This is a genomic window from Leifsonia poae, from assembly GCF_050632195.1.
GTDB lineage: Bacteria > Actinomycetota > Actinomycetes > Actinomycetales > Microbacteriaceae > Leifsonia > Leifsonia poae_C.
Genome location: NZ_CP192580.1, coordinates 560,197 through 617,119 on the forward strand (window position 1 = coordinate 560,197; position 56,923 = coordinate 617,119).

Annotated in this window: 52 protein-coding genes and 1 pseudogene (1 of these 53 cut by a window edge); 28 read left to right on the plus strand and 25 right to left on the minus strand. The window is 67.2% G+C overall.

Annotated elements, in window-relative coordinates:
- The 3 genes from ACQ86A_RS02940 to ACQ86A_RS02950 all read right to left on the minus strand — a co-directional run.
- On the minus strand, nt 1-996 hold the 5' portion of the coding sequence (locus tag ACQ86A_RS02940; RefSeq protein WP_431279132.1) for a cation:proton antiporter. It extends 729 nt beyond the left edge of the window; 996 of the gene's 1,725 nt are visible here — the first part of the coding sequence; it begins with the start codon at nt 994-996; the stop codon falls past the left edge of the window.
- A 105-nt stretch (nt 997-1,101) separates the two neighbouring features.
- Nucleotides 1,102-1,389: an acyl-CoA thioesterase domain-containing protein gene (locus ACQ86A_RS02945; protein ID WP_431279133.1), complete on the minus strand. Its 288-nt coding sequence runs from the start codon at nt 1,387-1,389 to the stop codon at nt 1,102-1,104.
- Between the two features lie 489 nt (nt 1,390-1,878).
- Nucleotides 1,879-3,093 (minus strand): beta-ketoacyl-[acyl-carrier-protein] synthase family protein, encoded by a 1,215-nt coding sequence (locus ACQ86A_RS02950; protein WP_431279134.1) that lies wholly within the window; start codon nt 3,091-3,093, stop codon nt 1,879-1,881.
- A gap of 32 nt (nt 3,094-3,125) precedes the next feature.
- Between ACQ86A_RS02950 and ACQ86A_RS02955 the strand changes: the two genes are divergently transcribed.
- The gene (locus ACQ86A_RS02955) at nt 3,126-4,112 is read left to right on the plus strand and encodes an NADPH:quinone oxidoreductase family protein (protein ID WP_431279135.1); all 987 of its coding nucleotides are present in this window, start codon (nt 3,126-3,128) and stop codon (nt 4,110-4,112) included.
- On the opposite strand, the gene ACQ86A_RS02960 is transcribed toward ACQ86A_RS02955, so the two are convergent.
- Complete coding sequence (locus ACQ86A_RS02960; protein ID WP_431279136.1) at nt 4,102-5,784, minus strand: AMP-binding protein; 1,683 nt, start codon at nt 5,782-5,784, stop codon at nt 4,102-4,104. The two genes, ACQ86A_RS02955 and ACQ86A_RS02960, sit on opposite strands and share 11 nt — an antisense overlap.
- Nucleotides 5,785-5,948: 164 nt before the next feature.
- On the opposite strand from ACQ86A_RS02960, the gene ACQ86A_RS02965 reads away from it, so the two are divergent.
- Nucleotides 5,949-6,809, plus strand: a complete 861-nt coding sequence (locus tag ACQ86A_RS02965; RefSeq protein ID WP_431279137.1) for an SDR family oxidoreductase — start codon at nt 5,949-5,951, stop codon at nt 6,807-6,809.
- 3 nt (nt 6,810-6,812) lie between these two features.
- Here the strand turns inward: ACQ86A_RS02965 and ACQ86A_RS02970 are convergent, their stop codons facing one another.
- The 6 genes from ACQ86A_RS02970 to ACQ86A_RS02995 are packed head-to-tail and all read right to left on the minus strand — an operon-like array spanning nt 6,813 to nt 11,225.
- A complete protein-coding gene (locus ACQ86A_RS02970; protein ID WP_431279138.1) occupies nt 6,813-7,808 on the minus strand; it encodes a phosphotransferase family protein in 996 nt (331 codons plus the stop codon).
- Nucleotides 7,805-8,695 carry a DUF7064 domain-containing protein gene (locus ACQ86A_RS02975; RefSeq protein ID WP_431279139.1) on the minus strand — a complete coding sequence of 297 codons (891 nt, stop codon included), beginning with the start codon at nt 8,693-8,695 and terminating at the stop codon, nt 7,805-7,807. The genes ACQ86A_RS02970 and ACQ86A_RS02975 overlap by 4 nt, the downstream gene beginning before the upstream one ends.
- The gene (locus ACQ86A_RS02980; protein ID WP_431279140.1) at nt 8,695-9,387 is read right to left on the minus strand and encodes an enoyl-CoA hydratase/isomerase family protein; all 693 of its coding nucleotides are present in this window, start codon (nt 9,385-9,387) and stop codon (nt 8,695-8,697) included. The genes ACQ86A_RS02975 and ACQ86A_RS02980 overlap by 1 nt, the downstream gene beginning before the upstream one ends.
- Complete coding sequence (locus ACQ86A_RS02985; protein WP_431280356.1) at nt 9,384-9,644, minus strand: enoyl-CoA hydratase/isomerase family protein; 261 nt, start codon at nt 9,642-9,644, stop codon at nt 9,384-9,386. Before ACQ86A_RS02985 ends, ACQ86A_RS02980 begins: the two co-directional genes overlap by 4 nt.
- The gene (locus ACQ86A_RS02990) at nt 9,610-10,152 is read right to left on the minus strand and encodes an enoyl-CoA hydratase/isomerase family protein (RefSeq protein WP_431279141.1); all 543 of its coding nucleotides are present in this window, start codon (nt 10,150-10,152) and stop codon (nt 9,610-9,612) included. Before ACQ86A_RS02990 ends, ACQ86A_RS02985 begins: the two co-directional genes overlap by 35 nt.
- Nucleotides 10,153-10,181: 29 nt before the next feature.
- Nucleotides 10,182-11,225, minus strand: a complete 1,044-nt coding sequence (locus ACQ86A_RS02995; protein ID WP_431279142.1) for a beta-ketoacyl-ACP synthase III — start codon at nt 11,223-11,225, stop codon at nt 10,182-10,184.
- An 89-nt stretch (nt 11,226-11,314) separates the two neighbouring features.
- Between ACQ86A_RS02995 and ACQ86A_RS03000 the strand changes: the two genes are divergently transcribed.
- Nucleotides 11,315-12,280, plus strand: a complete 966-nt coding sequence (locus ACQ86A_RS03000; RefSeq protein ID WP_431279143.1) for an alpha/beta hydrolase — start codon at nt 11,315-11,317, stop codon at nt 12,278-12,280.
- A gap of 28 nt (nt 12,281-12,308) precedes the next feature.
- Here the strand turns inward: ACQ86A_RS03000 and ACQ86A_RS03005 are convergent, their stop codons facing one another.
- From ACQ86A_RS03005 to ACQ86A_RS03020, 4 genes are all read right to left on the minus strand, one after another.
- Nucleotides 12,309-12,722, minus strand: coding sequence for a hypothetical protein (locus ACQ86A_RS03005; RefSeq protein ID WP_431279144.1), 414 nt, complete (start codon nt 12,720-12,722; stop codon nt 12,309-12,311).
- 133 nt (nt 12,723-12,855) lie between these two features.
- Nucleotides 12,856-14,538: a RecQ family ATP-dependent DNA helicase gene (locus ACQ86A_RS03010; RefSeq protein WP_431279145.1), complete on the minus strand. Its 1,683-nt coding sequence runs from the start codon at nt 14,536-14,538 to the stop codon at nt 12,856-12,858.
- 63 nt (nt 14,539-14,601) lie between these two features.
- Nucleotides 14,602-15,405, minus strand: a complete 804-nt coding sequence (locus ACQ86A_RS03015) for an arginase family protein (RefSeq protein WP_431279146.1) — start codon at nt 15,403-15,405, stop codon at nt 14,602-14,604.
- A gap of 97 nt (nt 15,406-15,502) precedes the next feature.
- Complete coding sequence (locus ACQ86A_RS03020) at nt 15,503-15,850, minus strand: hypothetical protein (RefSeq protein ID WP_431279147.1); 348 nt, start codon at nt 15,848-15,850, stop codon at nt 15,503-15,505.
- 260 nt (nt 15,851-16,110) lie between these two features.
- Here ACQ86A_RS03020 and ACQ86A_RS03025 point away from each other — a divergent pair, with 260 nt between their 5' ends.
- The 6 genes and pseudogenes from ACQ86A_RS03025 to ACQ86A_RS03050 all read left to right on the plus strand — a co-directional run bounded on the left by ACQ86A_RS03025 (nt 16,111) and on the right by ACQ86A_RS03050 (nt 20,314).
- Nucleotides 16,111-16,950 (plus strand): SDR family oxidoreductase, encoded by an 840-nt coding sequence (locus ACQ86A_RS03025; RefSeq protein ID WP_431279148.1) that lies wholly within the window; start codon nt 16,111-16,113, stop codon nt 16,948-16,950.
- A 2-nt stretch (nt 16,951-16,952) separates the two neighbouring features.
- Nucleotides 16,953-17,810: an alpha/beta fold hydrolase gene (locus ACQ86A_RS03030; protein ID WP_431279149.1), complete on the plus strand. Its 858-nt coding sequence runs from the start codon at nt 16,953-16,955 to the stop codon at nt 17,808-17,810.
- A 109-nt stretch (nt 17,811-17,919) separates the two neighbouring features.
- Nucleotides 17,920-18,369: a hypothetical protein gene (locus tag ACQ86A_RS03035; RefSeq protein WP_431279150.1), complete on the plus strand. Its 450-nt coding sequence runs from the start codon at nt 17,920-17,922 to the stop codon at nt 18,367-18,369.
- Nucleotides 18,366-19,594 (plus strand): annotated as a pseudogene (locus ACQ86A_RS03040) (NRAMP family divalent metal transporter). The gene ACQ86A_RS03035 and the pseudogene ACQ86A_RS03040 overlap by 4 nt, the downstream one beginning before the upstream one ends.
- Complete coding sequence (locus tag ACQ86A_RS03045; protein ID WP_431279151.1) at nt 19,591-19,992, plus strand: hypothetical protein; 402 nt, start codon at nt 19,591-19,593, stop codon at nt 19,990-19,992. The pseudogene ACQ86A_RS03040 and the gene ACQ86A_RS03045 overlap by 4 nt, the downstream one beginning before the upstream one ends.
- Nucleotides 19,979-20,314 (plus strand): PRC-barrel domain-containing protein, encoded by a 336-nt coding sequence (locus ACQ86A_RS03050; protein ID WP_431279152.1) that lies wholly within the window; start codon nt 19,979-19,981, stop codon nt 20,312-20,314. The genes ACQ86A_RS03045 and ACQ86A_RS03050 overlap by 14 nt, the downstream gene beginning before the upstream one ends.
- Here the strand turns inward: ACQ86A_RS03050 and ACQ86A_RS03055 are convergent.
- Together ACQ86A_RS03055 and ACQ86A_RS03060 are read right to left on the minus strand one after the other, a co-directional pair.
- On the minus strand, nt 20,311-21,555 hold the full coding sequence (locus ACQ86A_RS03055; protein ID WP_431279153.1) for an RNA polymerase sigma factor: 1,245 nt from the start codon (nt 21,553-21,555) through the stop codon (nt 20,311-20,313). The two genes, ACQ86A_RS03050 and ACQ86A_RS03055, sit on opposite strands and share 4 nt — an antisense overlap.
- Entirely contained in the window at nt 21,552-21,920 is a 369-nt protein-coding gene (locus ACQ86A_RS03060; protein WP_431279154.1) for a YciI family protein, read from the minus strand. The genes ACQ86A_RS03055 and ACQ86A_RS03060 overlap by 4 nt, the downstream gene beginning before the upstream one ends.
- Before the next feature lie 213 nt (nt 21,921-22,133).
- Between ACQ86A_RS03060 and ACQ86A_RS03065 the strand changes: the two genes are divergently transcribed.
- The 14 genes from ACQ86A_RS03065 to ACQ86A_RS03130 all read left to right on the plus strand — a co-directional run bounded on the left by ACQ86A_RS03065 (nt 22,134) and on the right by ACQ86A_RS03130 (nt 40,155).
- Complete coding sequence (locus tag ACQ86A_RS03065) at nt 22,134-23,048, plus strand: MurR/RpiR family transcriptional regulator (RefSeq protein ID WP_431279155.1); 915 nt, start codon at nt 22,134-22,136, stop codon at nt 23,046-23,048.
- Between the two features lie 153 nt (nt 23,049-23,201).
- On the plus strand, nt 23,202-24,332 hold the full coding sequence (locus ACQ86A_RS03070) for an ABC transporter ATP-binding protein (protein WP_431279156.1): 1,131 nt from the start codon (nt 23,202-23,204) through the stop codon (nt 24,330-24,332).
- Between the two features lie 53 nt (nt 24,333-24,385).
- On the plus strand, nt 24,386-25,531 hold the full coding sequence (locus ACQ86A_RS03075) for an extracellular solute-binding protein (protein ID WP_431279157.1): 1,146 nt from the start codon (nt 24,386-24,388) through the stop codon (nt 25,529-25,531).
- Entirely contained in the window at nt 25,528-25,758 is a 231-nt protein-coding gene (locus ACQ86A_RS03080; RefSeq protein WP_431279158.1) for a hypothetical protein, read from the plus strand. The genes ACQ86A_RS03075 and ACQ86A_RS03080 overlap by 4 nt, the downstream gene beginning before the upstream one ends.
- Before the next feature lie 50 nt (nt 25,759-25,808).
- On the plus strand, nt 25,809-26,570 hold the full coding sequence (locus ACQ86A_RS03085) for a tyrosine-protein phosphatase (RefSeq protein ID WP_431279159.1): 762 nt from the start codon (nt 25,809-25,811) through the stop codon (nt 26,568-26,570).
- Nucleotides 26,571-26,588: 18 nt separating this feature from the next.
- Nucleotides 26,589-27,494 (plus strand): metallophosphoesterase, encoded by a 906-nt coding sequence (locus ACQ86A_RS03090; RefSeq protein ID WP_431279160.1) that lies wholly within the window; start codon nt 26,589-26,591, stop codon nt 27,492-27,494.
- Nucleotides 27,495-27,589: 95 nt separating this feature from the next.
- Nucleotides 27,590-29,383: an ABC transporter permease subunit gene (locus ACQ86A_RS03095; protein ID WP_431279161.1), complete on the plus strand. Its 1,794-nt coding sequence runs from the start codon at nt 27,590-27,592 to the stop codon at nt 29,381-29,383.
- 40 nt (nt 29,384-29,423) lie between these two features.
- Nucleotides 29,424-29,693, plus strand: coding sequence for a metallophosphoesterase family protein (locus tag ACQ86A_RS03100; RefSeq protein WP_431279162.1), 270 nt, complete (start codon nt 29,424-29,426; stop codon nt 29,691-29,693).
- Entirely contained in the window at nt 29,690-30,274 is a 585-nt protein-coding gene (locus ACQ86A_RS03105) for a metallophosphoesterase family protein (RefSeq protein WP_431279163.1), read from the plus strand. The genes ACQ86A_RS03100 and ACQ86A_RS03105 overlap by 4 nt, the downstream gene beginning before the upstream one ends.
- A 175-nt stretch (nt 30,275-30,449) precedes the next feature.
- Nucleotides 30,450-30,890 carry a hypothetical protein gene (locus ACQ86A_RS03110; protein ID WP_431279164.1) on the plus strand — a complete coding sequence of 147 codons (441 nt, stop codon included), beginning with the start codon at nt 30,450-30,452 and terminating at the stop codon, nt 30,888-30,890.
- 79 nt (nt 30,891-30,969) lie between these two features.
- Nucleotides 30,970-31,761, plus strand: a complete 792-nt coding sequence (locus ACQ86A_RS03115) for an Ig-like domain-containing protein (protein ID WP_431279165.1) — start codon at nt 30,970-30,972, stop codon at nt 31,759-31,761.
- Nucleotides 31,762-31,925: 164 nt separating this feature from the next.
- Nucleotides 31,926-38,930, plus strand: a complete 7,005-nt coding sequence (locus tag ACQ86A_RS03120; RefSeq protein ID WP_431279166.1) for an Ig-like domain-containing protein — start codon at nt 31,926-31,928, stop codon at nt 38,928-38,930.
- A 78-nt stretch (nt 38,931-39,008) separates the two neighbouring features.
- Nucleotides 39,009-39,389 (plus strand): hypothetical protein, encoded by a 381-nt coding sequence (locus ACQ86A_RS03125; RefSeq protein WP_431279167.1) that lies wholly within the window; start codon nt 39,009-39,011, stop codon nt 39,387-39,389.
- Between the two features lie 298 nt (nt 39,390-39,687).
- The gene (locus ACQ86A_RS03130; protein ID WP_431279168.1) at nt 39,688-40,155 is read left to right on the plus strand and encodes an RNA polymerase sigma factor; all 468 of its coding nucleotides are present in this window, start codon (nt 39,688-39,690) and stop codon (nt 40,153-40,155) included.
- 69 nt (nt 40,156-40,224) lie between these two features.
- Here the strand turns inward: ACQ86A_RS03130 and ACQ86A_RS03135 are convergent, their stop codons facing one another.
- The 6 genes from ACQ86A_RS03135 to ACQ86A_RS03160 form a co-directional block, all read right to left on the minus strand.
- Complete coding sequence (locus tag ACQ86A_RS03135) at nt 40,225-42,531, minus strand: hypothetical protein (protein WP_431279169.1); 2,307 nt, start codon at nt 42,529-42,531, stop codon at nt 40,225-40,227.
- A 187-nt stretch (nt 42,532-42,718) separates the two neighbouring features.
- On the minus strand, nt 42,719-43,903 hold the full coding sequence (locus tag ACQ86A_RS03140) for a glycoside hydrolase family 1 protein (RefSeq protein ID WP_431279170.1): 1,185 nt from the start codon (nt 43,901-43,903) through the stop codon (nt 42,719-42,721).
- 48 nt (nt 43,904-43,951) lie between these two features.
- Complete coding sequence (locus tag ACQ86A_RS03145) at nt 43,952-45,631, minus strand: ABC transporter ATP-binding protein (protein WP_431279171.1); 1,680 nt, start codon at nt 45,629-45,631, stop codon at nt 43,952-43,954.
- On the minus strand, nt 45,631-46,581 hold the full coding sequence (locus ACQ86A_RS03150) for an ABC transporter permease (RefSeq protein WP_431279172.1): 951 nt from the start codon (nt 46,579-46,581) through the stop codon (nt 45,631-45,633). The genes ACQ86A_RS03145 and ACQ86A_RS03150 overlap by 1 nt, the downstream gene beginning before the upstream one ends.
- On the minus strand, nt 46,578-47,561 hold the full coding sequence (locus ACQ86A_RS03155; RefSeq protein WP_431279173.1) for an ABC transporter permease: 984 nt from the start codon (nt 47,559-47,561) through the stop codon (nt 46,578-46,580). The genes ACQ86A_RS03150 and ACQ86A_RS03155 overlap by 4 nt, the downstream gene beginning before the upstream one ends.
- A gap of 85 nt (nt 47,562-47,646) precedes the next feature.
- Nucleotides 47,647-49,302, minus strand: a complete 1,656-nt coding sequence (locus ACQ86A_RS03160) for an ABC transporter substrate-binding protein (RefSeq protein ID WP_431279174.1) — start codon at nt 49,300-49,302, stop codon at nt 47,647-47,649.
- A 342-nt stretch (nt 49,303-49,644) separates the two neighbouring features.
- On the opposite strand from ACQ86A_RS03160, the gene ACQ86A_RS03165 reads away from it, so the two are divergent.
- Nucleotides 49,645-50,787, plus strand: coding sequence for a LacI family DNA-binding transcriptional regulator (locus ACQ86A_RS03165; RefSeq protein WP_431279175.1), 1,143 nt, complete (start codon nt 49,645-49,647; stop codon nt 50,785-50,787).
- Nucleotides 50,788-50,805: 18 nt separating this feature from the next.
- On the opposite strand, the gene ACQ86A_RS03170 is transcribed toward ACQ86A_RS03165, so the two are convergent.
- Nucleotides 50,806-52,032, minus strand: a complete 1,227-nt coding sequence (locus tag ACQ86A_RS03170) for a DNA polymerase domain-containing protein (RefSeq protein WP_431279176.1) — start codon at nt 52,030-52,032, stop codon at nt 50,806-50,808.
- Nucleotides 52,033-52,169: 137 nt separating this feature from the next.
- Here ACQ86A_RS03170 and ACQ86A_RS03175 point away from each other — a divergent pair, with 137 nt between their 5' ends.
- Nucleotides 52,170-52,910: an HAD-IIB family hydrolase gene (locus tag ACQ86A_RS03175; protein ID WP_431280357.1), complete on the plus strand. Its 741-nt coding sequence runs from the start codon at nt 52,170-52,172 to the stop codon at nt 52,908-52,910.
- 43 nt (nt 52,911-52,953) lie between these two features.
- Nucleotides 52,954-53,427, plus strand: a complete 474-nt coding sequence (locus tag ACQ86A_RS03180) for a DUF6194 family protein (protein ID WP_431279177.1) — start codon at nt 52,954-52,956, stop codon at nt 53,425-53,427.
- A 24-nt stretch (nt 53,428-53,451) separates the two neighbouring features.
- Here the strand turns inward: ACQ86A_RS03180 and ACQ86A_RS03185 are convergent, their stop codons facing one another.
- Entirely contained in the window at nt 53,452-54,879 is a 1,428-nt protein-coding gene (locus ACQ86A_RS03185) for a hypothetical protein (protein ID WP_431279178.1), read from the minus strand.
- 182 nt (nt 54,880-55,061) lie between these two features.
- On the opposite strand from ACQ86A_RS03185, the gene ACQ86A_RS03190 reads away from it, so the two are divergent.
- Together ACQ86A_RS03190 and ACQ86A_RS03195 are read left to right on the plus strand one after the other, a co-directional pair.
- A complete protein-coding gene (locus ACQ86A_RS03190) occupies nt 55,062-55,838 on the plus strand; it encodes an isocitrate lyase/PEP mutase family protein (RefSeq protein ID WP_431279179.1) in 777 nt (258 codons plus the stop codon).
- Nucleotides 55,839-55,853: 15 nt separating this feature from the next.
- A complete protein-coding gene (locus ACQ86A_RS03195; RefSeq protein ID WP_431279180.1) occupies nt 55,854-56,390 on the plus strand; it encodes a dihydrofolate reductase family protein in 537 nt (178 codons plus the stop codon).
- On the opposite strand, the gene ACQ86A_RS03200 is transcribed toward ACQ86A_RS03195, so the two are convergent.
- Nucleotides 56,372-56,830, minus strand: coding sequence for a MarR family winged helix-turn-helix transcriptional regulator (locus ACQ86A_RS03200; protein WP_431279181.1), 459 nt, complete (start codon nt 56,828-56,830; stop codon nt 56,372-56,374). The genes ACQ86A_RS03195 and ACQ86A_RS03200 overlap by 19 nt on opposite strands.
- Nucleotides 56,831-56,923 lie beyond the last annotated feature (93 nt).

A 56,923-nucleotide genomic window follows, 5' to 3' on the forward strand; every position in this document is an offset into this window, starting at 1 on the left:
ACGCTCCGCGGTGCGTTTGAGGCCGCGCAACAGCGAGCCGACGAACACTGCCCGGACCGCTAGTGTCGCGACGATCGCAAGGAGCGCGAGCACGAGCGCCTGGGGCACCGTTCCCGAACCGGTAAGGTCCCCGAGGATGGCTGAGAGTTCGAGACCCATGATCAGGAAGACGGCGCCTTCGAGTAACAGCTCGATCGTGCGCCAGTTGCGTTCATCTGACAGTCGGTGGGATGGCGAGAGCCATCGAGCGGCGCCGCGTCCGGTCACGAGACCCGCGGTCACCGCAGCGACCAAGCCGGATGCGCCGAGGAACTCCGCCGGAACGGAGGCGATGAAAGGGATCGTGAACGAAAGCGCGGTCGCGACGGCGACATCCGTGATCTTCGCGCGCACGCGCAAGTTGACCCAGCCCACGACGACGCCGATCGCGACGGCGATCGCCACCGAGTACAGGAACTCGCCGAGCACGCTCCAGAACGAGACGGCGGCCGCCGTGGCGGCGATCGCAGTGCGCAGCAGCACCAGCGCGCTGGCGTCGTTGAGGAGGCTCTCGCCTTCGAGAACGGAGACGATGCGCGGTGAGACGCCGAGCCGCTTCACGATCGCGGTGGCGACTGCATCCGTCGGCGAGATGATTGCCCCGAGTGCGAAGGCGACGGGCAGGTCGAGGCCCGGGATGAGCCAGAAGAAGAGGGCGCCGATGACGGCTGTGCTGAGCAGCACCAGGATGACGGACAGGCCGCCGATCGCCCGAAAGTCGCGTCGGAAGTCCATCGTGGGCATCGAGACGGCCGCCGAGTAGAGCAGGGGCGGAAGCACGCCGGCGAGGATCACCTCGGGTTCGATCGGCGGAAGGTCGGGGATGAACGGCACCAAACTCGCGACGATCCCGAGCACCATGAGGATGAGCGGCGAAGCGACGCGCATCCTCGTTGACGCCTGCGAAGCCGCCGCGATCGCGAGAACGGCCAGGACGCACACGATCAGAATCTCCATGGCACGCTCCTTCTGACGGTTCGTTGTCCCAGGGTGGCATCAAGCGCACCGTCTGTCGACGGCGGTGGCCGGCGAGCCGATGCAGATCGGCCAGCCTGAATGGGGTCAGTGCTCCGCGATGACGCGCGTGAGAGTGCGCTCGGTACCGTTCTGTCTCGTCGTGACGTCGACCAGAGCGAGCGTTCGGCCGTGGTAGCGCACGAACGCATCCACTTCGGCCGGCACGTCGTGAACGGTCGGCCTCGGGTAGTGGATGCGAAGCGATCGAACGCGCAGCGCCGGACGGTCCGCCTCGGCGATCGCCGTCTCCGCCACTGTCGCCGCTGCTGCGATGGCCGTTCCACCGTGCACGGCGCCCATGTTGTTGCTCGCGGCCTGGTCGGTCCGCAGCACGTACCGGTCGGCGGGCGAGCCGGGGCGCGCAGGAGCTCGGCGAAGGATGTGTGATGGTCGGGGTTGATGATCGAGTCCCAGTGGAGGTGGGGGTCGCGCAACCCCGAAGGCCGACCCATCGGCCACGCTGCGATGTCCGCACCAGCAGCTTGCCCGTCTCGTCGCGGATCGTCCCCTCGGCGTACGCGCCGTGGCGATCCGCGCTGACGACGGCAGCATCCGCCTGCAGTGTGGAACCGGAACCCGGTAGCTCGGCGACTTCGTCCAGGGTGATCTCGATGCTGACCGACCAGTGCTCGGCGGGTGCGTGAGCGACGAGCGCGTAGCCGAGCGTGTCGTCGGCGAGCACACCGAGCGCCCCGAGAGCGGTGCGCCCGTCCCGGCCGGTGGACCAGGCGCCCAACTGCATCGTGCCGGTCGACCCGGACGGGCTGGAGGTGAGATCCGTGACCCTGAACAGGGCCTCGGGCCCGCCATGGATGGTGCGCATCAGGCGCGGGCCAGGACCAGGGAGACGTTGTGGCCGCCGAAACCGAACGCGTTCACGAGGGCGACGCCCGCGCCCAGATCGCGCGGCTGCCCGGTCACCACGTCGAGCCGGATCTCCGGATCAACGGTAGTCGTGGTCGCAATGTGAGGGATGCGTCCGGCGCGCAGCGCTTGAGCGGCAACGAGCGCTCCGAGGGAGCCGGCCGCGCCGAGCAGATGGCCGAGCGCCCCCTTGGTCGATGTGACCGGCACGTCAGGGCCGACGATGGACGCGATCGCCCGACCCTCGTTCGCATCGCCGACGGATGTGGACGTCGCGTGCGCGTGAACGAATCCGACCTCCGACGGCGCGACGCCCGCGGAGCGAAGCGCCAACCGCATCGTCCGCTCCTGGTTGACCGGGTCGGCGTTGACGATGTCGAGGGCGTCGGAGGTCAGCGCGGCGCCCAGGACCTCGGCGATCGCGGTCGCGCCGCGCGCGCGTGCGTGCGCCTCGCTTTCCAGCACGACTATGGCGGCGCCCTCGCCGAGGACGAACCCGTCGCGATCGACGTCGAACGGGCGGGACACGGCGGCGGGGTCCTCTTCGCGGCGCGAGAGTGCGCGGGTCTGGGCGAGGGAGTCCAGGGTCAGCCCAGTGATGCACGCTTCCGTTCCTCCGGCGAGGACTATGTCTGCCGTGCCGGCCCGGATCATCTCCCAGCCCATCATGATGGCCTCCGAGCCGGACGCGCAGGCGCTGACGGGCGTCCGTGCGCCTGCCTTCGCCCCGAGCTCGATCGCGAGCCAGGCGGCAGAGCCGTTCGCCATCATCATCGTGACCGTGTGCGGGGAGACCCTGCGGGGGTTGTCCTCCAGCTGAGCCTGCTGTGCGAGCGTCGTGGTCAGACCGCCGATCGCCGACCCGACGGCGATCGCGAAACGCTCGGGGTCCACCGCCGGCGCGCCGGCATCCTGCCAGGCCTCGCGACCGGCGAGCATGGCGAACTGTTCCGCCCGGTCGAGGCGCTTGGTCTGAGGAACGGTGAGGCGCTCGCTGAGGTCGCTCTTCACAACGCCCGCGATGCGGACAGGGATGCGGTCGGCCCACTCTTCCTCGATGCGCGTCACGCCGGAGTGCCCGGCGAGCAGGGCCTCCCAGGTGGAAGGGGCGTCAGCACCCAACGGAGTCACCCCGCCGAGTCCGGTGATCAGCACGCGTCGAGTGGAGTCCATACATCGATCCTCTCACCGGTAACGTGAGAGACATGCATGCGCTGGTCGTCCCCGCCCTCGACGGTCCCGCGGCGGCTCGGATCGCGGAGGTTCCCGAACCCGTCGGGTCGCACGAGCGGGCCCGCGGCCAACGTGTCGTCGTCGAGGTGCACGCGACGGGACTGTCCGTGATCGATGCACTTCAGGCGAACGGGGCGTACCAGTACGGTGCGCCGCCGCCCTATGTGGCCGGCAGCGAGATCGCAGGGGTGGTGGTCGAGGCGGATGCGGGCAGCGGGTTCACTCCGGGCGACCGGGTCGGCAGCATCGTCTTCTGGGGCGGACTCGCCGAGCGCGCGGTCGTCGCGCCGGAGTACACGGTCAAGCTTCCGGACAGCATGGACTTCGAGCACGGCGCGGCCGTGTATCTCAATTGGTCGACCGCCTGGTACGCGTACCACCGGTCGCGGGTGCAGCCGGGGGACACTGTGCTCGTGCACGGCGCTGCCGGCGGCGTCGGAACGGCGCTCCTCGACCTTGCGGCCGTGTTCGGCGTCCGCGCTGTCGCTGTCGTGTCTTCGGATGAGAAAGAGCGTGTCGCCCGCGCGGCGGGAGCGACAGCAGTGCTGAGGTCTGACGGGAACTGGCTCGACGGGGTTCGCGAGCTGACCGGTGGACATGGCGTGGATGCGGTTCTCGATCCCGTGGGCGGCGACCGGTTCACCGATTCATTGCGGGCGCTGCGAATCGGCGGGACCTTGGTCGTCATCGGATTCGCAGGCGGCTCGATCCCGGCCGTGCGCGTCAACCGGCTGCTGCTGCGCAACCTCACCGTGACGGGCGTATCGATGGACACGATGGACGCGGAGCATCCCGGGACTTTAGCGCGTGTGCGGGATGAAGTGGAGAGATTGCTCGCGGAAGGGCGCATCCACCCGCTGGTCGGAGCCGCCTACTCGTTCGAGGATGCTGCAGCGGCCCTCGTCGCGTCGGGCGAGGGCCGCACGGCCGGGAAGATCGTGGTGCGCGTCAGGAGTTGACGGATGTGTTCAGCTCGGCCCTCAGCGTTGCCGCGATCTGGTCTCGCAGCACGTTCTTGCGGATCTTGCCCACGGCGGTCATCGGCAGTTCCTCGACGATTTCGAGGCGCTCGGGCTGCTTCTGCACCGCGACCTTGTGCGCTTGCAGGTACTCGTTCACGTCGACGAGCGTGAGCGGGTCGGCATCGGCCGCGGGCACGACGAAGGCGCACGACTTCTCGCCGAGACGCGCATCCGGCATCGCCACAACCGCGACCGCGCGGATCGCAGGATGGCCCGAGAGCAAGTCCTCGACCTCGCGGCTGGAGATGTTCAGCCCGCCGCGGATGATGATGTCTTTCACCCGCCCGCTGACACGTACGAAGCCTTGGTCGTCCTGGATTCCGAGATCCCCCGACCGCGAGAATCCGTCTGCCGTGTAGAGCGCGGCGGTCTGATCGGGGTCGCGGTAGTACTCGAGCATGTGAGAGGGCCCGTGGTACGCCAGGTCGCCCTCGGTGCCGTTCGGGACGCGCACTCCCTGACGGTCGACGGCGATCACGTCGGCGGAGGGGAGGGCGCGGCCGTCCGAGGTCACAGACCGTTCGGGAGCGTCGTCGGGCCCGCACATCGTCGTCGTCATGTTCTCGCTGCGACCGTAGAGGCTGAGCACCGAGCAGCGAGGGAAGAGCGAGCGTGCTGCTTGCACGATGGCGCCGGGGATGGGCGCGCCGGCACAGACCCAGTACCGCATCGAGCTCACATCGTGGCGCCCCTCCTCGTACGCCTGCATGACGGTGGAGATGAAGGTCGTCGCCGTGTATGTCACCGTGCAGCCGTACTCCGCGATGCGGCGCAGGCCGTCCTCCGGGTCCCAGGCGGGTTGGAAGTGCGTTCCGGCTCCGGCCAGGATCGGCATCAGCAGTCCGGTGACGAGTCCTGTCGAGTGAGACACCGGCGACGGGTTGAAGAAGACATCGGAGTCGTCGATGCCGAGTCGCGCGATCATGGCTTTCGCCGAGGCGTGGATCGTGTTGAACGTGTGCAGGCAGCCCTTCGGCCGCGACGTGGTACCGGAGGTGTAGACGATGAGGCAGGGTTCGTCGGCATCAGCGGGTGCGCCGAGCGCCGCATCCAGTTCTGCGAGATCGCCCTCGGCGTAGAACGCCTCAAGGTCGGACTCGCTGTCGCCGCCGGGACGGTCGCCGCGAACGATCAGGCTGTGTCGCAGCCCGGGCGTAGCGGCACGCACCTCCCGGTACATCTCGCGGTAGTCGAACTTGTGGAAGAACTCGGGACTGATCGACACGACAGCGCCGGAATGACCCACCATGTAGTTGACCTCGTCGAACCGGAAGATCGGCATGATCGGAACGAGCACAGCCCCCAACCGCGAGATCGCGACGACCGCGACCGCGAATTCCGCCCAGTTCGGCAGCTGTACCGCAACGCGGTCCCCGCGCTCGACGCCGAGCCCGCGCAGGCCGGTCGCCAGACGGACGGCGCGGTCGTACAGTTCGCCGTAGGTGAACGAGGTGTCTCCGTCGCTCACGAACACCTGGTCGGTTCGCTCCCCGGCCTGACGCTGGACGATCTGGGCGAGCACTTCGTGCTGCCAGTCTCCGTCTGCGTAGTAGCGGGCGATGTCGTGGGCGGTGTGCGGTCCCAGCTGGTCTGTGGTCGAAACGGCCATGGCTTCCTCTCGTATCGAGACAACGAAACGGAAGATGGTCGGGCTGGCATACGCGTCCATGCGGACCAAGTCCGGCACGTCTTCGGTGAATGTAACGTTAGCAGCGACCCAGAGGCCGCTTCGAAGGGAGACGCTCGCGCATGTCTCAGCCGTACCGTCACGACTTGCTCACCGGCCATCGGATCGTGGTGACGGGTGCGGGCGGCGGTCTCGGCGGTGAGATCTCCCGCACGCTCGCCGAGTTGGGTGCGGTGGTGCACCTGTGGGGACGACGGGAAGCGTCGCTCGCCGAGGTGAACGAGAGCCTCGAGTCGATCCGCCCCGGCAGCAGCGTCGCGCAGAGTGTCGACGTCCGTGATGCCGACGCCGTGGAAGCGGCCTTCGACGCCGCCGAGGAACTCGGACCCGTGACGGGGGTGGTGAATGGCGCCGCGGCGAACTTCGTCGCGCCGACCGCGGGGCTCAGTCCGCGTGCGTACCGCGCGGTCGTCTCGACCGTCATGGACGGCTCGTACAACACCACGCACGCTGCTGGAACGCGGTGGATCGCCGCCGGACGTCCGGGAGCGGTGGTGTCGCTACTGACCTCGTGGGTGTGGACCGGGTCTGCGTACGTCGTCCCGTCGGCCATGGCCAAGGCGGCGGTGCACGCCATGACACTGTCGCTGGCAGCGGAGTGGGCGCAGTATGGGATCCGGCTCAATGCGATCGCGCCCGGTCCCGTGCACACGGACTTCGCCTGGCAGATGCTCGACCCTGGACGAGACGATGTGGTGGCCGCGACCGATCCGCGCGGCGTTCCGTTGGGGCGGCTCGGCACACCGCAGGAGGTCGCCAATCTCGTGGCCTTCCTGCTGTCCGACGCGTGCGACTATCTCACCGGTGAGACGATCGCGATGGATGGCGCCCAGCGGCTTGCCGGTCCGGCGACCTTCGCGCCGCTCGCCGAACTCCGTGACGAGGACTGGATGCGCATCCGGGAGCGGGCACGAGCGGCCAGCGAGGCGAATCGGCCGCGTAGCTGAGGGCTAAGCACGCTCAGCCCAGCGTCGGGCGACGTCGAGGAACTCGGTGACGTGGGTCGGATCGGCGTAGAAGGCATCGCCGACGCCGGCGTCGAACCGACGGCGGTTGTACTCCCACAACACGGCGAGTTTCCACTCAGCGAGAACGACATACCAGGCGAGGTCGCCCACGGTGCGGCCGGACGCTTCCTCGTACCAGTCGACGAGCTCGAGCCGTGTCGGAAAGTCGCCGCGCGAGGATGCGGCTCCGAGCCGTTCGATCGCAGTTGCCGGCTCCCGCCCGGGCTCGGCCCAGGATGCGACAAGGTAGCCGACATCGACGAGCGGATCCGCGACGGCAGCGAGCTCCCAGTCCAGTACGGCGGCGATACGCGACGGGTTTGAGGCGTCGAGGATCACGTTGCCGAGACGGAAGTCGTTGTGGACGAGCGCGGCACCGCTTTCCGTCGGTGCGTGCGCGACGAGCCAGGCGTCGACGTCGGCGAATTCCGCTGGCGGCTCACCGTCGAGGGCGATGAGCCTGGCCAGGCGTGCGCGGTGACGGATGTTGGAACCGTCGGGGTTGCCGCGGAGGCCCGCGCTCACCCAGTCCACGGCATGCAAACCGGCCAGAGCGGCCGTCAGATTGCGGCCGAGGCGTGCGCGTTCGATGCCGTCGGGCGCGCGATCGGTCACGATCGGGCCCGGCACGTACCTCATCACGAAGAATGGAACGTCGAACACCTCGTCGGTCTCGCCCTGGGCGAGCACATCGGGAACGGGGATGCCCGAGCCGGCCAGAGACCTCAGGATGCTCGCCTCCCTGAGCACATCGTTCGCGCCCGGCGGCGTGGGCGGAGGAGGAGGTCGACGCACGACGACGGTGCGCTCGCCGTCGCTGACGAGATAGGTCAGGTTGGAGTGCCCGTCTCCCGCGAGGCGCGCGGTCACCGGTGCCGCAGCGAGCAGGCCGCGCTGCTCCAGCCACCGAGCCAGCCGGCGCAGGGTCGCCGGTGTCATGCCGTCAGGTGGCGGAGGTACTCGATGGGCCACTCGCACTCCAGCTGCCCGGCACCCTCCACCCCGTCGATGCGCGCGAGGCAGGCAGCCTCGCGCACTTCGCTGCCGCTTCGTTCGTCGGGCAACCGCAGGACTCCGAAAGACTCCATCTCGATGCGGGTGCGGCGGCCGGTCACGTCGACGACCGTCGCGTCAAGCGAACGCTGGTCGTACTGATCGTCGAAACGCACTCGGTGCTCGATCCGGTCCACGGCGGTCACGGTCTCGCCGTCGGCGACGTACCCTGCGAAGCCCCACGTTCCCGCAGCGATCCAGATCCAGCCGTTCACACTCCGGTCCCCGGCGTACGCGACGAACCAGGTCCAGTGCTGCGGCATCCGCCAGTCGCGCCGGCCCCACGAGTGGTCGCGATGGCCGATGGTGTCGAGCCGCAGTTCGCGGCCGTCGACGCGCAGGGAGCCGGTGAGGCGTCCGGTCTGTTCGAAGCGGTCGACGGCGAACCACTCTGGCAGGCCTCCGGGCGAGTCGCGGTAGCTGTATGCCGCGTGCCGCCCGGTGAACTCGGCGTGCAACTGCACTCGATCCGTCTCGGCGTCGATGGTCACCGCCCGGAGCGGGTCGCCATGCCGCACCCGGATACCGCCCGCGGCGAGGTCGTCGAGGTCGGCGCCCTCCGGCAGCTCGGCCGAGCCCACCTGCTGGACCGGCTCACCGATTCCGTCACCCCAGACGGCGAGGTTCCAGCCGGCGCGTCGGCCGCCGATCGGAAGGTAGAGCTGCACACCGAGCCGCTCCTCCGGCAGTGCAGCCTGCCAGAACAGGCTGTCGCGTGTACGAAGACCCGGCGCGGCCAGGTGTCGCCGGTCGTCCGCCGGGGAGAGCGCCATCAGCGAACCGTCCGCGACAGCATGGCGGCCTCGTACGACGCGATCTCCTCGTCCACGAGGATGGACCGCTTCGCCATGCCGTCTTCGCGGTCCGCTGCCAGTGTGCGCGCGAGTTCCAGCGTCCGCTCCTGGAGCAGTGCCGCATCCACCACGGTGTTCACTAGCCCGATGCGCATCGCTTCGGTCGCATCCACGCTCCGGCCGGTGAAGCTGAGTTCGGCTGCGATGCCCGGCCCGACCAGTCGGGACAGCATCCACGATGTTCCGAGCTCTCCTACCGAGAAGCCGACCCGCGCGAACGCGGCACTGAACGTCGCATCGGCTGACGCGATGCGCACATCGGCGGCGAGGGCGAGCGACAGTCCACCGCCGGCCGCAGCGCCGTTCACCGCTGCCAGCACCGGGAACGGAAGTCGGTGGATGGCAGCGATGGCTCCGCTCGCGCGGTCTTCGAGATCGAGGAACTCGGGCACGCTCAGCGCACGCAGCGCGGGCAGAAGTGCGAGATCGAAACCGGCACAGAACACACGGCCTGCCCCGGTGAGGATGAGCGCGCGCGTTCCGTCTTGCCGCACGGTGTCGGCGGCGGCACGCAACTCCCGGAAAACTCCGTCGTCCATCGCGTTGCCGCGACCATCGAGGGTGAGAACCGAGACGCCGTCGCCGGTCGACTGCAGCCGGACGTCGGTCATCGGTTCTGGAACTCGGCTGGGCGCTTCTCGAGGAACGCCTGCAGCGCCTCGCCCATGTCGTCGGTGCGGGTCAGCAGGGTTTGGCCGCGGTTCTCGAGTTCCAGCGCCGCGGAGTACGAGGCGATCTCGAGGTTGGCCTGCAATGCACGTTTCGACAGCCGCACCCCGGCAGGTGAGTTGCGAGCGATCTGACGAGCGAGGTCCACTGCGGCTGCCAGAAGATCACCTTGCTCGACGACTCGATTCAGCAGCCTCAGGCGGTACGCATCTTGCGCGTCGAGCGACCCCCTGTGAAGGCCAGTTCGGCTGCAGCCGCAGGTCCGATGATCCGGGGAGCAACCAGGATGCCCCCAGGTCGCCGATCGACAAGCCGATGCGAGTGAACGCCGCGGTGAAGCTCGCTTGCGGCGCGCCCAGTCGGATATCTGCGGCCAACGCCAGGGATAACCCGCCGCCCGCCGCGGGACCGTTCACTGCCGCGATCACAGGCACGCGGAGGTCGCGGATCGCCACGAGGGCGCGCATGGCGAGTTCCTGACGATCGAGCATCGCGGTTGCGCTCAGAGTAGGGAGTTCTTTCGCCTCTTCGAGGTCGTAGCCTGCACAGAAGCCGCGCCCGGCGCCGGTCAGGATGACAACACGGATGTCGGCGGTATCGGTGATGTCGGCCGCGACCCGCTGCAGCTCGCCGAACATCTCGGCCGTGATCGCGTTGAGTCTCTCGGGCCGGTTGAGGGTCACGACGAGCACACCCGCTTCAGGCATTGCCGTTGAGAGCGTGGCGTATTGACCGATCACAGCAGTACTTCCGCGCCGACCCCGTTCGGCAACTCGACGACCTGCGCGGCGTAGCAGAGGCCCGCGCCGAAACCGAACTGCAGCGCCAGTTGTCCGCCGCGCGCTGCGCCCTCGCGCAGAAGCCGCTCCGTGGCCAGCGGGACGGAGGCGCCGGATGTGTTGCCCGTCTCCACGATGTCGCGCGCCACGACCACGTCATCTCTCAGCCCGATGCGGTCGACGAGGCTCTCGATGATCCGAAGGTTCGCCTGGTGGGGGATGAAGACGTCGATATCGGAGGGAGTGAGCCCCGCCTCCTCGATGGCACGCGACGCGAACTGCGGCACGACCGAAGTCGCCCAGCGGAACACGGACGGCCCTTCCTGTCTGGCCGTCGGCCACTCGATGTGCTCGTCGGGACCGGCGTAGCGGTAATCCAGCCATGAGTGCGTCATGGTGATGGCGTCGGCGTGCGTGCCGTCCGAGCCCCAGATCGTGGGCCCGATCCCGGGGGTGTCGCTGGGACCGATCACTGCGGCGCCGGCGCCGTCACCGATGATGAACGAGATGGTGCGGTCGGTCGGGTCGGCGTAGTCGGAGAGCTTCTCGGCACCGATGACGAGCACGTGGCGGGCGAGGCCGGAGCGGATCATCGCGTCCGCTTGGCCGACGCCGTAGCAGTAGCCGGCGCATCCCGCATTCACGTCGTACGCGGCTGCGCTCGGTGAGACGCCCAGCCGTGCGGCCACGATGGGTGCCATGCCCGGTGTCGGGTTCATCCACGAGACGGTGGAGACGATGACCACGTCGATCTGGGACGGCTCTATACCCGCCGCAGCGATCGCTTCGCGCCCGGCCGCCTCGGCCATGTCCTCGACGAGCACCTCGCGCGGAGCACGTGCGCGGGTCTCGATGCCGGTCCTCCGGCGGATCCACTCGTCGGAACTGTCGATAGGTCCAGCGAGCTCATCGTTGGTGATGCGCTCGGGCCCTCGGGCCCCCGCGACGCCGAGGAGTCGGGAGTAAGCAGTGGAGCGTGCACTGCGCAGATTTGATGACACGTGTCCTCCTCCGCATTCGATCGTACCCGTCGGGGGCGGTGGGTTCTGAAACGCGCTGAGAAGAGCACCCGACGGCTAGGGTTGGGGGCGTGCAGCCGGAACCCGTGACCGCGGAGCGCCGCCGTGACGTGGTGAGCTGGATCGGAGCCGCGGTCGCCCTCATCGGCGTGTTCATCTGCGGATGGGCGCTCCTGACCGGCTGGGGTGCGATCGTCCACGGCCACCCCGCCTATGCGATCTGGCTGGGCGTCACACTGCTGGTGTCGCTCGCCGCATTCTGGCTGACGCTCACCCCGCGGCGGCGGCGTGGTGGTTGGCGCCGGGTCGGTCGGGTCGCGCTCATCGTCGGCGCTTCCGGATGGCTGGCGCTCACCGCATGGTTGCGTCCGTACACCGCGGTCGAGCCCGCGCTAGCCGCGATGCACTCGGATTCCGCGGTGACCGTGACCGAAACCCCCACCGAGATCGTCATGCACCCGCGGAAGGCAGCCGATGGGACGGGTCTGCTCTTCCAGCCGGGCGCGCTCGTCGATCCGCGAGCGTACGCGGCCGTCCTGCGACCTGTGTCTGAGGCGGGCCATACCGTCGTCATCGCGAAGCAGCCCCTCGGCATCGCCTTTCTCGCGACCGGAGCTCTGGAGTCCGCTCGCTCGGGGCATCCTGAGGTCAAGGAGTGGGTCGTCGGCGGTCACTCGCTCGGCGGCACGGTGGCAGCGATGGAGGCCGACGCGGGCAAGGCCGGCGATTCGGCACCGGTGGCGGGCCTGCTGCTCTACGCGTCGTATCCGGCGAGCGACATCAGCTCCTCGCTGAAGACGCCGGTCGAGTCGATCTCAGGAAGCAGGGACGGCCTGGCGACGCCCGACAAGATCCAGGCATCCCGGTCGGACCTCCCTGGTGACACGGTCTTCACCGTGATCCAGGGCGGCGTGCACTCGCAGTTCGGCGACTACGGACCCCAGTCAGGCGACAACACTCCCACCATCAGCCACGACGACGCGCGAAAGCAGATCAGCTCAGCCTCGGTCGACTTCTTCACGACTCTCGCTCGCTGAACCGCCTAGCCAAAGCGATACGAGTGGGCTACCCCGCGACGGCGGTCTTCAGGACGCCGGCGATGCGCTTCTTGTCGGCGTCATTCATGCTGGTGAGGGCGTAACCGACCGGCCACACATTGCCGTCATCGAGTGTCGCCGCCTGCTGGAACTCGATCGTCGCGTAGCGGATCTTGAACTTCGAACCCGGCTTGAAGGCGACGACGACCTTGCCGGCCGCGTCGGCGTAGGCGGGCATCCCGTACCAGGTCTTTGCCGCCAGCGACGTGTTCTCTTTCACCAGCTGGTGGAAGGCCTCGGCCATCTCCTTATCGGCGCCGGTCATCGCGGCGATCGCCTCGTCGCATGCGGCAGCAGCATCGGCGCCTTCCTGCGCGGCCTTCTTCTCTGCGACAGCGGCCTTGATCGCCGCCTTCTCTTCCTTGCTGAACGTCTCGGCCATGAGGCCCCCCTTTGTCTGGATGTCTGGATGGATGTGGGTCTGTTTCAGGACTGAGATCAATCTATGGTCCTGACCATCAGGCCTGCTTCTCCGATCCTGCTCTGTTCGATTTCGCGTTGTCAGAATCGCTCGGTCACTCGCCGGCGACCCGTTCGAGCAGGTGTCCGTCGCGCACCGCCTGCACCGAGAGCACCCGATACCCCTGCTCCTCGAAGTAGACGGTGAGGCGATCCTCCTCCGCCTTGATCACGACGCCGGCGCCCCACTTGGCGTGCCGGACCTGCGCATCCACCGGGTAGGCGTCCTCGACCGCGACGTCGTGCCGGGCCGCCCATTCGTAGGCGCTTCCGGATTCGCACGTGTCGCAGTGACCACACGGCTCAGGAAGCGTCTCGCCGAAATAGCCGAGCAGGAACTGCCGCCGACACGAGGACGTCTCCGCGTACTGCTGCATCATGTGCGCTCGCGAGGCTTCGACGCGCTGTCGTGCGTCCGCCTGCTCGACGGCGGCCGATGCGGCTCCGGATGCGCTCATCCGGCGGGCGTGCAGCGCATCCTCGTGCACGGTCAGCGCTCCGGCGTCATCGAGCAGGCCCACCAGCCGGGCGACGGTTCGCGGGCTCAGTTCGATTCGCGCGGCGAGCGCATCCCGAGAGACCCCTGGCTCATCGCGCACAGCGAGGAACACGCGCTCGAGTTCCTCGACGTCGGGTTCGCCACCGGAGAAGAACTTGGTCAGTGCGAAGTCTTCCGGACGGTAGTGCAGCGTGATGCTCGCCGGCTCCCCGTCGCGACCCGCTCGGCCTATCTCCTGGTAGTAGCTGTCGAGCGAGTCGGTGACAGAAGCGTGCACCACGAACCGCACATCCCGCTTGTCGATCCCCATGCCGAACGCACTCGTCGCCGTCACCACTTCTGCTTCTTCGTCGAGGAACCGTCGGTAGACGGCCTCGCGCTCGGCCTTGGGCAGGCCCGCGTGGTAAGCGGCCGAGTGCATCCCCTCGGCTTCGAAGGCCTGCGCGTAAGCCTCGGCATCGTGACGGGTCGAGGTGTACACGAGTCCGGGATGCGGCAGCCCTCTCACCTGGTCGATCACCGCCGTGCGCTTCTCGGCGTCGGACTCGTGCCGGCGCACCGCCAGGTGCAGGTTCGGCCGATCGAACCCGTGGGAGAACAGCTGTGGCTCGACGAGCCCGAGACGCTCGACGATCTCTTCGCGAACGGGCGGTGCCCCGGTTGCCGTCGCTGCGAGGGTCGGCGGATGCCCGAGTTCGGCGATCACGTCGCCCAGCACCAGGTAGTCGGGGCGGAAGTCGTGGCCCCACGCCGACACGCAATGCGCCTCATCCACGGCGAAGAGGCCGACTTTCAGCGCGGCCAGACGGTCGCGCACCGCGGCGTTGGCGAGCTGCTCGGGAGAGAGGAAGACGTAGCGGGCGCTGCCGTCGGCCAGGGCATCCCAGGCCGCCGAGACAGCGCGTTCGCCTTTCGTCGAATTGACGGCCACGGCCGCGGGCACACCCTCTGCTTCGGACAGCGCGCGCACCTGATCCTCCTGCAGCGAGATGAGCGGCGACACCACGACGGTCACGCCATCGACGATCGCGCCCGGCACCTGGTACAGCGAGGACTTGCCGTAACCGGTGGGCATGACCGCCAGAACGTCCCCGCCCGCGAGCAGTACCTGCATCGCTTCGCCGAGGCCCGGACGCAGTGAGGGCCATCCGAAGGACTCGGCTGCTAGGTTCCGGATGCGCTGAGCGATGCTGTCGCTGCTGCGCTCGTTGTCGGTGCTGCGGTCGGCGCTTCGAGACATGGCACCACCGTAGGAGGCCGGCCGGCGCACGCCAAGTCGCGCGGTCGGGCATCCGGAAACCGACTACCGGATGAGAGGCTCGAGAAGGTCGACGATCACCGGCACACTGGTCGTATCCGCGCCCCGGTAAGGTATCTCCAGTTCGGTGACTTCGACCCCCAGCACGTTGTGCGATGCCAACATGGCGATGAGATCGGCCGCTTGCTCCAGCGTGTAGCCACCGGCAATGCTGTAGTCGGTGGGCACGATCCCCGGATCCAAGGCATCGCAGGCGAAATGGACGAATACCGACCTGCCGCCGATGGCGTCGACGAGATCTGTGAGGGGCTGACCGGGCTGGTGAACGTGCGCGACCAGTCCGGACTCGATGAGCAGATGCTCGACCGGCTCAACATCGCGGGTGCCGCAGAACACGATGTGCGAGAGCGGCAGACCGTCGCCGAGCGGCGTCTTCCACAACCCCGAGGCGGCGGAAAGGACCATACCGCCGAGATAGCCGGTCCTTGTCGTGGACGGCGTGTTCAGGGAGGTGTCCGCGCCTATCCACACCATGACGGCGCCCGGATGGCGGCGTGCGAGAACGGGCAGGGTTGCGAGCGCAACGGTGTTCCGTCCGGCGATGACGACAGGCCGGGTTCCAGCCGACCAGGATTCGTCCACTACTGCTGCGAGCGCGCGGAGTTCGGGTTCTCCATCGGAGAGCTCGTGCGCCCATCCGTGGTTCGTGGCAGGCCGACGATTCCCGATCAGAACCGGCTCGGTGTCGAGTCGGCGAGAGATCTCCGCGCCCACAAGCGGCGCCGCGGCCATTGCCCGATCATTGTGATCGCCGACCTTGCCGGCGAAGACGATGATCGACGGTCGCATTGTGCTCCTTGCTGACAGCGGCGTAAGTGAGCGCCGGTCAGATACTAGTGTGCCTGACCGGTGCGTTGCGGGCGTCCACCGCTGCAGTTGGAGCGCATTACTCCTTATCGATCAACTCCAGCAGGTTCTTGGCCGCTTTCGCGATGTCGTCGTGGTCGTTCTGAGCGGCGCGGCTCTCGAGTGAGATCACTCCGCACCGGTGCACTTTCGAGAAGTCGCCGAACGGAAAGCTGTATCGGCCCTTGGTGTCTTCGCCCATCTCGGTATCGACGCCCAGGAACCACTCGCCGTAGTCGCCGTAACCGTGCTTGTCGATGTAGCGGTTCTCGTCGTCGGCGCTCGGCGCATCCTCGCTCCAGGCATCGCGCTGGTCACGGACGACCTTGCCCTGCTCGACCAACCGCCGCGCGTGCGACAGGGCTGTCCGGTTCAGTTTCACACTCATCGTCTCCCGCTCTCCATCGTGGGCTCGGCCTTTCCCGGCCAGGTCGGCGGCGACCGGCCGCGAAGCCGGCCACCGCCGAGGACCGGGCCTGCGGTTTGTCGGCCGCTCCGTTGTCGGCTCGACCCGCCATCCGATCTCGCGACCACCGTGCACCGTGTTCCGGAAACGGTCAATCCCCTTCCGTTTCACCTCACAGCGGGTGAGAGTCGTACCCGAAACCGGGCCGACAGGTGCTCGGCAAGAGAGAAGCGGAGGGTGTTATGGCATTTCCGGAGCAGCAGCAGCAACCGCCGGGATCGACGGAGGCGATGGATCCGCGTCCGGACCACGGCGAGGAGAGCTATCGCGGTTCGGGACGGCTGGCCGGGAAGGTGGCCCTGATCACCGGCGCGGACAGCGGGATCGGCAAGGCCGTGGCGATCGCATACGCACGCGAAGGCGCCGATGTCGCGATCAGCTATCTCGATGAGCACGACGACGCCGAGGACACCGCCCGGTGGGTGCGTGAGGCCGGTCGCAAGGCCCTTCTGCTGCCCGGCGATCTCGCCGACCCCGCTCAGTGCCGAGAGGTGGTCTCTCGCACCGTCGACGAATTCGGGCGGCTGGATGTGCTCGTCAGCAACGCCGCGTACCAGATGAGCCATGAGACGGTCGAGGAGATCTCGGATGAGGAGTGGGACCACACCATCGCGACGAACATCTCAGCGTTCTTCCACCTGGTGAAGGCCTCGTTGCCGCACATGAGTGCGGGGGCGTCGATCATCGGATCGTCCTCGGTGAATTCGGATTCTCCGTCACCGGCTCTGATGCCCTACGCCGCAACGAAAGCCGCGATCGCGAACATGACCGCATCCCTGGCGCAGTTGCTCGGTGATCGCGGAATCCGCGCCAACAGCGTCGCCCCCGGGCCGATCTGGACCCCGCTGATCCCGTCGACGATGCCCGTCGAGAAGGTCAAGGCGTTCGGCGACGACACCCCGCTCGGGCGTGCCGGGCAGCCCGCTGAACTCGCGCCGGCGTATGTGCTGCTCGCTTCCGACGAGGCGAGCTACATGTCGGGCGCGAGGATCGCGGTCACCGGCGGCCGACCCATCCTGTAGTCGTGTTCGAAGGGTTCCGTGTAGACGACCTCGACGTCGGCGAAGCGACACTTCACGTGCGCTGGGCCGGCGAGGGCCCGGCGATCCTGCTCCTGCACGGCCATCCGCGCACAGGTGCGACCTGGCATCGGGTGGCTCCGGGTCTCGTGGCGGCGGGCTTCACGGTCGTCGTTCCGGATCTGCGCGGCTACGGAGCGTCGACCGGACCCGAGCCCACCTCCGATCATCGGCCGCACTCCAAGCGTGCCGTGGCAGGGGACATGGTCGAGTTGATGCGCATCCTGGGGCATGATCGGTTCCACGTCGTCGGCCACGATCGCGGGAGTTACGTCGGCCTGCGGCTCGTGCTCGACCATCCGGAGCTGGTCGAGCGGATCGCACTGCTCGACTGCATTCCGATCGTCGAACATCTCGAGAGGATCACCCCCGAGTTTGCGACGCAATGGTGGCACTGGTTCTTCTTCGCGCAACCATCGACCCCGGAACGCGTTATCGGTGCCGACCCGGACGCCTGGTATCGCGGTGACCCGGAAAAGATGGGTCGCGAGAATTACGAAGAATGGCGACAGGCGACGAGGCGACCGGAGGTGATCCGGGCGATGCTCGAGGACTATCGCGCGGGGTTGACCGTAGACCGGTCGGATGAGCAAGCCGACCGTGCTGCCGGTCGGCGAGTCGATCGGCCGCTGCTCGTGCTCTGGTCCGAGCGAGACGACCTCGAACAGCTGGTCGGGGATCCCGTAGCCATCTGGCGGGATTGGGCGACCGACGTTCGAGGGTACGGAATCGACTCGGGTCATCACATGGCCGAAGAGCGCCCGGACGAACTCGCCTCTGCGCTCCGAGAGTTCTTCGCCTGAGCCTTCGCGGCAGCCTGGCAACCCGCGGCGGGGGAGTGATTACCCCGAAATGACGACCGCGAGAAGGGCTCCCGACAGGGCTGCGGTCAGGTCTACGGTGTTCGATGTGATGAGACAGGATGCCGCGGGCCGCCGTGCCGCGCGGGTTGCAGCGCTGTGTGTGGCTCTGGCCTCGATCGCCTCGGTGACCGGCTGCTCTTCGACGACGTCAGACCTGTCGCAGTCCGCCTCGTCGGCTGCGTCGGCCGCGAACACCGCCGTGCTCGCGATGACCCAGCAGGCCGCTGATCGCACATTCCTGCCGACGACGCAGACCGCGCTGAGCGACGCGCTGACCGAGCTGAACGATGCCGAGACCTCGGCGACGGCGGTCCAAGCATCGGCGTCAGCGGACGTGAAGTTGCAGAGGAAAACGCTCGAAGCGATCCGCACCGCCGAAGATGCGGTACTCGCGGCGCAGCGGACGGTGGCTCAGGATGCGGCGGCGGCGTTGCCCGCGCTGCGTGCATCCGGCAAGACCCTCACTTCGCTGTCGAACGAGCTGGAGAAGAAGCAGTGAAGCGCCTGCTCGGTGTGATGCTCGGTGTCCTGACGGCTATCGGGGGCTTTCTCGATATCGGTGACCTCGTGACCAACGCGGTCGTCGGCTCGCGATTCGGTTTGACGTTGGCGTGGGTCGTGGTGGTCGGCGTGGTCGGGATCTGCGTCTTCGCGCAGATGTCGGGACGGGTCGCCGCGGTCAGCGGACGCGCGACGTTCGAGATCATCCGCGAGCGTCTCGGGCCACGCACCGGCCTGGCCAACCTCGCCGCATCGTTCCTCATCAATCTGTTGACTCTGACGGCTGAGGTCGGCGGTATCGCGCTGTCCCTGCAACTCGCCAGCAGCATCGAGCCCACCCTGTGGATACCGGTCGCCGCGTTCGCCGTGTGGCTTGTCGTGTGGAGAGCGAAGTTCTCGATCCTCGAGAACGTGACCGGACTTCTCGGGCTGACTCTGATCGTCTTCGCGGTCGCGGTGTTCTTGCTGCATCCGAACTGGGCGGTTCTCGCCGGGCAGGCGATCGCGCCGCACGTTCCGTCGACCGAGTCGGGCGCGAGCTACTGGTACTACGCCATCGCCCTGTTCGGGGCGGCTATGACGCCGTACGAGGTGTTCTTCTTCTCGTCTGGAGCGGTCGAGGAGAAGTGGAAGAAGAAGGACATCGCGCAGTCGCGGATCAACGTGCTGGTCGGCTTTCCCCTGGGCGGTGTCCTCTCGGTGGCGATCGCCGCATGCGCGACGATCGTGCTCCTCCTCGCGGCATCGAGGTGACCTCGTTGGTGCAGGTCGCGCTTCCCGTGGCGGAGGCCGGCGGCAAACTCGCCCTGGCATTCGTCATCGTCGGAATGGTCGCAGCGACCTTCGGGGCGGCGCTCGAGACGACGCTGTCGAGTGGATACACGCTGGCCCAGTTCTTCGGCTGGTCGTGGGGCAAGTTCCGGCGCCCCGCCCAGGCGGCACGGTTCCACCTGACCATGATCATCGCCCTCCTCATCGGAATCGGGGTTCTCGCGACCGGAGTCGACCCGGTCGCCGTGACCGAGTTCTCGGTGGTGTTCTCCGCGATCGCGCTGCCGCTCACCTATCTGCCGATTCTGATCGTCGCGAACGATCGGCAGTACATGGGTTCGGATGTGAACGGCAAGGCGACCAACGCCGTGGCGATGGTCTATCTCGCGATCATCCTGGTCGCCTCGATCGCGGCGATCCCCTTGATGATCGTGACGGGAATGGGCGCATGACCGACGAACTGGAGCCCCCGGAGACGTACGCGGGACAGGTGCTCGATGCCGAGCTGCACATCCTGGACCGACAGATTCTCGACCGCGACGATGTACCGGTCGTCACCGCCGACGACCTCGAACTCAGCGACGTGCCGTTCGACGAACCGATCGAACCGGGAACGCCCGCACCGATCATCGAGAACCTCGTGAGCGGCTCTGCCCTCTGGACCAGGATGTTCGGCGGCCGGCCGCCGCGGAGCCGGCTGCACCGCATCTCGTGGTCCGACGTCGAACGCGTCGGTGTCGTCATCTCGCTCGGCGTCTCCGGGGAGCACCTCGATGTGACCTGGGTGGAACGGTGGATGCGCGACCATATCGTCGCGCGCATCCCGGGAGGCCGTCATGATCCTGAGTGACCTCATGCAGACGCCGGTGTTCGACCCCGATGGCAACCGGGTCGGCCGAGTCATCGACGCGCGGTTCGTGATCGACGGCACGCCCCGGCAACTGCTCTCGGATGCGCGCCTCGCGGGCTTCGTCGTCAGCTCGCACTCCGGGTCGTCATTCCTCGGGTACGAACGCACCGACGAGAGGTCGCCTTGGCTGATCGCGCAGTTCCTGCGCTGGCGCCATCGCGGATCCTTCTTCGTGCGCTGGGAGGACGTGGCGATGCTCGACCCCGAAGCGATCCGCCTTCGCCCCGGCTACGCACGCGTCAACCCGCGGCTGCCCGACTAGACCGACGACGGCACGTCGTCGTCCCGCAGGTGCTGCGCTCGCCGCATCTGGTAGTCCCGCTCGGGGATCGAGCGCGTGCCCTTCGCCGCATTCCGGTATTCGTCGATGGCATCAACGGTTCTGCCCGCCCGTTCGAGCAGGTGCGCACGAACCGCGGCCACTCGTTGCGGGTCGACTTGGCGCCCGCTCTGCACCAGCCGCTCGACCGCGGTGAGGCCGGCGAGCGGGCCGCTCACCATCGCTTCGGCGACGGCGGCGTTGAGCGTGACGACCGGATTGTCGGTCTGGCGCTCGAGCAGCCGGTAGAGCAACAGGATCTGCGGCCAATCCGTGGAAGCGGCGGTCGTGGCCTCATCATGAACGGCTGCGATGGCCGCTTGCAGGGCATACGGACCGGCCGGCGTTGCCCCGGGGAGAGTCTGCTCGAGAATGGCGACCCCTTCGGCGATCAGATCCCGGTTCCAGTGTGACCGATCCTGTTCATCGAGAGGGATGAGCATGCCGGTGGGGGAGGTGCGCGCGGGGCGACGCGCGTCGGTCAGCAGAAGCAGCGCGAGCATCCCTGCGACCTCGCGGTTGTCGGGAAGGGATGCGTGCAGCAGCCGCGTGAGCCGGATCGCTTCGTCGGTCAGGCGCACGTCGTTGAGCTCCTCGCCCGCCGCGACGGTGTGCCCTTCGGAGAACATCACGTAGATCACGGCGAGCACCGGATCGAGGCGGTCGCTCACCGAGGCCGGGTCCGGGAAATTCGACCCGGACTCCCGGATGCGCGCCTTCGCCCGCGTGATCCGCTGAGCCACCGTCGACTCGGGAACCAGGTAGGCGTGCGCGATCTGAGCCGTGGTGAGCCCCGCCACCGCGCGCAGGGTCAGCGCGATCTGAGCGGGTGTCGTAAGTGCCGGGTGGCAGCAGAGCAGGAGCAACCGAACGCTGTCGTCGGCCTGCGTCGAGATCGCGTCCGCGAGCGGGTGGGCGAGCGCGACCTGACGGTTTTCGCGTTCCCGTCTGCTGGTCTCGCTCCGGATCTGGTCGATGAGTCGGCGCCGTGCCGTGGTGATCAGCCAGGCGAGCGGGTCCGCGGGGAGCCCGTCGACCGGCCACTGCTGGTGTGCGGCGAGCATCGCATCCTGAACCGCGTCCTCGCAGATGTCGAACTGCGTGCCCCCGTAGCGCCGCAGTAACGCGGCGAGGACCTGCGGCGCGAGGTCGCGCAGCAGGCCCTCGATCGACGGGATGGTCACATGTCGACCCCGGCCGAGTACATGACGGGTCTCACCTCGAGCGCGAGGCCCTCGATGCCGGCGTCCGGGATCTGCTTGGCCAGCTCGATCGCCCGCTCCTTCGACTCGACGTCGACGAGGTAGAAGCCGCCCATGAACTCCTTGGTCTCGGCGAACGGTCCGTCGACGACCTCGGGAACGCCGCTCCGGCCGCGCACCACGGTCGACTGGCTGGGGTCGCCGAGCGCGTTCGTGCTGAGCATCTCACCCGACTCCGTGATGGAGGCGATGAAGGCCTGGTGGCCGTCGCCGACGGCCTGCATCTGCTCCTCGCTGAGGGCAGCCAGAACATCCGGGTCGACTTGCATGAGGATGATGTACTTCACGGTTCTTCCTTTCGGTCGTGCGCCGCGGTCACCTGCCGCAGTCTCAACAAGGTCGGAGCCGATCGCGAAGTATCGACACTCTACTTCCCGAATTCTTAAACGGATTCTGGAGCATGAACAAGAGATGAACGATCGTCCGTGGGGAGCAGACACGCGACCGATCCTGCCGGCGTCGGCCCTGAACCGCCCGCCGGCACGTGGTAGACACGGGCTATGACGGATTCCCTGCACGCCGATCCTCCGTTCGGCGGCACGCTCAGCTACATCGACTCGGTGATCCCGGCGCTGGTGCCGAGCGAGCAGCGGGTCGCCAGGGAGGTCGTTGAGCATCCCGAAGACGTGGCGATGATGTCAGCCGCCGACCTTGCATCCAGAACCGGAACGTCGGCGGCCACGGTGATCCGAGCGTGCCAGAGCCTGGGATTCAAGGGGTTCCAGCACCTGCGGTTGCTGCTTCTGCGCGATCTGCCCTCCCGACTCGAGCCCGTCGCGTCAGGCCATGAAGGCACGCCGCGTGAGTGGCTGCCGTCGATGTTCCGTTCGGCGGGGGATGAGCTGGCGAACGCACTCGCGCCACTCGACTTCGACGAGTTCGACCGGGCCGTCGCCGCGATGGCGGGCGCGAAGCGGCTGCTGATCATCGGGAACGGGGCGTCGGCGCCGATAGCGCAACTGGCCACCCTCGGATTCCTGAACTCGAGTCGCCCCAGCGAAGCGCCGGCCGATGCCGTCGTGCAGCAGCTCACCGCGCGCTCACTCGGCGCCGGTGACGTGTGTATCTGTATCAGCGGCAGCGGGTCCAACCCGGTCACCTTGAGCTCGGCGGAGGCGGCAGGGGCGGCGGGAGCCACGGTGATCGGTGTCACCGGCTATCAGCGTTCTCGCCTGCACGAGCTCTCCGATATGACGCTCGTGTGCGGTGCATCGATTGCGAAGTGGTCGACCGGTCTCATCACGGGCAACGTCGCGCATGTGCTCCTCTTCGCCGCGCTCGAATTGGCGATCTCGGCCGCCGCCGGACGGCCTCCCACGGACCCGGCGGTCATGGAGGGTGTCATGTCGCTGGTCGGCCGCGATGAGGACGGCAGCCGCGACAGCACCGGTCGCGACGACGAAACAGTCGACTGAGCGGAGCCCCGGCCACCTGTTGCGGGAATGTCTCCCGGGTGGTCCACTGCACTTTGCCTCTTGTTCACCTGCGCCGCACACGATGCCCAAGTAACGAAAATTCCCAGCGAATAAAAGTTGCGGAATGAAATTACTTGACCGTGAGGAGCAGGCGTGAGCCGCATCGAGATCCTGGGGCTGACCCAGCAGTTCAAGGGCCACCGGGCCGTCGACGAGGTCGACCTCGTCATCGAGGACGGAGACTTCGTCGTTCTGCTGGGACCGAGCGGGTGCGGTAAGACCACCCTGCTGCGCATGATCGCCGGTCTGCTCGAACCGACCGCCGGGCGCATCGTGATCGATGGTCAGGATGTCACCGACCTGCCTTCGAAGAAGCGCAACCTGGCGATGGTCTTCCAGAGCTACGCGCTTTATCCGCACCTGAGTGTCGCGAAGAACCTCGCCTTTCCACTCGCGGTGTTGCGCATGCCGAAGGAGGAGCGCGACACCAGGGTGCGCGACGTTGCGGCCACCCTCGGGCTCGACAAACTGTTGCAGCGCAAGCCGCGCGAGCTGTCGGGCGGCCAGCGTCAGCGGGTCGCGGTCGGCCGGGCGCTCGTGCGGCAGCCCAGCGCGTACCTGATGGATGAGCCTCTCTCGAACCTCGACGCCAAGCTGCGGACAGCGACGCGTCAAGAGCTCAGCGAGCTCCACGCCCGGCTCGCGGCGACGTTCGTCTACGTCACCCACGATCAGGTCGAGGCGATGACGATGGCGACCAAGATCGTCGTACTCGACGCCGGCCGCATCGAACAGGCGGGCACCCCCGAGGAGATCTACCACCGCCCCGCCTCTGTCTTCGTGGCGGGATTCGTGGGCGCTCCGCCGATGAACCTGGTCCCCGCTGTTGCGGGCTCGGCCGCCGGTGTGGTCACGGCCAGCGCCTCCGGAATGGACGCCCGCCTCTGGCAGGGTGAAGTGGACGAGCGCGATGTCGTGATCGGCGTGCGGCCTGAGCACCTTCGCGTCGCAGACTCCGCCACCGGCGCGCTGCGCGTTCACGGAGTGGTCGAGCGCATCGAGAACCTCGGCAGCGAGCAGGTGCTGTATCTCCGTGCCGGGGATGCGCTGCTCACTGCGCGAGGCGATGGGCTCGGCGGGTACCGCCGCGGCGACGCGATCGTGCTCGGCGCTGCGCTCGAGCGCATCCACCTCTTCGACCCCGAGACCGGACGTCGACTCGAATGGGTCTCCGACTCGGACGAGTTGCCGGCCATCGAGGCCTCAGTCCCCATCCCCGCCTGACCCAATCTCAACGACCGTCTCACCACTCCCACCCCCGAAGGAGCACTACCGTCATGCCCATTTCGCCCCGCTCGATCGCCGCGACGGCGCTCGCCGCAGTGACAGCCATCGCCTTGACTGGTTGTGTCGGCGCCGGTGTTGCAGCCACTTCTGCCGATGAATCCGGCACGGTCGCGACCATCCCGGCGCTCAAGTCCGACCAGAAGGTCTCGATCACGTTCGAGAGCTACAACCTCGCCCAGGCCGGCGCGTGGACCGACACGATCCAGGGTCTCATTACGGAGTTCGAGAAGCAGCACCCGAACATCACAGTGACCGGCCAGGCCCCGACCGCGGCGGCCGGTGCCAACACGTCATACATCTCCAGCGTTCAGACGGAGATGCTCGCGGGGAAAACCCCGGATGTCGCACAGCTGACTTTCGACGCGCTGGACTACATCGCCAACGACCTGGGCGCACAGCCGATCTCGAAGCTCGTCGGCGACAAGGCCGTTCAGGATGCGTTCGGCGGAAAGTACCCCATGAACCCGAACGCCGCGAAGCTCGGCGACTGGAACGGCGTCACCTACGGCATCCCCTACGTGTTCTCGACGCCGGTGCTCTGGTACAACGCAACCGCACTGGCGAACGCAGGCATCACCAACCCCGATTTCTCGACGTGGGACGGCCTGGAGAAGGTCGCAACGCAGCTGAAGGCGAAGACCGGTACGGCGCCGGTCACGATCTCCTGCACGGTCACCGGCGGTGACTGGTGCATGCAGGGCCTCATCAAATCCAACGGCGGCAAGATCGTCAGCGCAGACCACAAGTCCATCCAGTTCGGCGACGCCGGTTCGGTCGGCGCTGTGCAGGAGATGCGCGACCTCAATGACAAGGGTCTCCTTCAGAACCTCGACTCGACGAGCATGTACACCGCGTTCGCCTCGGGCAAGTCGCTGATCCAGGTGCAGACCTCCGCGCTGCAGAGCATGTTCATGGCCGGTGCCAAGGCCGGCGGCTGGGAGTTGAAGAACACCACGCTTCCCGCTTTCGGCGACAAGAAGGTCGCGCCGACCAACTCGGGCTCCGCACTGTTCATCATGTCCAAGGATGCGGCGAAGCAGGCGGCGGCCTGGGAGTTCATCAAGTTCATGACCAGCCCGACCGCATACGAGCAGATCTCGACGAAGATCGGCTACCTCCCCTGCGAGACACGATGACCGAAGGCACCGGGCCGCTCGCTGCTTGGGCGAAGTCCAACCCCTTGGTCGCGCCGAACATCGCCCAGCTGCAGAAGCTGCAGCCGTGGGAGTCGTATCCGGGAGCGAACTACAGCCAGATCAGCACCATCTTCTCCAAGGCCGTCGAGGACTCGATCTACTACGGCAAGGACCCGAAGGCGACCATGCAGGCTGCTCAGAAGCAAGCTCAGGCGCTCGTCAAGTGAGCCTCAGCCACGACGATCGACCGCTCCCCGAATTCCGAGAAGAGACGACCATGACCGACACCCTCTCCCGCCGCCGACTCCCTGTCGAAGGCACTTACAACTTCCGCGAGACGGATGGTTACCGTGCCGGAGCCGGCGCGGTGCGCTCGGGCAAGCTCTACCGGTCCGACGCCCTTCACGCGCTCACGCCGAGCGGTCGACGTGCGGTCGAGGAGCTCGGCATCCGTCGGGTCATCGACCTCCGTTCGGACGAGGAGGTCGTCGCCGGTCCGAGTCTGCTTCCCGATGAGGCGGTGATCGTTCACTCGCCGATCTTCGGCGCAACGCAGCCGGTGACGATCGGCGAGGTGCAGGTCACCCTCGACGGCGTCTACGACCTCATGATCGACCAGCACGGTCGTCAGCTCACCTCCGCGGTCCGTCTGATCGCTGAGTCCGGCGACGACCCCGTACTTGTACACTGCACCGCTGGCAAGGACCGCACCGGCCTCGTGATCGCCCTTGCCCTGCTCACGGCGGGCGTGGAGCGTGAGGAGGTCATTGCCGACTATGCGCAGACGGCCGGCAATCTCGCCGGTCCCTGGGCTGCGGCGATGCTGCAGAGGATGACGGCATCCGGCGCGACAGTCACCCCCGACCTCGAAGAGATCGTGACCGCGAGCCCCGCCGAACTCATGGCGGCCGTCATCGCCCGGTGGGATGCCGAGTGGGGCTCCGCCGCGGGCTACCTTCGCGCACACGGGCTCACCGACCAGGAGATCACGGCGCTGACCACGGCGCTTGTGCATCCCTCTACCGACACTGCCAACTGAGATCCGAAAGGTGACATCATGACCGACTACGACGAATACCCCACGCCCGACCACTTCATCCTGCACATCAGCGACACCCACTTCGTGCAGAACCGCGACATGCTGCACGACATCGTCGACAGCGACGCCAACCTGCAGGAGCTGTTCGAGGGTTTCGAGAAATCGAACACCCGCCCCGAGGCCATCGTCTTCACGGGCGACATTGCCGACACCGCCGCTCCGGATGCGTACGACCGCATCCGCGCGCTCGTCGAGCCGATCGCGGAGCGCTACGGCTCCGAGCTGGTCTGGGTGATGGGCAACCACGACGAGCGAGCCGCCTTCCGCGCCGGACTGCTCGGTGAGGAGGGCACCACCGAGCCGTACGACCGCGTGCACGACATCAACGGGCTGCGGATCATCGTTCTCGATTCGACCATCCCTGGGCAGCATTGGGGCGAGATCTCCGATGACCAACTCGCCTGGCTCGCCGACGAGTTGAAGACCCCCGCGCCCGACGGCACCCTGCTCGCACTGCACCACCCACCGATCCCGAGCCACCTCGGCTTGATCCGCCTGTTCGAGCTGCACGACCAACCGAAGCTGGCCGACGTGATCCGAGGAACTGACGTGCGTGGCATCCTCGGTGGCCACCTGCACTACTCGACGACGGACACGTTCGCCGGAATCCCTGTCTCGGTGGCCTCGGCGACCTGCTACACCCAGGATCTCGTCGTGCCGTACCCGTCTGCCCGTGGTCAGGCCGGCGCGCAGTCGTACAACCTGGTGCACGTCTACGGCGACCACGTGCAGCACTCGGTCGTTCCGATCGGTCAGTTCCCCACGGCGTACGAGATGGCGGGCGAGGCCCTGGAGAAGTTCCTCGCCATGACTCCGGCCGAGCAACTCGCCGCCGTTCAGGCCTCCGTCGGCGCCGAAGAGTAGGCGGCGGCAGAGGGATGTTCGTCACAGATGCAAGGCCGGTCCGGGTCGCGGTTTCCGCGCCTGCGGCCGGTCGGCCGCGCCGCAAGCGTCGCCGCGTGCCCATCGCCCCTTATCTGTACGTGCTGCCGGCACTGGCTCTCCTGGGAGTGTGGATATACCGTCCGCTCGTGCAGACCTTCCAGCTGTCCTTCTACAGCTGGAACCTGCTGCCGACGCAGCCGCTCACCCCGGTCGGGTTGCAGAACTACACCTCGGTCGCCACCTCGCCGCAGCTGCGCGACGCCCTCGTAAATACGGGCGTCTACATCGCAGCTTTCCTGGTCTTCTCGGTGGTACTGCCCATCGTGATCGCCCTGGTGTCGCGTAGGGTCGGCGGACGGGCGAAGACGGTCTACCAGGCGATCATCTTCGTGCCCTTCCTCGTCACGCCGGTCGCTGCCGCCGCGGTGTGGCGCTGGCTCCTGTCCGACTCGGGCGGCGCCATCCCGACCGCCCTCCAGCATTTCGGGATCGACATCGGCGACGTGTTGCGCTCCCCGAGTGGGGCGATCTGGGCCATCATCGCGATCGTCGGCTGGCAGATGCTCGGCTTCGGTGTGCTCGTGGTCTCGGCCGGCATCGCCGGCATCAACCCCGACTACGCGCACGCCGCGTCCATCGACGGCGCCGGCAGCTGGACCATCCTGCGCCGGATCACCCTGCCGCTGCTGTCGCCCACGATCGTCTTCCTCGTGCTGATGACCATCCTGCTGTCCGCACAGTGGACGTATCCGATGATCGACATCCTGACCCAGGAGGCCCTAGCGACTCGACGACCAACCTGTACTACCTGCTTTACCAGGTCGGGTTCCAGAACTTTGACGCCGGCACCGCGGGAGCGGCAGGAACGCTCTTCTTCATCGCGTTCGGCCTCATCGCCCTCGGGTTGGTCGCCCTGTCCGACCGCCTCTCGTTCCACGACAACTAGGAGCACACTCATGGCTCTCGTTCCCGTCACCGGCTTGGTGGCACCTCTCCGGCCTCTTGCTCCGGCGACCAGTGCGGCGGCACCATCGCGCGAACGCAGTGCGACCCGCAGCAGCGGACGAACGGCGACCGTCGTCGGGCACGTCGTGCTCGTGGTGGTCTCGGTCGCGAGCATCTTCCCGATCTACTGGATGTTCGCCACGGCATTCCGCCAGCCGGTCGACGCCACCGCCGAGTCACTGTTCCCCTGGCCGATGTCCTTGCAGAGCTTCGTCACGGTGTGGCAGCAGATCCCCATCCTGAGCATGATCGGCAACACCTTTCTGATGGCGTTCGCGGTCGCGGCGTGCCAGCTGATTATCGCGATCCTCGCCGCGTACGGCTTCGCGATGTGGCAGTTCCCGGGCAAGAGCATCCTGTTTCTCTTCTTCATCGGCTCCTGGCTCGTTCCGTTCCAGGTCACGATGATCCCCAACTACGTGCTCATCTCGCAGCTCGGACTTCTCGGGACGCTCGCGGGAGTGATCGTCCCGAACCTGTGCTCGGCGTTTGCCGTCATGCTGATGCGGCAGCACATGCAGTCGTTCCCGCGTGAGCTCATCGACGCCGCGCACATGGATGGGCGGAACAACTGGAGCGTCCTCCTCCGGGTCATCCTGCCCAACATGCGCCCGGCGCTCGCCGCGCTCGGGATCATGCTGTTCATCGAAGCCTGGAACAACTACCTCTGGCCGTCGCTGATCTTCCAGCACCAATCAGACGCGCTCATCCAGGTCGGCATCCGCAGCTTTCTCGGAGCCGAAGGCGACAACTGGGGTGCGATCATGGCCGCCTCCGGGCTTGCCTGCCTGCCCATCTTCCTCATCTACCTCTTCCTGCAGCGCTACATCGTCGACGCTTTCGTCCGTTCCGGTCTGCGCTGACCCGTCATTCCCGAATTGACCCCTGAGAGGAACCCACCTCATGAAGATCGTCCAGCTCTCCGACACGCACATCTCCCACCTCGGCGGCGCGACCACCGAGAACCTGAAGCAGTTCGTCGACCTCATCAACAAGATCAACCCCACGTTCGTCGTGCACAGCGGTGACGTCGCGATCCTCGACCCCGACAATGGCGCCGACCGTGAGGCCGCACGCGAGCTGCTCGCGGGCATCCAGGCACCCTGCGTGTTCTGCCCGGCAACCACGACATCGGCGAACGACCCGACAACGCCTGGGCAGATCTCGCCGTGACTACCGAACGAGTCGCCGCGTTCGAGTCGACCTTCGGCCCCGATCACTGGCTCGAGCTCGTCGGCGACTGGGCCATAGTCGGCTTCGACAGCGAGATCATGGGTAGCGGACTGCCCGAAGAGGAGGCCCAGTGGGCGTGGCTCGAGAGCCTCCCCGCGCAGATCGGCGACCGTCCGACGATTGCCTTCAGCCACAAGCCGGTCTGGAACCCGTACCCCGCGATCACCGAACACAATATCGCCATCCCCGACGAGTCCAAGGACCGCCTGCTGACCGCGTTCGCCGGCATCAAGCTCGCGGCGTTCGGCAGCGGGCACCTGCACCACTACTCCGTCGTGACCGAGACGCACGGCGATGCACAGGTCCTGACCGTGTCGGCACCAGCGACAGGATTTGCACACGCCGGCTTAGGCGGTCCCGCTCTGGCCCAGCAGGGGATCGTCGAATACGTCCTCGGCGCCGGCGGGGCGACGGATGCGGTACGGCCGTACTTCCGCAATCTGGCGACCATCGTCGAGGTGCCCCCGACCGATATCCCCGAGTTCACTTCGGCGCTCAATGCGCTCGGGGTCACCCTCTGACGGTTCTCTCCCGACAATGAATTTCCGAGCGTCGCGTTATGAGCTGACCTCGGGCGAGTCTCCTCGGTAGGGCTGTCAACGATTGTCGGGGTCGTGCGACAGTTCTCGCCCGGCCGGCCTCCACCTTCGGGTAGGTGTCGAGTGCCGGCCGGGCATCCTGAACCGGGGAGACGTCGTGGACGACACAGGATGCGCGCAGCTCACGCATTACCTCCGTCTCCTGCAGCGAGACTTCGCGGCCGAGTTCGGTGCCGCTGACTTCACCGTGTGGAACCTGCGAACGAGAGAAGCCGTCTTCGGTGAGGCTCGCCGCGACGTGCGACTCTCGGGCTTCGGCTGGTCGGGTTATGCGATGGAGTGGCTCGGCACGGTGACGGATGTGGGCCACGGCTCACCCGCCACCGTTGCGGTCGGCGTGGCGGCGGCCCTGCAAGACTGCGTGGCCGATCGGCGCGGAGACCGCTGGCCCGAGGTCACCGTGCACGGCATCATTCGCGGTTGGCGCCCGCGCGTGGGCGACGACGGGGAGCCCGGATGGTCGCGCACCGGCGAGCGCTGCCGGTTCGGCGTGCTGAGCTCGACGTCAAACCAGTCGGTTCTTGTTCGTCCGTTGTGAATGGCCGGTTATCGGGTCTTCCTAGCGAGGCCATCTCTGACGGTGACCTCGAGGACAGACGCAAAGGAACAAGAACCCGATGGAACCCGACAACAAGACGATGGACAGCGCGGCCCCGAATGGAACACGTCGACCGCGTGTCGGCCGACGCGTCCTAGCGGTGGTGACTGTTCTCGCGCTCGCCGCAGGGGCGGCGCTGACCGGCGCTGTTCCCGCGTCCGCCGCCGACGCGTCCCCGATCCCCGGAGTGGTGGCCACACCCAGAACGGGCGACCTGCGCACAGCCGAAGCCGGAGGCAAAGGTGTGCACACCGCCGAGTGGAAGAACGATGGGTCCGCGCCGCTGTCCGGGCTGTCGGTCGATGTGACCTTTCCGCGAGAGGTGGTCGCTGCCACGCCCGCCAACGCCAGCACCTTCATCTTGACGGTGCTCCAGTCCACGCCGATCACCGTGTCCGCCACTCCGGGAGCGCCGACGGCGCCTCCGTTGAACCCGTCGCTGTACCCGGCGGCACGCCCGGTTCTCAACCCGTCTGACGGGAAGACGATCAGCGGCACCGTCCCGTCCAACAGTTTTGTCACCGTGACATCGAACGGCGGCGTCACTTACGTGGCAACCGGCGACGCGAATGCCGACGGAACGTTCAGCCTTCCGCTAGTTCCCGCCCAGCCGCCGGGCACCGTGCTGACGGTGTCGTCGTTCGACCCGAACGTCTGGGCCGACCACAGCGGACGGACGCCGGATGTCGCCAGCAACTGCCTTACCCCCTTCGCGCACCACCTCGTCTGCGACCTTCCCGGCTTCATCCTTCCCCCGATGCGACGCTCATCTTCGACATTGGAACGCTCCTCGCGCCGACCGCTCCGCTGACGTCACCGTGGGGGCCGACCAACGCCGTGCTGCGGCAAGGCGGGTTAGGTACCAGTTCCCCGATTCAGACCAAGGTGATCAAGCCGTACCCACTACCGGCGGTGGCGTCGCCGCCCGCGACGGGCGCGCACACCGTGGCGGGCACGGGCAACCCGGGATCACAGGTGACTCTGACAAAAGATGACGGGACGGTCTTCGGACCGGTTTACGTCCCCGACAACGGCACCTGGTCGATCACCCTGCCCGACGGGTTCGGCAACCTGACGCCGAGGTTCACGGACGTCGCCGGAAACGTGGTCACCGGTGCTCCGGTCTACTACAACACCTACCCGTTCACCGCTGCGGTGGTTCCGGATGCGGTGAAACCGTTCGCGGGTGGCGTGTTCTCCGGCAAGGGGCAGCCCGGCTCGACGATCGTGATCAAGGATCCCAAGGGTGCTCCCATCGGCACGACGACGGTGAACCCGGATGCCACCTGGACGCTCGCGAAAGCAGGCCCACTGCCCGCGGGCACGACGACCTACGATGTCGCCAACACCATCAGCAACGGCGCTGTCACGCACACGCCCACCAAACTGACTCTCCCGACCCGCAAGCCCCCGACACCCACAGCGAAGCCGAGCGACGGCACGATCGTGAACGGTGCGGGCGAGCTCGGCGACACCGCGACGCTCACCGATGCGACCGGCACCGTCCTTGGGACTGTTCCCGTTGCCGCCGACGGATCCATCACGATTCCGCTGTCACCTGCCCAGCCCGACGGCGCCAAGCTGTCCTTGAGGGTCACGGACCCGGCGGGCAACGTGTCCGATCCAGCTCAAGTCACAGTCGACAGCTCGCGGCCGAGCGCGCCGGCGGTGAAGCCCACCGACGGAAGGCTCGCCGTAGGCACCGCCGAGCCGGGCACCTCCGTCACCGTGAAGGACCCGGATGGCAAGGTCCTCGGCACCGGCCCGGTCGGCGCCGACGGCACGTTCAGCATTCCGCTTTCGCCGAGGCCGTCCGACGGCACGCGGCTGACGGTCACCGCCACCGATGCCACGGGCAATGTCTCCGACCCCACGCTGGTGACGGTCGACTCGTCGAAGCCCGCCGCGCCGAAGCCGAACCCGACGATCGGCAAGACGGTCACGGGCAAAGCCGAACCCGACACCACTGTGACGGTGAAGGACAAGAACGGTGTGACGCTGGCGTCCGGCCCGGTCGGCCCTGACGGTACGTTCTCGATCCCGCTGAACCCCGCTCAGCCCGACGGCACTCCTCTGACGCTCACCGCGACTGACAAGGCCGGCAACGTCTCGGACCCCGCGTCAGTGACGGTGGATGCGTCCGCCCCGGCTGCGCCGATCGTGAACCCCAGCGACGGGACCGCAGTCAGCGGCACGGCTGAGCCCGGCGCCACGGTGACCGTGAATGATCCAGCCGGCAACCCGATCGGCACCGGCACGGCGGGAGACGATGGAAAGTTCTCGATCCCGCTGAACCCGACCCAACCGGACGGCGCGACCCTGACGGTCACCGCCACCGACAGCGCGGGCAACGTCTCCGCACCGACCCCGGTAACCGTCGACTCGTCCAAGCCTGAGGCCCCGAAGCCGAATCCCACGAACGGGAAGACGGCCACGGGCACGGCCGAGCCCGGTACCACGGTGACCGTGAAGGATCCGAACGGCAAGTCGATCGGTTCGGTGCCGGTCGCTCCCGACGGTACGTTCAGCATCCCGCTGAGCCCGGTCCAGCCGGATGGTGCGGTGCTCACGCTCGTAGCCACGGATCCGTCCGGGAACACGTCAGGCCCGGCCACGGTGACGGTGGACGACTCGAGGCCGGATGCGCCCAAGCCAGACCCGACGAACGGGAAGACGGTAACAGGTACCGCTGAGTCCGGCACTGCTGTGACGGTGAAGGATCCGTCCGGTGCTCCGATCGGGACCGGAACTGTCGCTCCTGACGGCACGTTCAGCATCCCGCTGACCACCCCGCAGCCGGATCGAGCAGTGCTCTCGCTGACCGCGACCGATCCGTCCGGCAACGTCTCCGACCCTGCGTCGGTGATCGTGGACGCGTCCAAGCCGAACGCGCCGAAGCCGAACCCGACCGGCGGCAAGACGGTCACCGGCACGGCAGAGCCGGGCACCACGGTGACGGTCAAGGACCCTTCTGGCATCCCGATCGGTACCGGCAAGACGGGTGACGACGGCACGTTCAGCATTCCACTGACCACGCCGCAGCCGGATGGTGCTGTGCTCTCGCTGGCGGCGACAGACCCGGCGGGCAATGTGTCCGACCCCGCATCGGTGACCGTGGATGCCTCCAAGCCGAACGCGCCCAAGCCGAAACCGACCAACGGAACGAGTGCGACGGGAACCGCCGAGCCCGGCACGATCGTCACAGTGAAGGGGCCGGACGGCAAGACTCTCGGCACCGGTGCGGTCGCACCCGACGGAACATTCTCGATCCCGCTGTCTCCGAAACCGTCCGACGGCGATGAGCTGACGTTGACGGCAACCGATCCCTCCGGAAACGTATCCGACCCGGCGACGGTGACGGTCGATTCGGTGAAGCCGGATGCGCCCATCCTGAACCCGACGAACGGCACCAACGTGACGGGCACCGCCGAACCCGGCGCGACGGTCACGGTGAAGGACCCGTCCGGCACACCCGTGGGCACGGGGATCGCTGGCCCGGATGGGACGTTCACGATTCCGTTGAGCCCCGCACAGCCGGACAAGACACCGCTGACGGTGACCGCGACCGACCCCTCCGGCAACGAATCCGACCCGACCCCGGTGACGGTGGACGCCTCGAAGCCGGATGCCCCCAAGCCGAATCCGACCGACGGAAAGACCGTCACCGGCACAGCAGAACCTGGCACGACGATCACGGTGAAGGATCCGTCCGGTAACACGATCGGCACCGGAACCGTCGGCGATGATGGGAAGTTCTCGATCCCGCTGACCGTCCAGCAGCCCGACGGCACGCCTTTGACAGTGACCGCGACCGACAACGCCGGCAACGTCTCGAACCCGGCGACTGTGACCGTCGATGGGTTGAAGCCGGATGCGCCCAAGCCGAACCCGACGGACGGGAAGACCGCGACGGGCACGGCCGAACCCGGTACGACGGTGACCGTCAGGGATCCCGACGGCAAGCCCATCGGCTCTGGTGTGGTCGCCCCGAATGGCACGTTCAGCATCCCGCTGACGACATCGCAGCCGAATGGTGCTGTGCTCTCGCTGACCGCGACAGACCCGGCGGGCAACGTGTCCGATCCCGCGTCTGTGACGGTGGATGCGTCGAGGCCGGACGCGCCGAAACACAACCCCACGAACGGGAAGATTGTGACGGGGGTGGCCGAGCCGGGCACAACGGTGACGGTGAAGGATCCGGACGGCAAGCCGATCGGCTCTGGTGTGGTCGCTCCGGATGGCACCTTCAGCATCCCGCTGACGGCGGGCCAGCCAGACAAGGCGAAGCTGACACTCACCGCGACGGATCCGGCCGGCAACGAATCCGCCCCGGCATCCGTGACGGTGGACGCCTCCAAGCCGGCCGCGCCCATCCTGAACCCGACCGACGGTAAGACGGTGACGGGCACTGCTGAGCCCGGTACCACGGTGACGGTGCATGACCCGAACGGCAACCCCATCGGCACGGGAACTGCCGGGCCGGATGGCACGTTCAGCATCCCGCTGACCACACCCCAGCCCGACGGGACCCCGTTGACGGTGACCGCCACAGACCCGGCAGGCAACATCTCCGACCCGGCGACGGTGATCGTGGATGCGTCGAAGCCGGCCGCACCCAAACCGAACCCGACCAACGGCAAGACGGTCTCGGGCACGGCAGAGGCGGGCACCTCGGTGACCGTGAAGGATCCCGATGGCAAGCTGATCGGCTCCGGCACGGTTGCCCCGGATGGCACGTTCAGCATCCCGCTGACCACTCCGCAGCCCGATGGTGCTGTGATCTCGCTGACTGCGACCGATCCGGCAGGTAACGTGTCTGACCCTGCGACGGTGACTGTGGATGCGTCCAAGCCGGATGCGCCGAAGCCGAACCCGACTAGCGGCAAGACGGTGACGGGTGCGGCCGAAAAGGGTACGACCGTAACGATCACCGACCCCGCCGGGTCCGTGATCGGTACCGGTAAAACGGGTGATGACGGTACGTTCAGCATCCCGCTGAGCCCAGCCCAGCCGGACGGTGCGGTGCTCACGCTCGTCGCCAAGGATCCGTCCGGAAACACGTCGGACCCGGCGTCGGTGACGGTGGACGACTCGAGGCCGGATGCGCCGAAGCCGAACCCGACGAACGGGAAAACGGTCGCGGGAACAGCTGAGCCAGGCACGACCGTGACGGTGAAGGATCCGTCCGGTGCTCCGATCGGGACCGGAACCGTCGCTCCTGACGGCACCTTCAGCATCCCGCTGACCACCCCGCAGCCCGATAGTGCTGAACTCTCGCTGACCGCAACCGATCCGTCAGGGAACGTCTCCGACCCTGCGTCGGTGACCGTAGATGCATCCAAGCCGAACGCTCCGAAGCCGAACCCGACCGACGGCAAAACGGTCACAGGCACGGCCGAACCGGGCACGACGGTGACGGTCAAGGACCCCGACGGCAAGCCGGTCGGCGCAGGTCCCGTCGCCCCCGATGGCACGTTCTCGGTTCCTCTGAGCGCGCCGCAGCCCGACAAGACTGTTCTGACTTTGACGGCGACGGACCCGGCGGGCAACGTCTCCGACCCCGCGTCGGCAACGGTGGACGCTTCCAAGCCGGCGGCGCCCATCCTGAACCCGACTGATGGGAAGACGGTCACGGGCACGGCGGAGCCGGGCACAACGGTGACGGTCCGGGGTCCTGACGGCAAACCGATCGGCACGGGAGTGGCTGGGCCCGACGGCAAGTTCAGCATTCCGCTGACCACACCCCAGCCCGATGGCACGCCGCTGACGGTGACAGCGACCGATCCCTCAGGGAACGAGTCCGACCCCACTCCGGTGACGGTGGATGCGTCCAAGCCCGATGCGCCCCAACCGAATCCGACCAACGGGAAGACCGTGACCGGCACGGCAGAGCCAGGAACCACAGTGACGGTCACCGACCCGTCAGGCGCGCCGATCGGCACGGGAAAGACCGGCGATGACGGCACGTTCAGCATCCCGCTGAGCCCGGCCCAGCCCGACAAGGCACCGCTCTCGTTGACGGCGACTGACCCGGCAGGCAACGTGTCGGAGCCGGCGACGGTGACGGTGGATGCGTCGAAGCCGGACGTGCCCGTCCTGAACCCGTCCGACGGGAAGTCGGTCACGGGTAACGCGGAGCCGGGCACCACGGTGACCGTGAAGGACCCCGACGGTAAACCGGTCGGCACTGGCACGGTTGCTCCCGATGGCACGTTCAGCATCCCGCTGACCGAACCGCAGCCAGACGGTGCGCCGCTGACCGTAACCGCGACCGATGCTGCCGGCAATGTGTCCGACCCTGCGACGGTGATTGTGGATGCGTCCAAGCCGGATGCGCCGAAGCCGAACCCGACCAATGGAAAGACAGTCACCGGTACCGCAGAACCGGGCACCACGGTGACGGTCCGTGACCCTGACGGTAAGCCGATCGGCAGCGGCACGGTCGCCCCGGATGGCACGTTCAGCATCCCGCTGACAGTTGCCCAGCCGGACAAGGCGCCGCTGAGCCTGACTTCGACCGACTCGGCCGGGAACGTTTCGGACCCAGCCACCTTGGTCGTGGATGCGTCCAAGCCGGATGCGCCCAAGCCGAACCCCTCCGGCGGGAAGACCGTCACGGGCATGGCAGAGCCGGGTACGACAGTGACGATCTTGGACCCGTCCGGCAAACCCATCGGTACCGGTCCAGTGGCCACCGACGGGACGTTCAGCATCCCGCTGACCACCAGCCAGCCGGATGGCGCGAAGCTCTCGTTGGTCGCGACTGATTCGGCAGGCAACGTGTCCGATCCGGCGACAGTGACGGTGGATGCGGTGAAGCCGGATGCGCCCATCCTGAACCCGACAGACGGGAAGACGGTCACGGGCACGGCGGAGCCGGGAAGCACGGTGACGGTTCGAGACCCCGACGGCAAACCGATCGGCACGGGAACCGCCGGGCCGGACGGCACGTTCAGCATTCCGCTGACCACGCCCCAGCCCGACGGCACACCGCTCACAGTGACCGCGACCGATCCGTCGGGCAACGTGTCAGACCCAGCGAAGGTGACGGTTGACGCCGCGAAACCGGATGCGCCCATCCTGAACCCGTCTGACGGGAAGACGGTCACGGGCACGGCGGAGCCGGGAAGCACAGTGACGGTTCGAGACCCTGATGGCAAGCCCATCGGCTCTGGTGTGGTCGCCCCGGACGGTACGTTCAGTATCCCGCTGTCCACACCGCAACCCGACGGGACCCCGCTGACCGTCACCGCTACCGACGCGGCCGGCAACGTGTCGGATCCGACGACCGTGGTCGTGGATGCGTCGAAACCCGACGCGCCGAAGCCGAACCCCACCAACGGGTCCCTGCTCACCGGCACGGCCGAGCCCGGCAGTGCGATCACCGTCCGGGGTCCGGACGGCACGGTGCTCGGTACCGGAACGGCCGCGACAGACGGGACGTTCGCAGTGGTGCTGTCGCCGAAGCCCGGCGTCGGTGACACGGTGGCGGTGACGGCCACCGATGCGGCGGGCAACCAGTCCGACCCCGCACAGGCAACCGTTGACGCATTGGGCATCATCGTCCGCGTCCCGACGCTGCACCGCGGCGACGTGGAAGTGGCGATCGGCCTCGGGTTCAACCCTGGCGAGCAGGTCACGGGCACGATGCGCAGCGCACCGTTCCCCCTGGGAACGCAAAAGGCAGACCGTGACGGCACTGTGACGTTCACCTGGAAGATCCCCGCCGGGGCCGACCTCGGAGCCCACCAGGTCGAGCTGACCGGCGCCGAGTCGGGAAGTGTCTCCGGGCCCTTCTCCGTCATCGCCGAACCTGTGGCCGCCGGCCACGGCGCGGGAACGGGTCCCGGCCTGGCTCACACCGGCTCCGATGTCCTCCCGTTCATCTACGGGGCCGTAGCGCTCGGGCTGGTCGGAGTGTTCCTGCTCCTCGCCGCCGCACGCCGGCGGCGCCGCGAAGAAGACACCCAAGAGAACTAGTTCGACACCAGTGAGTCGTGTGGCACGGTCCGACCGGGCCGTGCCACACGACGCTCACCTGAACAGAGGACCTTGACGATGCGTTTCCCAAACACTTTCCGCCGTTCCTTTGCCGTCACGATGGCTGGCGCGCTGCTGGCTGTCGCACTGGCCGGATGCGTGACGACCCCGCCTCGCGGTCTCCCGTCCGGGTTCCCCACTCAGGTGCCGGTACCGTCCGAATCCGTCATCGCGAGCTCGCATGACGACGGCACCTGGCGCCTCACGGTGGGCGTCGACGACACAGCCGCACAACGCAAGGCCCTCAAGGAGCTCACCGATCACGGGTTCGAGGTGATCGGAACGATCCGGTCCAAGACCGGTTCGGTCTACTCCCTGGTCAAAGGCGAATACAAGGTTCGCGTCGAATTCACCCGCACCGACGACGACTTCCGCGTCACCTTCGGCGTCGCCGGCTGACTCCCGAACCGAATGCTCTCCGTAGCTCTCCGTAGCGCTCCGTAGCGCTCCGTAGTTCTCCCGTGTTGCGGTTTTCCTCCCGTCGACAGGCTGGAATCGCCAGCAGAAATCGCCCCACCCGCGCTGATTCTCCTGGCACTTCCCCGTTTCCCGCAACGACGGATGCGCCGCCCCGAGCCGAGCGTCCGGCCAGGAGCACCCTCATGACCGTTCTTGCCCCCACCCGCTTCGCCGACATCACCGACGGCGAACTGCTCACCCTCACCCGCTCCGGCGACGACCGGGCGTATGGCGAACTGTGGTCTCGCTACAGCGCACGCGCACACGCTTTGCGCGCCGCGTCACCGGCACCTTCGAAGCGGCAGACCTCGTGGCCGAGGCGTTCACGCGCATCCTGTCGGCCATCCGCGGCTCCGGGGGACCGACGGGCTCGTTCAGCGGATACCTCTACAGCACGATCCGTAACGTGTCGGCGAAGTGGGCCCGCCACGTCCCAGTGAACGTCGAGCCCGAGCAGATCGCAGACATCGCCGCCGACATCGACATCGAGCAGTCGACCGAGGACCGTCTCAGCGTCGCCGCGCCCTTCCGGTCGCTGCCCGCCCGGTGGCAGGAGGCGCTCTGGTACACCGAGGTCGAAGGTCTCAAGCCCGCCGAGCTCGCGCCGTTGCTTGGCATCACCGCAAGCGCGGCAGCCATGCTCGCAAGCCGCGCGCGAAAGGGTCTTCGCGAAGCGTGGGCCGCGGCGAACCCGGTCAACGCGTGATCGCCGCAGCGGAGTCCAACGCGTGATCGCGCCAGCCGGGCGATCTGCGACGGGACTCGCCGGCCGCCACTATTCGGCGCTGTCGACGACGATGATCCCCGCGAAGCGACCCGGCCCTTCGAAGCGAATCGTGGCGGCACCGGATGCGTCGTCCACCTCGACCGAGCCCTGACCGTCAATCCGTACGTCGGCAGCGGACCCTGGGAGGCGGAGTCGCAGTGCCAGCGCGACCGAGTCCGGAACGGTCGGTGCCTCGATCTCGTAGCGCAGCCGCATCCTGGAGGTCTCGGTCGCGGAGTCCTCGACCGTGACTCGGACTGACACCGGACCGTAGGTTGTGGGGACCGCGTCGGCGGAGAACCCGCCCTGGAGGAGCCAGTCCCTCGGCACTCCCCGGCCGAGCCAGATCGTCTCGGTCTCCGGGTCCTCCCAGACCAGCGCCCACCGCAGCAGCATGGGCACGGCCAGCTGCGCCGGCACGGCATACGGCGCAGGGGACAGTCCAGGGTGGATGCGTCGGGTCTCGGGCGCAGTCCAGCTGCCGCGCGTGTTCCCGTGGAATGCGAGGGCGTAGAGCTCGAGCAGGAAGTCTTCGATCCGGTCGGCGCGCAGCAGACCCCAGCCGTGACCGTAGCTGAGGAAGACGGCCAGCTCGCCGTGGCGGGGTTCGCCTCCGCCTGCGGTGTCGTAGTTGTAGGCGCAAGGCACTCCACAGATGACGTCGTGCCGCGCCGCGCGGTAGTCGATGACGTGTTCGGCATCGGCGAGCGGCAGAATGCCCGAGTACACGAGCTCCATGTTCGCGCGGTATGCCCGGAACTGCGGGTCGACGGCGTCAGCTGACACGGCGACGTCATAGGGAACGTCGACGCCCGCGATCACAGGCAGCCAGGGCGGGTTCTGGTCCCAGCGCGTGGAATTCGTGACCACCGTCAGGAGATCGGCTCGCAGCGCCTCCGCGGCGGAATCCAGTTCGGCCGCCCACGAACGCAGCCGCGACCCCTCGGCGTCTTCGACGGCGAAGGTCGCTGCCGCCCGCCACATCCGGGCCAGTTCGGACCAGCCGCGTACTGCTTCCGCGCTGTTCGAGAGGTACGGGAGGTGGTAGCGCGAGGGATCCGTCTCGAGGCAGGAGTCCGCCTCGCACCAGCCGGCGATCAGGCCGCGGCCGGGGTCGCCCTCCGGGAGTTCGAGCGAATCCGCGCGGCGGTCGAGGAGGAGGCGGGCGATCGCATCGATGCGGATGCGGTGCTCGGAAACGGTCTCGAAGTCGCCCGTCGAGAGGGCGTACTGGGCGACGGCGGTGAGCATCCGCCCGTACTGCCCGGTTCCGGGACCGCGGTAGAGGAGGGACCCGTCGTCACGGACGAACCGTGACAGATAGTTCGTCAGGATGCTGCGGGCTCGCTCCGAGTGACCCCACTCGACAGCGGCGGCGAGGTCGGTGGTGAACGTGTCCTGGAAACCGTCGTGCTCGGCACCGCCGTAGAGGCGGTCGAGAACGCCGTACTTCGGGTCGTCGCCGAATCGCGTCATCATCGACTTGACGAGTGAGTGTCGAGCAAGGTTCGCGAGCCGCACATCCGGAACCCGGATGGACGCCCCGGCCATACGCGTGCGCCACTCAGCGGCGAACGCAAGCAGATCGGCGACGAAATCGCGCGCATTCCCGTTCTCCTGGGCAGGAGGGATGGGCGGGAACGTGTCGATGTATCGCACGCTCACGAGGCGGCCGTCTTGCACATGCGTGACCCGATACCAGACCGGCTGCACGGCGCGGTTGCCCTGCAGGATGCGGAACGGTGCGAACGCGATCACCTCGAACCACTCGGTCGAGGCGGTGTCGGCGACAGAAAGCTGAGGGGAGGGGTGAGGGTCGTCGGTGGCGAGGTCCATCCACGGCCTGGCCGGTGCAGAGGCGGCGGGGGAGGACCCATCGGCCGCGTCGACCGGATACACGAATCGCGGTGCGGGTAGCCAACCGCCCACGAGTCCGTCCAACACGCGGCGCTGTGCACGCACGCCGAACATCCGGGAGTCGTACACGGCCGGGTCGAAGTTCGGGGTGCGGCCGCCGTATTCGAAGCCGACCTTGTCGATGGACTCCGGGGTGCCGATGAAGGTGTGAACCGCGAGTTCGGTGATCGGCACGAGGGTGCCGGCGACGACGGATGGATCCGGATCGGTTCTAGGGCCGGCCGCGACACCGGTCAGGGATGCGGCGAGCAGGTCGGTGGGGCTCGCCAGCACTTCCTCGAGAGTGTTCCCACCGTAGAGTCCGGCTTCCTGTGGGAGGCTCGACTCGGCGCTTCGTGGGAACAAGAGACACGTGCCGTCGGGATCGACCACGACCAGGTCGCCGTCGATCCGGCTCAAGTCCTCGAAGACTGCGCCGTCGGCGGTGGCCGCGGTCAGCGTCCAAGGTCCGACCGCGGATCCGACCGCCAGGGGGCATCGGATCCGGGTCGGACGACCCCACCGTCGACGAGGGTCAGATCCGACAGCTCCGGTACTGCGAGGGCCTCGAAGCCATCCCAACCGAACTCTGCAGAACCCGGCGTGCTCATCCGACGTCCAGGGCGTTCCGGGCGGCCACGGAGCCGAGCCAGTGCAGGGACGGCTTCGGGGTGCGCGCGAATGTCTTGCGGTCGACGGCGATGAGGCCGAACGTCGGGGCGTATCCGCTCGCCCACTCGTAGTTGTCCAAAGCGCTCCAGTGCAGGTACCCGCGCACATCGATCCCGTCTTCGATGGCCCCATGGATCGCTCGCAGGGAGTCCCGCGTGTAGTCGATCCGACGGCCGTCGTCCGCGGTGGCGATCCCGTTCTCGGTGACGAGGATCGGGATACCGCCGCTCAATTCCCAGGCGGCGCGGATGCCGTGCGCCGCTGCGTCGGGATAGTACTCCCATCCGGTCAACGTGGTCTCCGTGCCGGCCGCGAGGGGCAGCGGCCCGTTCGGTCCGATGCGAGTACGCGTGTACGCCTGGACCCCGACGAAGTCGTCGCCCCGCGACGCCTCGAGGTACCAGTCGTCGCGCACGTAGCCGTAGTCGCGCAGCGCCTCGTCAGCCCCTTGCTCGCCGGAGGATTGGAAGTCCTGGGTGGCGACCGTCCAGCCGCTCCGGATGCCCGGCACGGTGCTCAGGATCTCGCGCGAGCGGCGGTGCGCCTCGAGCAGTCGCTCAGCGACCACGGGGTCGGGAGCGGGCAGACCGCCGTCTGCTGCGAGCGACGACTCGTCCTCCGCACCCGCGAGCATTGCGGCAATGTTGGGCTCGTTGATCGTGCAGACAGTCCGCACCCCGGTCTGCAGGATGGGCAGCACTGACTCCGTGTACCGGGCGAAAAGCTCGGGCGACTCGGGATTGTGCCAGAAGCCCGCCTCGTGCATCCACTGGGGCACGGTGAAGTGAAGCAAGGTGATGACGGGATCGAGGCCGTGGTCGAGCGCGGTGTCGATCATGCGGCGATAGTGGTCGAGCATCGCCTGGGACACTCGCCCGCGCTCCGGCTCGATGCGGGCCCATTCGAGCGAGAAGCGGTAGGCCGTCAGCCCGGCATCGGCGAGGAGCCTCATGTCTTCGGGGTAGCGGTGGAAGCTGTCGGCGGCGTCGAGACTCGGCTCGACGATGGGGGTACCGGAGGCGTGCTCCTTCGTCCACCAGTCGCTGTTGGTGTTGTTGCCCTCCACCTGGTGTGCGGCGGTGGCGGCACCCCAGAGGAAGTTCTCCGGGAATTTGAGCATGGTGAATCTCCAGTGTGTTTCTCGAATGGGTGGAAAAGTGGATGCGGGTCAGCTCGGCCGCGACCCGGTCGGGGTCGGCACGGCGTCAAGCAGTCGTCGCGTGTAGTCGTCCTGCGGGTTGCGCAGCACGTCGACGGTGGCTCCGCTCTCAACGACGGTTCCCTTGTTCAGCACGAGGATCTCGTCGGTGACGAGCCGTGCACTGAGGAGGTCGTGAGTGATGTAGAGAAGGCTCACACCGCGTTCCCGGCGCAAGCGGGTGAGGAGCGCGAGCACACCCGACCGCAGTGACATGTCGAGCATCGACACGGGCTCGTCAGCGATGAGCACCTGCGGATCGCTGGCCAGGGCGCGAGCGATCACGACACGCTGGCGCTGGCCGCCCGACAACTGATGCGGCAGCTTTGTGAGGAACTCATCGGCCGGGGTGAGCTCGACGGTCTCGAGGAGTTCACGGGTGCGTTGGTCGACCTGGGCGCGGTTGAGCCCTCCGAAGTTCTTGAGCGGCCGACCGATGATGTACTCGACGGGATGTAGGGGGTTGAGGGCCGCATACGGGTCTTGGAAGACCATCTGCACCTTGGCGTAGAGGCGCTTCAGCTGCCTCCGGTTCGTGAGCCGGTCGATCCGCACGTCGCCGAAGCTGATCGTTCCCGAGGTCGGGCGCTCGATGCCGGTGATGAGCTTGGCGATCGTGCTCTTGCCGCTGCCCGACTGTCCGACCAGCGCGATCGCCTGGCCGGGCGCGATCTCGAGCGTCACGTCGTCGACGGCGCGGAACGGCGCACCGCGCACACCGGATCGGTACTCCTTGCTCACGCCCTCGAGACGGATCGAGTTGGTGACGCGGACACGGCCCGAGTGTGCGTCAGGAGATGCGGAGGTCTGCGACGGCGTCGCATCCACGACCAGGCCCGGCACCGAGATGTGTTCGGCGCGCGGGTCCGCGTAGTGGCTGAGCAGCATGCGCGTGTACGGATGCTGGGGGTTCGTAAGCAATTGCTCGCTGTCGCCGTCTTCGACGATGCGGCCCCCGCTCATCACGAGCACCCGCTCGGCGCTTTCGAGCACGGTGCCGAGGTCGTGGCTGATCAGCACCGCGGTGAATCCCTCGCTGCGCTGGAGCGACTGGATGGTCTTCATGACCGCCTGCTGTACCAGCACGTCGAGTGCCGTGGTCGGCTCGTCGAACACCATCAGGCGTGGCTCCAGGGAAAGCGCGAGGGCGATCGCCACCCGCTGGCGCATACCGCCCGAAAGCTGACCGGGGTAGCTCTTCAGGATGCGGTCGGAGAGCTCGACCTTCTCGAGCAGGTCGACCATCCGTGCGTGACGCAGCTTGTCGGGCACGTGTCCGTGAGCGCGGAAGATGTCGGTGAAGTGGTTCGCGACCGTGCGTACCGGGTTGAGGGCGTTCATCCCCGCCTGCAGCACCATCGCGAAGCCGCCGCGGCGCTGCCGCCGCACTTGCTCGGGCGAGAGTTCGGCGATGTCGGCGCCGTCGAAGAGGATCCGGCCCTTCTCGATGCGCGCGGGCGGCTTCGCGAGCCGGGTGATGGCGAAGCCGAGAGTCGACTTTCCGGAGCCAGACTCCCCGACGATGCCCACGAACTCGCCCGCCCTGAGGTCGAACGAGACATCGTCCACCGCGACGACCGGTGGCCGCTTGTCGCTGGCATAGCTCACGGTGAGGTTCTGGACCGAGAGTAGAGGTTCGGTGTTCTGCATCACTTGCGCCCTTCTCGGAGACGGGGGTTGCTGAGGGCGTCCACGCCGAAGTTGATGAGAGCCATTGAGACGGCGAAGAGCGCGATCATGAGGCCGGGGGCGAAGATGATGATCCACTGCCCGGTGAGCAGCACGTTGCTGGTCTCGGCCCAGTAGAGCTGCGTGCCCCAGCTGACGACGTTGGAGTCGCCGAGCCCGAGGAACTCGAGTCCTGCTTCGGCGAGGATCGCGCCACTCGCCGCGCCGAAGAAGGTGGCGATGACCAGCGAGCTCATGTTGGGGAGGATCTCGCGGAACACGATCCGGGTGGCACTCTCGCCGCTGAACCGCGCGGCCGCGACGAAGTCCCGCGAACGCAGTGTCTGCGCCTGTGCCCGGAGTACGCGCGCTCCCCACGCCCATCCGGTGATGACGATCACGAGGACGACCGTCGAGACGCCGCCGCCGTGCAGGTATGCCGCGATCACGATCATCAAGGGCAGAGCCGGGAGCACCAGGAACAGGTTCACGAGGAAGTTAAAGAAGTGGTTCGTCGTCGCCTTGCTGTATCCCCAGGCTAGGCCGATGATCAGCGACAGCAGTGTGGCGAGTGCGCCTGCGACGAGCGCGACCGTCACGGAGACCTGGGCGCTCGTGAGCACCTGCGAGAGCACATCCTGTCCGAGCGGAGTGGTGCCGAGCCAGTGCGCGGCCGACGGATCGGCTCGTCGTTCGAATGAGTTGTCCGTCGCGGAGTACGGCGAGATGAGCGGGCCCACGATCGCCAGGAGCACGAAGAAGCCGAACAGCACCAGGCCGATGCGGGCGAGCCGGTTGGACCAGATGGTGGCGAAGCCGCGACCGATGACGCGAGCGCCGTCGGCCATCATGCTCGCGAAGGATCGCGAGCGGGTCGTGCGCTTCGGTGCGGGAGCAGCGGTGGTCTCAGCCGGTGTCGATGTTTCGATCATGAGCGGGTCCTTGGATCGAGCAGGCCGTAGAGAAGGTCGACGGCGAGGTTGGCCACCAGGAAGGCGACCGTGATCATGAGGAAGAGGGCCTGCATCAGCGGGAAGTCCTGGTTGCTGACCGCGTTGAAGAGCAGCAGGCCGAGGCCTGGGTAGCCGAAGACGGTCTCCACCAGCAGTGAACCGCCGATGACACCGCCGAGGACGAGCCCGAACTGTGTCAGGTTCGGGAGCAGGGCGTTGCGGGCTGCATAGCGAAGCGCGATCGTGCGCGGCTTCAGCCCGTTGGCCTCGGCGAAGGTGACGTAGTCGTCGCCGAGCGTGCCGATCATCGTGTTCCTCATCGTGAGCACCCACGTTCCGACCGTTGTGGCGAAGATCGTCAGGGCGGGCAGCATCGCGTGCGAGGCGATGTCGGTGACGGATGCCCAGCTGAAGGCGACGTCGATGTCGGGGGAGTGCGATCCGGAGGTGGGGAAGACGCGGCCGACGTAGCCGAGGAAGAAGAGGACGAGCATCCCGAACCAGAACGGCGGGAAGGCGGCGAAGAACTGGCCGCCGACGGTCGCCCAGGTGTCGAGCGCACGCCCGCGCCGCCAGGCGCCGAAGATGCCGAGGAGGGTTCCGACTGCGTAGGAGATGATCGTGACCAGCCCCACGAGCACCACGGTCCAGGGCAGGGCGGCGAGCACCATGTCACGCACCGAGTGCGGGAAGTTCGAGTACGAGACCCCGAAGTCCAGATGGGCCACCTGACCGAGGTAGGTGACGTACTGATCCCAGAGGTTGCCGTTCGGCACACCCAGCTGGGCGACGATCGCCTTCTGCATCTCGGGCGTGACCGTCTGGTTGCGGGCCAGCTTGGCGATCGCGGCCTCCGCCGGCGAACCGGGCATGAGGCGGGGGACGATGAAGTTCACTGTGACCGCTGCCCACAGGGTGAGCACGAAGAGGCCTAAGCGACTGAGCAGGTAACGAGTCACTGCTCTCCAATCACGGTTGTAACGGGGGTCGGGCGGACTGTGGGGCGGAGGCAGCGGGATTCGTGTCCCGCCGCCTCCGCACTGGTCAGGACCGCTTCAGGTGCGTGGCGTAGAGCAGGACGGTCGACATCCACGTGCTCGGCGGCGCGTACGGGTCCTTCGCGCTCGGCCAACCGGTGAAGTGAGCGTCGTTGTAGAGGCCCCACAGACCGCCGTAGTACAGGGTGATGACGGGCAACTGGGTGACCATCTTCTGCTGGATGGCGTCGGCCGCTTCCTTCTGCGCCGCGGGGTCGGTGCTCGACTTGAGCTGGTCGAGCGCCTTGTCGACGTCGGGGTCGGAGTACCGACCGAAGTTCGACGAGGCCGCCTCTCCGGCGGGAACCGCGAACGAGCTGCTCAGCGCCAGGTTGTAGTCCTGGAAGAGCGAACCGGAGCCGCCCATCGCCGACATCGCGAGGCCGAAGTCGCCGTTGGCGAGTGCCGTGCGGTACGCGGGCTCTTCCGGCTTGTCGAGCTGCACGTCGATGCCGAGGGCGCCGAGCTGGGTCTGAACGGCCTGCAGGCCCTGCAGCCAGTCGGTGTAGTCGTTCGGAACCGTGATGCTCACCGTCAGCTGCTTGCCCGACGCATCGGTGAGCTTGTCACCGTGCTTGGTGTATCCGGCCTTGGCGAACGCATCAAGCGCGGCGCTCGTGTCCTGCTTCACGTTGCCCTGATCGGGAATGGTGTCGTCGAGCGAGGCCTTCTCGTTGGGCAGGATGAGGCCGGTCTGAGATGCGCCGGTCGTGTATCCGTTGACCGCGCTTTCTGCGATCTTGGTGCGGTTCAGAGCGAGACTCAGACCTTCACGGAAGTTGACGTCGTCGTACGGCGCCTTCTTCATGTTGGGGATGAGGGTGATCGTGCCGCCCGGAGGGAACCAGTAGCTGTTGTGCTGCTGATCCGCACCGACCCAGGTCTTCTCGACGTCCGGCATGTAGGCGTATGCCCAGTCGCGACCGTTCTTGACGATGTCTTCCTGCGTGTTCGTCGCGGTGTACGTGATCGTCTCGGCAGCGACCTTGTCCGCATCCCGGTAGTCGTCGTTCTTCGCCAGTACGTACTGGTTGTCGCCGAACTTGCCCAGCTTGTACGGGCCGGTTCCGACGGGTTCGTCGACGGTCGACTTGGTGGGGTCGGCGATCTTGCTCCAGACGTGCTCGGGAACGATCAGCTGCTTGCTGATGATCGCCTCGGCGGGCACATCGTCGCCGTTGAGCGCGAACGTGACGTCGTCGCCCGACGAGGTGATGGAGGCGATGTGCCCCCACACGCCGTTGACGTCGAGGGCGGGGTTCTTCTTGAGCAGGTCGAACGTGTAGAGCACGTCCTGCACGCTGAAGTCCTTGCCGTCGGACCACTTCACTCCGGTGCGGATGGTGAAGGTCACGGTCTTCGAGTCGACGATCTTGCTGGCCGAGGCGAGGGCCGGGGTCTCCTTGCCATCGAGCGGGTTGACGATCTGCAGCGGTTCGTAGATGAACCAGACGCCGAGTCGTGCGTTCGCGCTGAAGGGGTTGAAGTTGCGGGTGTAGGTGGGGGAGCCGTCGTCGGCGCCGAGCATGATGTTCGTGCTGGGCTTGGAGTCGCCACCCGAGCTGGGCTTGATGCTGCAGCCGCTCAGCAGCAGTGCCGAAGCCGCGATCACCGAGGCGGCGACGATCACAGCCCGGGAGCGGGGATTGCGCGTGAGTCGCATGTGTGTGCTTTCCTGTCTTCTTTGACCAGCGCAGCCCTGCAGGCGTGGGTTCCGGATTCGGAATGACCCTGGCAAGCGGGAGGCGCGGTGCGCACGGAACGGTTGGGGTGACTCGCAGTGTATGCGCATACAGTAGCTTTTCGCAAATCTCTCGAGTCGCGCATCCTGAGGCCGGCGGATGCCCTACTGTAGGGAGTGCGACGGGCCCTCGATCCCGTTGATTAACCCGATTCTCGGCCATTGGAGTCACCGTGAACCCTCGAGCTCGACAGCATCGACCGGCTCGCGTCAAAGCGGTGCGCAACTGTAAGCGCGTAACAATGGTCATCAAGGGGTCGACGGATGCACGCTGAGTCCGAATCGCTCGACCGCACCCCCGAGGCGCCTCGGGTTCCCACTGTCTACGACGTGGCCGAGCGCGCGGGCGTCTCCATCGCCTCGGTGTCGCGGGTCTTCCGTCAGCCGGAGTCGGTACGAGCCGAGACGCGCTCCGCTGTTCTGGCGGCAAGCAGCGAGCTCGGCTATCTGCCGAGCGGCAATGCCCGGGCGCTGGCTGCCAAGCGCACGGGGGCCCTGGGAGTGGTCTTCCCCGGAATGGATGAGAGCGAGTCGCTCCCCGAGCTCGTGCTTGCCGGAGAGTCCGCGGTGACCGTCACGGGCGACGATTCCGAGACCGTGACCAACCGGAATCCGGACCAGTTCTACCACGACCTCGTTCTCCGTGGCAGCGAGCTGCAGTCGTGGCATCGCGGATACGCGCTGCACATCAGCGCGGCCCGCGGACGCACCGAGGCCGACCTGGAGCGCACCATCTCCGACATGGGCGGTCGGGTAGACGGCATTGCTGTCTTCGCGGCCAGTCTTCCGGATGAGCTCATCCAGCGCATCGCCCGTCGCATCCCGGTCGTGCTCATCGCCGGAGAGCCGCGCGGAGACGACTTCGATCATGTGACCGTCGCGAACCGCGAGGGCATGGCAGCGCTCACGACGCACGTCGTGCGGACGCACGGAATCCACGACCTGATGTACCTGGCCGGTCCCGCCGATTCTCCCGACGACGCCGAGCGCTTCGACGGTTTCCGGTCGGCCCTCGTCGCCGAGGGCATCAACCCCGACTCGATCCCCGTTCTGCGGGCCGGGTTCACACGCAGCCGCGCGTATGCCGTCGCCGAAGATCTCGTGCAGAGCGAGCGGCTCCCAAGGGCGTTGATCTGTGCGAACGACCAGATGGCCTTCGGTGCTCTGGATGCTTTCCGCACCCACGGCGTCCGAGTGCCGGACGAGGTCATGGTGACCGGATTCGACGGCCTGGCCGACAGCCGCCAGTCGGATCCGCCACTGACCACCGTGTATCAGCCGATGGCCGATGTCGGCCGATCGGCGATCGAGCTGCTTGTCGACCGACTCGGCGACCGATCCCTGCCGCCGCGATCCGTGCGTCTGCCGGTCACCCTGGTGCTGCGCGCGAGCACCGAAGGGCGCTAGCCGCCAGACCGAGGGGCGTCAGCCCGTACGTCCGGCCCATGGGTCGTAATCCGCGATGAGCGCACCCTGCGACGGCCGCTCCGCCTCGGGCACATGCTGCAGGTTCACCCGCACGCGGTACCACTGCGAGCTCGAGCCGCGCATCCCGTCGACCAGCTCGTCGGCGGGGTGAAGCTGGGCGGCGGCTTCGGGGTGGGCCGACTTCCACTTGTCGAGCGCATCCTGAGCCTCGGGTTTGGTCTTGGTGCGAGCCACTTCGATGAGCGGCATCTGGGAGACCCGTCGGCCGGCGCCGTCTCCGGCCCGGGGCGGCTTCTCGGCGGGGCCGAGCCGCTGGGCGAGCGCGAGCAGCCCGTCGAGGGAGCCGACCTCGCCGTCGATGCCCTCGTGGGGGTCGCCTCTTTCGGCGAACCGGTGCAGCACGGTCGGCACGGTGAACTCGTCGGGGCGGCGTGAGCGCACCTCGTCCCAGTCGAGCGGCGTGGAGACGCGGGCGTCGGGCAACGGCCTGACCGAATACGCCGACGCCACCGTGCGGTCTTTGGCGTTCTGGTTGAAGTCGACGAAGACGCTCTCGCCGCGTTCCTCCTTCCACCAGCGCGCCGTGGCGAGGCCGGGTGCTCGGTTCTCGACCTCGCGGGCGAGGGTCTCGGCGGCCAGCCTCACGTCGGCGAATCCCCACTGGGGCGCGATGCGGATCAGGATGTGGAGGCCACGCGATCCGCTCGTCTTCGGCCAGCCGACCAGTCCGTTGTCCTCGAGCACGTCGCGGGCGATGAACGCGACGTCTACGATCTGCGACCAGTCGACGCCCGGCATCGGATCGAGGTCGACCCGCAGTTCGTCCGGATGCTCGAGGTCTTCGGCGCGCACAGCGTGCGGGTTGAGGTCGAGGCAGCCGAGGTTCGACACCCAGGCGAGCCCGGCCGCATCCCGAATCACCGCCTCCTCCGCCGACGTGCCGCTGGCGTAGTGCAGAGTCGCCGTATCGATGTAGTCGGGATGTCCCTCAGGGACGCGCTTCTGGAAGAACGGTTCCTGAGACAGCCCTTTCACGAACCGCTTCAGCACCATCGGCCTGCCGCCCGCGCCGCGAAGGGCGCCGTCGCCGACGGCGACGTAGTAGCGCGCGAGGTCGAGTTTGGTGATTCCGGGCTCGGGGAAGACGACCTTGTCAGGGCTCGAGATGCGCACCTCGTGCCCGGCGACCTCCAGGAACGTCTCGGATTTCGAGGACGGGCTCATGGCGGTCACGCTACTGTCGACGGAGCCGCGCGTCCAGGGCCAGCCGCGAGTGCGGCTCGTTCGGGCGAAGGACAGGCGAACGCTCCACACGATCTGGGAGAGGATTGAACCTCCAACCCGAACGAAAGGCTTTTGTGATCCCGCACCTCGTCGCTTTCGACCTCGATGACACCCTGGCTCCCTCCAAGTCGCCGCTCGATCCCCGCATGGCCGAACTCCTGGGGCGGTTGCTCGACGTCGCCGAGGTGTGCGTGATCTCGGGCGGGCAGTTCGAGCAGTTCCGCGACCAGGTCATCTCCCGGTTGCCGCGGGCGGCGCGACTCGAGCGGCTGCATCTCATGCCCACCTGCGGCACGCAGTACTACCGGTGGGACGGCGACGGATGGGAGCAGCAGTACGCCGAGAACCTCACCGAGGGCGAGAAGGCGGAGGCGCTGCACGCCGTCGAGGAGGAGGCCAAGCGCCTCGGCCTGTGGGAAGAGAAGACCTGGGGGCCTGTGCTCGAGGACCGCGGATCTCAGGTCACGTTCTCGGCGCTCGGTCAGTCCGCTCCCGTCGATGCGAAGAAGGCCTGGGACCCGACCGGTGAGCGCAGGAGCGTGCTTCGGGCTGCCGTCCAGGCTCGGCTGCCCGAGCTCGAGGTGCGGTCGGGCGGCTCGACCAGTATCGACATCACCCGTCGCGGGATCGACAAGGCATACGGGATGAACAAGCTCACGGCGCTGACAGGCATCCCGTTCGCGGACATGCTGTTCGTCGGCGACCGGCTCGACCCTGACGGCAATGACTTCCCGGTGGTCGCCCTCGGCATCCCCACGCGCTCCGTCGCGGACTGGGAGCAGACCGCCGACCTGATCGAGACGCTGATCGCCGACTAGCCCGAATCGCCGGCTAGACCCGGTGCGGGTCCACACTGGAAGCATGATCGCAGAACAGATTCTCACAGAGATCAGGAGCTACGACGGTGTGCTGGAGCTCGCGCCCCAGCCGGGCAGCGAGCATCCTGAAATCTCCTGGGGTGACTACTTCTTCTATTACGCTCCGGATGCCGTGGTTCCGCAGAACAGGCAGCCGTACGCCACGATCGTGACCAAGGACTACCCCGATGACGTTCAGTCGCATCTCGATGCGCCCGACCGCTGGCGGCTGAACATCCATGTCGGGACGCACCTGTTCACCGAGCTGCTCGGCTACTCGCCCGAGAAGATCGGCACGGATGTCGACTACAGCGAGACGGATGTGTTCCTCCCGCATCCGCTCTACGGTGCTTACGGTTGGGTCTCCGTCGTGAACCCCGGACCGCGCACGACGGAGCGCGCACTCGCCGTTCTGCACGAAGCGCACCTCGCGGACCGGCAGCGCGTGGAGCGCCGCCGATCCGCTCCGAGCTCATGAGCGGCCGTGCTCAGCGTGCCGTGCTCAGCGCGCTGCGCTCAGCGTGCTGTGCAGATCCTGACCCGTGGCCTTCTGGTATGCCTTGAGGCTCGAGTATGTCTGACCCAGCCAGCCGAATGAGACGTTCGCGCCGCTGACCGCGAAGGTGTTCTTGTCGCTGACGTTGTGGCCGCTGACCTTGTCGGCGTCGGCGCGGTCGACGGTCCCGATCAGGGCGCCCGCGTCGTTCGTGGCGGTGATCGTGTTGTTCCGGATGACGTTGTCGAACGCGTAGAACTGGATGAGTACCTCCGGAGACCCATCGTTCAGTTTGTTGTTGTTTCGGAGGGTGTTGCCGGTGAAAGTGTTGTCATGCGATTGGCCGGTCTTGACGTCGCCGCAGTCGCTCGCGCCGTCGCAGTAGCCGCCGGTGGTGATTCCGACGTAGAGGCTGTTGCTGATCGTGTTCGATTGCACGTTGACGAAGTCGGCGGAACCGCGTGCGTTCTCAGCGGCGACCTCGATACCGATGTCGTTGCCCGTCACCACGTTGTTCCGGATGACGATGTGCGTGCCGCCGTCGACGTAGATGCCGTCGGCGCAATTGCACCAGCCGCCGTCCTCGTAGTAGGCCGGGTTGCCCTGCGAGCGGATGTAGCTCACCTGGTTGTCCGAGATCACGCCGTTCCGCGCGCGGTTGAGGTCGGTGTACCGGTACTTGCCCGTGAGCGTCGATTCGTAACCGATCGCGTCGATCCCGATGTTGTTGTTGTCGTGGATGTCGTTGCCCGAGATGACCCATCCGTCGACGTTCCCGTTGACCACGACGGTCTCGCTCGCGCCCAGGCTCAGGTGATCGACGGTGTTCTTACTGATGGTCAGGTCGGTGATCGAGTGCGTGGGATCGTCGCCGTAGACCGCGATGCCGTGAGCGTTGATGTCGAAGCTGCCCATCGTCTGGTTGTCGTTCCCCAGATCGTGAACGTGGTTGCCGCTGATGAGCACGTGATCGTCCGCTCCGTGCACGTAGATGCCGATCGGCATCGCATCGATCTCGCTCGAGCGATAGTCGGTGATCTCCAATCCCGTCACCGTCACGTGGGAGCTGTTTTCGATCGTGACCATGGCGGATCGACCGTCCGCCGGTTTGAACCGTGAGCCGTCGAGGATCACAGGCTCGTGTCTGTAGGCCTCGACGGTGATTCCGGATGCTCCGGTCAGGTCGACCGTCTGGTAGTAGCGGCCGCCGCGGATATCGACTGTGCCACCGCTGCTCAGACGCTTCACCGCCTCCTGAATCGTGCGAAGGGGTGCGGACAGGGTTCCCGCGGCGCGGTCGTTGCCGTCGACCGCGACGGTGATCGTCTTCGGCGCAGCGCTCGCCGCAGTGGGCGCTGCGGCGCCCATGGTGAGGCCGGCCAAAGCGATGACGGCGAGGGAGGGCAGAAGAACTGGACGGAAAATCGACAACATTGTGAATCCCATCTACGAATACCCCGCCTCGAGTGACTTCTCTGGCGAAACGCGCCGGACCTACCTCGCAGGCAGCCGGCTGGGCTCCTCGTAACAGTCGGAAGTTATCACTCAATCCGGCGCAGGGATACGAACGCGCAATCAGAGTGAGCGTTACGCTCCTTTGGTGGGAGGGACGACCGATGACGTTTCGCGATCTGCACTTCACTGACCTGCCTCTGCTCCTTCCGAACGCCTGGGATGTGGCCTCTGCACTCGGCTTTGTCGCCGCCGGGTTTCCTGCGGTCGGCACCACCAGTTTCGGCGTGAACGCGTCGACCGGGCATCCTGACGCCGAGGGTGCGAGCAGGGATGCGACGGTCGAGCTCGTGCGCAAGCTCCGGTCGCTCTCGGCGTACGTCTCGGCCGACATCGAGGACGGCTACAGCGACGACCCGGGTGAGGTCGCATCCTTCGTAGCCGGTCTCGGCGTCTCGGGTGTGAACATCGAGGACTCTGCCGGCGGCAAGCTGATCGACCCGGCGATTCTCGCGGCGAAGATCGCAGCGATCAAGGATGCGGCGCCCGACGTCTTCATCAATGCGCGCATCGACTCGTACTGGTTTCACGAGGACGACACCGTTCCGGCCGTGCTGGATCGCGCGAAGGCATACGTCGACGCGGGCGCCGATGGCATCTTCGTGCCTGGCGCGACCGAGCCCGCGACGCTCGAGGAGTTGGCCGAAGGGATCCCGCTCCCGCTCAACGTGTTGATCGTGCCGGGGCTCTCGCTTGCCGAACTGGGGAATCTCGGCGTGCGGCGGGTGAGCACTGGTTCGCTGCCCTATCGCGTGGCGATCGACGCGGCCGTCGGTGTCGCGATCGCGCTCCGGGATGGTGGCGAGGTCGCGTCGGCGACGTCTTACGCCGAATCGCAGCAGCGGCTGCTCGACTTCGCGAAGCGCGCGGATCGGGCCTGAGGAAGGAGTTCGGTCGTGCGAAAAGTCGTCGTCTACGAGTTGTTGTCCCTCGATGGTGTCGCCGAGGATCCCGATGCCTTCATCACCGAGTGGGACGACGTGATGGATGCGAACCTCGGCGAGGTGATCGCGCCGCAGGATGCGGTCATCCTGGGACGTCGCAGTTATCAGGAGTGGGCTCGGTTCTGGCCGAGCAGCGAGATCGAGCCGTTTGCGAGCTTCATCAACCCGGTCGCGAAGTACGTGGCGACGTCCGCGCCGCTGGACCCGGAGTGGGCCAACGCTGCTGCGATCGACGGTGATGTGGTCGAGTTCGTGCGAGAGCTGAAGAACCAGGCAGGCGGGGAGATCGGTGTGCACGCCAGCATTTCTGTGGCGCAGGCGTTGCTGGCCGGAGGTGTCGTCGACGAGCTGAAACTCGTTGTCGCGCCGAAGATCGCGGGTGGCGGGAAGAGGCTTCTCGACGGGGTACCGGCGACGGCTCTCGTGATGAGCGCCAGCGAGGTCACGCCGACCGGGCACCTGCTGCTGAACTACCGCGTGATCTCGTAGTTGCCGAGGATCGGGTCGTCGGTTCCGAGGAGCCGCTGCAGCGCATCCTGAAGGTCGGCGATGCGATCGCGACCGACCAGCGATTCCCACTGCGCGCGCAGCTCGTCGAACACCGCTTCGCCCTCGCGCATGAGTGAATAGCCGCGATCGGTGACCATCAGGCGCGCTCGGCGGCCGTCGGCGGGATCGGGGCTGCGGAGCACGTACGCGTTCTCTTCCAGGAAGCCGACCGTCTTCGCGGCGGCTTGTTTGGAGACGGATGTGCGACGCCCGACCTCGGAGACAGTCTCGGCCCCAGCCACGATCGCGCGCAGAGCGAAGTCATGAGCTGGTCGGACGCCGGGGTGACCGCGCGCAGATAGTCGTTCCGTCGCCTCCTCGGCCATGAACCGGAACCCGCCGAGCAGCAGCAACGCGAGATCGGCACCACTTCGAGACATGAGCCAATCGTAGCGATACGGGGATTATCGACAACCTGGTTGTTTATTTGAGTGATTTGTGACAACCTGGTTGTCTTGTTTCGAACTCATCAG

What these genes read in the sequence shown, in the direction of transcription:
- ACQ86A_RS02950 (WP_431279134.1), bottom strand. Translation starts at nt 3,093, where the DNA reads ATGGACTCCACTCGACGCGTGCTGATCACCGGACTCGGCGGGGTGACT.
- ACQ86A_RS02955 (WP_431279135.1), top strand. Translation starts at nt 3,126, where the DNA reads ATGCATGCGCTGGTCGTCCCCGCCCTCGACGGTCCCGCGGCGGCTCGG.
- ACQ86A_RS02960 (WP_431279136.1), bottom strand. Translation starts at nt 5,784, where the DNA reads ATGGCCGTTTCGACCACAGACCAGCTGGGACCGCACACCGCCCACGAC.
- ACQ86A_RS02970 (WP_431279138.1), bottom strand. Translation starts at nt 7,808, where the DNA reads ATGACACCGGCGACCCTGCGCCGGCTGGCTCGGTGGCTGGAGCAGCGC.
- ACQ86A_RS02975 (WP_431279139.1), bottom strand. Translation starts at nt 8,695, where the DNA reads ATGGCGCTCTCCCCGGCGGACGACCGGCGACACCTGGCCGCGCCGGGT.
- ACQ86A_RS02980 (WP_431279140.1), bottom strand. Translation starts at nt 9,387, where the DNA reads ATGACCGACGTCCGGCTGCAGTCGACCGGCGACGGCGTCTCGGTTCTC.
- ACQ86A_RS02990 (WP_431279141.1), bottom strand. Translation starts at nt 10,152, where the DNA reads ATGCCTGAAGCGGGTGTGCTCGTCGTGACCCTCAACCGGCCCGAGAGA.
- ACQ86A_RS03005 (WP_431279144.1), bottom strand. Translation starts at nt 12,722, where the DNA reads ATGGCCGAGACGTTCAGCAAGGAAGAGAAGGCGGCGATCAAGGCCGCT.
- ACQ86A_RS03010 (WP_431279145.1), bottom strand. Translation starts at nt 14,538, where the DNA reads ATGTCTCGAAGCGCCGACCGCAGCACCGACAACGAGCGCAGCAGCGAC.
- ACQ86A_RS03015 (WP_431279146.1), bottom strand. Translation starts at nt 15,405, where the DNA reads ATGCGACCGTCGATCATCGTCTTCGCCGGCAAGGTCGGCGATCACAAT.
- ACQ86A_RS03020 (WP_431279147.1), bottom strand. Translation starts at nt 15,850, where the DNA reads ATGAGTGTGAAACTGAACCGGACAGCCCTGTCGCACGCGCGGCGGTTG.
- ACQ86A_RS03025 (WP_431279148.1), top strand. Translation starts at nt 16,111, where the DNA reads ATGGCATTTCCGGAGCAGCAGCAGCAACCGCCGGGATCGACGGAGGCG.
- ACQ86A_RS03035 (WP_431279150.1), top strand. Translation starts at nt 17,920, where the DNA reads ATGAGACAGGATGCCGCGGGCCGCCGTGCCGCGCGGGTTGCAGCGCTG.
- ACQ86A_RS03045 (WP_431279151.1), top strand. Translation starts at nt 19,591, where the DNA reads ATGACCGACGAACTGGAGCCCCCGGAGACGTACGCGGGACAGGTGCTC.
- ACQ86A_RS03050 (WP_431279152.1), top strand. Translation starts at nt 19,979, where the DNA reads ATGATCCTGAGTGACCTCATGCAGACGCCGGTGTTCGACCCCGATGGC.
- ACQ86A_RS03065 (WP_431279155.1), top strand. Translation starts at nt 22,134, where the DNA reads ATGACGGATTCCCTGCACGCCGATCCTCCGTTCGGCGGCACGCTCAGC.
- ACQ86A_RS03075 (WP_431279157.1), top strand. Translation starts at nt 24,386, where the DNA reads ATGCCCATTTCGCCCCGCTCGATCGCCGCGACGGCGCTCGCCGCAGTG.
- ACQ86A_RS03080 (WP_431279158.1), top strand. Translation starts at nt 25,528, where the DNA reads ATGACCGAAGGCACCGGGCCGCTCGCTGCTTGGGCGAAGTCCAACCCC.
- ACQ86A_RS03085 (WP_431279159.1), top strand. Translation starts at nt 25,809, where the DNA reads ATGACCGACACCCTCTCCCGCCGCCGACTCCCTGTCGAAGGCACTTAC.
- ACQ86A_RS03090 (WP_431279160.1), top strand. Translation starts at nt 26,589, where the DNA reads ATGACCGACTACGACGAATACCCCACGCCCGACCACTTCATCCTGCAC.
- ACQ86A_RS03100 (WP_431279162.1), top strand. Translation starts at nt 29,424, where the DNA reads ATGAAGATCGTCCAGCTCTCCGACACGCACATCTCCCACCTCGGCGGC.
- ACQ86A_RS03115 (WP_431279165.1), top strand. Translation starts at nt 30,970, where the DNA reads ATGGAACCCGACAACAAGACGATGGACAGCGCGGCCCCGAATGGAACA.
- ACQ86A_RS03125 (WP_431279167.1), top strand. Translation starts at nt 39,009, where the DNA reads ATGCGTTTCCCAAACACTTTCCGCCGTTCCTTTGCCGTCACGATGGCT.
- ACQ86A_RS03140 (WP_431279170.1), bottom strand. Translation starts at nt 43,903, where the DNA reads ATGCTCAAATTCCCGGAGAACTTCCTCTGGGGTGCCGCCACCGCCGCA.
- ACQ86A_RS03145 (WP_431279171.1), bottom strand. Translation starts at nt 45,631, where the DNA reads ATGCAGAACACCGAACCTCTACTCTCGGTCCAGAACCTCACCGTGAGC.
- ACQ86A_RS03150 (WP_431279172.1), bottom strand. Translation starts at nt 46,581, where the DNA reads ATGATCGAAACATCGACACCGGCTGAGACCACCGCTGCTCCCGCACCG.
- ACQ86A_RS03160 (WP_431279174.1), bottom strand. Translation starts at nt 49,302, where the DNA reads ATGCGACTCACGCGCAATCCCCGCTCCCGGGCTGTGATCGTCGCCGCC.
- ACQ86A_RS03165 (WP_431279175.1), top strand. Translation starts at nt 49,645, where the DNA reads ATGCACGCTGAGTCCGAATCGCTCGACCGCACCCCCGAGGCGCCTCGG.
- ACQ86A_RS03170 (WP_431279176.1), bottom strand. Translation starts at nt 52,032, where the DNA reads ATGAGCCCGTCCTCGAAATCCGAGACGTTCCTGGAGGTCGCCGGGCAC.
- ACQ86A_RS03180 (WP_431279177.1), top strand. Translation starts at nt 52,954, where the DNA reads ATGATCGCAGAACAGATTCTCACAGAGATCAGGAGCTACGACGGTGTG.
- ACQ86A_RS03185 (WP_431279178.1), bottom strand. Translation starts at nt 54,879, where the DNA reads ATGTTGTCGATTTTCCGTCCAGTTCTTCTGCCCTCCCTCGCCGTCATC.
- ACQ86A_RS03190 (WP_431279179.1), top strand. Translation starts at nt 55,062, where the DNA reads ATGACGTTTCGCGATCTGCACTTCACTGACCTGCCTCTGCTCCTTCCG.
- ACQ86A_RS03200 (WP_431279181.1), bottom strand. Translation starts at nt 56,830, where the DNA reads ATGTCTCGAAGTGGTGCCGATCTCGCGTTGCTGCTGCTCGGCGGGTTC.